This is a genomic window from Microcystis sp. 49638_E5 (genome assembly GCF_021300285.1).
Classification (GTDB): Bacteria; Cyanobacteriota; Cyanobacteriia; order Cyanobacteriales; family Microcystaceae; genus Microcystis; species Microcystis aeruginosa_C.
In genome coordinates this window covers 1-57,671 of record NZ_JAJTDH010000021.1, presented here as the reverse complement: position 1 = coordinate 57,671, position 57,671 = coordinate 1, and the positions used below count along the sequence as shown (strand labels likewise).

Sequence of the window (57,671 nt, the reverse complement as noted above, 5' to 3'; positions counted from 1 at the left end):
CCGTTTTGATGCGGTGTTATTCGGGGAGTTAGCTAGTTGCATTATCGTCTCCGTTTCCTCCGAAAATCGGCAAGATTGGGAAGAATACCTAAAGACACAATTAGGAGACTATTGGCAAATAACCGGCAAAGTTAGCGAAAAAAGCGATAATCTTCGGATTTTTGACCGGGATAAACAACCAGCGATCGATGTTAGTCTAGAAACTATACAGCAAGTTTGGTCAAAAGCGATCGAAAGAAGGCTGTAATCTTGAGGCCGTCAGCTAGATAAGATGGCCGATTATATCGGTAAATAAAGGCTGATAGCTGATAAATAAATCGTTAAAAGAAGATTAAGATCGGTTAAGATTTTGTTACCAAAGTATTCTGCAGCCCCAACCCTCCCATGTCTAGCCATCCCGACTCATCTGTATCTTTTGCCAGTGTCGATAAGCCTGAAGAAGCCTGTGGAGTTTTTGGACTCTATGCCCCCGAGGAAGAAGTAGCAAAACTGACCTACTTCGGACTCTATGCCCTGCAACACCGAGGACAGGAATCGGCAGGTATTGCCACCTACGACGGGGAAACGGTGCATTGTTACAAAGAAATGGGCTTAGTTTCCCAAGTTTTTAGCGAAACTGTCCTTAAAACCTTGCCCGGTACTCACGCCGTCGGTCATACTCGTTACTCTACCACCGGTTCTAGCCGTCGCGCCAATGCCCAACCTGCCGTGATCGAAACCCGTTTGGGTAAACTTTCCCTAGCACATAATGGCAATTTAGTCAATACTTTTGAGTTAAGAAATGTATTAGAAAAGCGCGGTTGCGATCTCGTCACCACCACCGACTCGGAAATGATCGCCGTCGCTATCGGTCAGGAAGTGGATAGTGGCAAGGATTGGATAGAAGCGGCGATCGATGCCTTTAGCTATTGTAGCGGGGCTTACAGCCTTGTTATCGGCACACCGACGGGAATTATCGGGGCGCGGGATCCCAATGGTGTCAGACCCTTAGTAATTGGGGTTTTGCAAGAAGAAGGCAATCCCCCTCGTTATGTTTTAGCTTCGGAAACCTGCGGATTAGATATTATCGGGGCCGATTATCTGCGGGATGTGCAGCCGGGGGAATTAGTTTGGATTAGTGAAGATGGCTTATCTTCGGTGGATTGGGCCATTAAACCGGAGAAAAAATTATGCGTTTTCGAGATGATTTATTTTGCTCGTCCCGATAGCATTGTTCACGAGGAATCTTTATATACTTATCGGGTACGTTTGGGGGAACAATTAGCCAAAGAGTCGCCGGTAGAAGCAGATATGGTGATGGGAGTTCCCGATTCGGGTATTCCGGCTGCGATCGGATTTTCGCGCATTTCTGATATTCCCTACGCGGAAGGATTGATTAAAAATCGTTATGTGGGACGGACTTTTATTCAACCAACCCAACACATGAGAGAGTCGGGGATTAAGATGAAATTGAATCCTTTAAAGGATGTTTTACAGGGAAAAAGAGTTATTATTGTTGATGATTCGATCGTGCGGGGAACCACTAGCCGGAAATTAGTTAAAGCTTTACGCGATGCTGGAGCAAGAGAAGTTCACATGAGAATATCTTCACCTCCGGTGACTCATCCCTGTTTTTATGGCATTGATACGGACAACCAAGAGCAGTTAATTGCGGCAACTAAATCGGTGGCGCAAATTCAGGCACAAATCGGGGTGGATAGTTTAGCTTATCTCAGTCACGATGGGATGTTAACAGCAACGAAGGAAGACCCGAAAACCTTCTGTACTGCCTGTTTTAATGGCGATTATCCGATTCCTGTACCTGATAATGTTAAGCGATCGAAGTTGATCTTAGAAACAGTTAAATAGGGGTTGCTGAATAAATCTAAAAACCTTGCTGGGTAAGACTTTTAGACTTTTTATCAATCAAAAAGTACCAGAGATGGGAGTGATCGGGGGGAAAATTCAGGGACTTTTTCCCTGAAAATTAGGTAATTGACCAGGTGAAAATCGGTAAAACCCTACACCCCACACCCCACACCCCACACCCTGTCCCCACGAATAACTTTTTGCCGCAAACCCTAAATAGCCTCAAGGCTAAATCCTCTGAAAACAATCGGCAATTTCCTGGGGAGTTAAAAGAGAATTAGGATAACCGGAAAGTTGTCCTAATTTTTGTGCTAATAAAACTGCTTGGGGTGGAGTTAGATAAGTTTTGGCTAAGAGATCGGTTTGATGATAAGCTTGCCGGATTGGGGCATCTAAAAGGATAGTTCCTTGACCCATGATAATTACTCTTTCGGCGTATTCTGGCATTAAATAGAGGTGATGGGTAATCACAATAACCGTTTTGCCCATCTGGTGTAATTGACGGCTCACCTCTAAAATTGCCTTAGCTCCTTGATAATCTTGGCCCGTGGTGGGTTCATCAAAGACCACTATACGCGGTTCCATGGCTAAAATTGCCGCAATCACTACCCGCGCTCGATCGCCTTTCGGTAAGGAGAGAGGATGATAGGAGCGATATTCTAGCAATCCCATGGCTTCTAGACTTGCTTCCGTGCGTTGGGTGACGATTTCTGGAGAATAACCGAGATTAGTCAGGGCAAATGATACTTCTTTCTCCACAGTGGTGTTAAAAATCTGATTATCGGGATTTTGGGCTACATAACCGATCGAACGAGCTAAATCACTGACAGAAAAGCTATTGATTGAACGTCCGTCAATCATAACTTGACCGGTGGTTGCCGAGAGAAGATTGAGAAAATGCTTGACTAAAGTGCTTTTTCCTGCGCCATTTTGACCGATAATCAGCAGATATTCCCCTTCGGCAATATCGAGGGACACATCCCGCAAGGCGGTAGTACCATCGGGATAGGTATGGCAAAGATTTTTTACCCTCAGTAGGGGGTTTAAGGGGTCAGAAACCGATGATAAGGGAGGGTTTGGTGTTATTTGATGGTAAAAGGATTTAAGCTCGTTTAAACGGGCAAAACCGCGGTCTAGGGTGACAGGAATGGACTCAATCGCCCCGATTTTTTGATTGATCAAGGCAAAAGTAGTGGCCACTTGCGGGGGACGCAGGGCATTTTCCTGTAAAAGTTGTACTTGGGAGTAGATCTCTGCTGGGGTTCCCATGGCTTCGATCGCACCCTCCCTTAATAGTACCAGGCGATCGGCATATTCGGCCATTTCCTCGGCTGCGTGGGAGACCATCACAATAGTGACACCGAGATGGCGATTTAATTCCTTAATGGTGGCGAAAACTTCCTGGGATCCCACCGGATCCAGTTGGGAGGTGGGTTCATCGAGAATTAACAAAGCGGGCTGAACTGCGAGGGCAGCGGCGATCGCTAATCGTTGTTTTTGTCCTCCTGATAATTCCCCCGGCGATTTTTTTTCCATTCCCTCTAACCGGACTGCCGCTAAAACTTTGGGAATACGCGCTTTAATTTCCTCTCGCGGTAGCCGTAAATTTTCTAGGGTAAAAGCGATTTCATTTTCTATCGAAGTGGCTAAAAGTTGCGTTTCGGGATCTTCAAATACTGCCCCCACATAGCGGGCCAAGGTGCTAACGGGATGGGTTAAAGTATCTAAACCGGCTACCGTTGCATAACCAAAAAAACGCCCTCCGTAGAATTGGGGGACAATACCGTTAAGAGTTAAACAGAGAGTAGTTTTTCCCGCACCTGTGGGCCCGATAATACCTAAAAATTCTCCTCGATGAATTGCTAAAGAGATATTTTTAAGCACTAGATTGGAGGATTCGGGATAAATATAGGAAACTTTCTCTAATTGGGCGATGATTTCCATTATCGGTGGGGAATAGAAGACGAGAGAGGGGTAGATAGGGAGATATTTTTCAGGGAAATGCGAGTTAGGGACGCTTCTATTTTCCGCTATTTCGATCGATGAACTTGATTATCACACAGGCGGCCTACTACTCTGTGATTTATCCTGCAATTGTACCAGTGACTCCTCGCCCACTCGCAGAAAAACTTAATATTTCTACTCTTGACAAATTTGCTGTAAGGTGCTAAAGAAATCGGGGTAGGAAATGCCAGCCGCTTCAGCGCGATGGATAGTGGTGGGTTGACGGGAATTGAGGGCAGCGATCGCTAGACTCATGGCAATGCGATGATCGGTAAAACTGTCCACTTCCGTGCCGACTAGGCCTGTACCGCCGGTAATCTCTAAACCATCGGGTAATTCCCTTACTTTTGCCCCTAGGCGATCGAGTTGGGTGGCCATCACCGTCAGGCGATCGCTTTCCTTCACCCGTAATTCCTCAGCATCCTTGATAATTGTCGTTCCTTGGGCAAAAACCGCCGCTACTGCCAAAATCGGAATTTCATCGATCAGACGGGGTATAATCTCACCGGCGATCGTGGTTGCCTGTAGTTGACTGGATTTCACCCGCAGATCCGCCACCGGTTCCCCCGTCACCACCCGTTGATTTTCGAGGGTGATATCTGCTCCCATTGCCTGTAAAACCTGTAAAACTCCAGTTCTAGTCGGGTTTATTCCCACATTTTCGATTAATAACTCGGAATTAGGCACGATTGCCCCCGCTACCAACCAAAAAGCTGCCGAACTGATATCTCCCGGTACAATCACCGTTTGTCCGGTTAAAGTGGGATAACCCGTCACCGTGACGCTATTAGTCTCCCCATCCACCTCAATATTTGCCCCAAAAGCGCGCAGCATCCGTTCACTGTGATCGCGAGATAAAGCGGGTTCCGTGATTGTGGTTTTCCCCTCCGTTAACAGTCCAGCGAGGAGAAGACAGGATTTTACCTGTGCAGAAGCAACGGGAGAATAGTAGTGGATCGGTTGCAGAGATTCCCCAGAAACGGCTAAAGGAGCCAAAGAATTGGCTTTTCTGCCCCAAATTTGCGCCCCCATTTCTTTGAGGGGTTTCACCACCCTGGACATGGGACGCGATCGCAGGGAAGCATCACCAGTGACGACAAAAAAACGGTCCCGATGACCGGCCAATAATCCTAACATTAAGCGGATCGTCGTGCCGGAATTGCCCGCGTCGAGGATTTCTAAGGGTTCCTGAAGATTGCCTAAACCCCTACCTTTGACGATCACTTTCTCGCTGTTGAGTTGGGAAATTTCCACACCCATGGCACGAAAACAACTAGCGGTACTGCGGGGATCTTCGCCCAATAATAACCCATGAATAACGGTTTCTCCTTCGGCGATCGCTCCTAACATCAGGGAACGATGGGATATAGATTTATCGCCTGGGATGGTGATTTTTCCCCGTAATCCCGTGATTTTACCCGGATCGATGACTAAATCTTGATGGGATTGAAGGGGGTTAAGGGTGACAATAGACATGATCGTTAGGCAGATGAAGACAAGCTCTAGAAGCATTCGGTCATCAGTTTTTTGTTATGCCCACTACTGCCCAAGAAGTTTATAATCAAGTGGTTTGTCACTTATCATCAGGAGAACGTTTACGATTGGCCACAATCATTACTTGGGTAGATTGGCGATTTATTTAGCGCAAAGGAGGCTCGAATCAAGCTCAAGCAAATTTATCCGTCAATCCAGGATTGAATAAGTAGTAAGGCCTGTTCAGTAATTTGTTGAGCTACTTGTTTATAGTTATGAGAATAGGGGGTTAAAGGTTGAACAGCCCTTAACCAACCTCCACTAGCTTCTGCTACTGCTAAATGATAGATTCTGCCATCGTCCTCTATGTTCAGTTTTTCTGTGTGAGTTGCATAAAAAGCGATTATTCTTTGAGGATCTGCACATTCTTCTACTAAATGAAGAGAACTACTTCCATGCACAATGGCTATATTTGGCAAACCTGTTTTTTCTGACCATTGATTAATTGCATTAAAAAAGCCAGCTTGTGAGGCAAAATCTCTATTCCAATCAATATCTAAAGATGTAGGGAGAGGATTTAAATTATGTTGTTTGCTAATTTCAATAACTTTCCGATGGATTTCTTCAAGATTTCCGTATTGGATAATAATAGGAATAACAATGATATTATGTTCTTTTAATTCTTTTTGAATCTTACCAATGGCAGGGATACTATCTTCAAAAGGGAAAGACATATATTCGGAAATTTTCTGTTGTTCTCTATCATTTGCACCATACTCTGTCCCAAAAGTTTTTAAACCTGAAAAGGGCAAAAAGATAACTTTAGCATCCTGACAATCTCTATTATCTCTGGCTAAGTGAGCAACATAAAAAAGTTTTTTCGTAACTTTTTCAATCGTTTTTTCTGAAGCGAAAAGACAAGATTTATTAGGAACAGGATGGGCTATCCCTTTGTTGTCTTTGACAGTTGGGTAATTATCTCCTAAATTATGACGCAAAAAATCTACAGCATGACGCTCGGTAACAATATTGTAAATTAAAATATTGTATTTATTGGCAATTTTATTAATCATTTCATCGTTTGAAATACTATCGTTATAATCTTCAAAATAAACTTTAGCACCTGTTCGAGAGAAAGTTTCTATAGCTACTTCTTTAAAAGCTGAATCAGCGAGTACAACTACTGCAATGTCTTGTTTTTGATCATTAATAAGATAATCTAAATAGTCTTTCTGTGAACGCATACTGCGAAGACTAAAACCAATAGAATCAACAATAACCATTAATTTTTTTTGCTGCATTTAATAACCTCAAATTTGGATAGATCAGAATAAAGTGACAGACTAATGATTGTCTTGAAGAATTTTAGACACCTCCTCATATTGGGGTGAATAAACGTTTAAATAATCAAGAGCTTTCCGAAAAGTGTTTTGTGCTTCTTCTTTTTTTCCTTGCTCTTGATATAAAAAACCCATTTCCATGTATGTCAGCCCTTCTCCGTGTCTATCGGAAGCACCACCACCCGTTGATGATACTTTCTTTTTAACATTTAAACTTTTAAGATAATAATCATGTGCTTGCTCATAATTTCCCATTAGACGCTGAATTTTACCGAGTTCATTGAAACAAACCCCTTGTCCTTGAAGATCATTTAACTCTTTTTTAATCTCCAAACTAGATTCCATTAATTTTTGTGCTTCTTGTAAAAACTCAATTTTTTTCTGGCTATTATAAAGCTCGATATAAACTTTGCCTAAAATATTGGTTGTTTTACTTAATGCAAAGCGATTATTAAGTTTTTCTTTAAGCTCAAGACTCTCTCGTAAAACTTCTTCTGCACTCTCTAATTTTCCAAATATGGGATAAATTAATCCTAAACCATCAAGGGCTTCTGCAATATCTTCTTCTACATCAATGTCAAAATTTTGACTCTCATGTATCCTTCTAAAAAGTTTTACTGAATTTTCCAAGGCTTCAGCAGACTTTTCCCAATTTCCCATTGAACGATTAAGAAAACCTAAAGTATATAAAGCCTTAGCTTCGCCATATTCATCTTTTAATTCTTGAAAGATATGTAAACTTTCTTCACATTTATCTAAGCCCTCTTTGGCTCTTCCTAATAAACGTTGTAACCCAGCAAATTGATTAAGTAAATGAGCTTCTGTTAAATGCTCGCCCGATTTATTTGCGGCATAAATTGCCTCTCTCAGTATATCATCTAAATCTTCCCAATAAGTCCGAATTTTGAGAAATCTTTGCAAACTTTGACAAATTTTAACAATTCGTTGCCATTGTCCATCTTCCTTAGCATAGCTTATCGCTAGTTTAATGTTATTTAACTCTGTTTGGAAGAAATCTAGAGCTTTATTTTCAAGATTGTGTTGATCTTTAGCAGAAAACTCAGGGGAATTTCGATAAAATTTCGGATCAAGATAGTTATTATTCTCAAAAGCGAGTTCAGTATATGTCTCAATAATTGCCGGTCTCGCCAAATCATAATAATATCTATATATTTTCTCGAATTTTTCCTTAATGTCCTGTAATTCTTCAGGAGAGAATGTTTCTTGAAATTCTTGTTTAATCAATTCTTTTTCTTCTTCACTGAATAAGTCAGTGTAGAGATTTCTAAGAAGAGTAAAATGTTCTTTCTCCCCTTCTATGTCTTTTAAAAAATCAGTTTCATGATTATTAATCATTAATTTGTCCTCCTCCAATGCCTAGAATTGCCTTAAAAAACTTAGTAGTTAAAATATGCAGATAATAGCGTTTTTTATCATATTCTTCTCTTTCTAACAAACAAGAACACCAAGTGTTCATAATTGCCTGTTCTAATTGTGGCTCAGTCAATTTGATTTTTTTATTGTTCATATCTCGAATCAGACTGTAGGTAGTCCCTTCTTGCTCTTGTAAACCAGCTAAAAGCGACATTAACTTTAGGTCTGAATCAGAAAACATTTTAAAAGCTTGAAAAAATATACGCCACCAAAATCTTTTAAAGACGTTCATATCGTCTTCTTGAACATCATCTTCTGTTAGGCGAACATTAAATAAACTTTGTTCAATTTCTGCGGTAGTTTTGTTTTTTAGTTGACCTGTTACTAATTTTAATGCTAAGGGTAAATAGCCAGTTTTATTGTTGCCAGTAAATTTTAGTAATTCTATAGAAGCATCAGGATCAAAACAAGTAATGTCTCTTTCCTGTGCAACTTGCTCCATTAATTTGATTGATGCTTCTTCTTGCAGACCTTGTAAATAAAAATCCCAAACATCTACCTCTAAAGTATCAAATCTATTTCGGCTGGTAAACAGAACTTTACTATTTCCTAAAACTGAATAAAGCCTCGCCGCAATTGCATTCTGAGATTCCGAAGTTTCCATATTGTCCAAAATTAAAAGAACTCTCTGACTAGATAATAACTTTCTAGTTTCGATTTCTCGTCTCTCACCTTGTAAACCTATCAAATCACGAAGAGAATCTATTGTTCTATCATTTGTTCTATCATTTGTTCTATCATTGTATTTAAGTGAGGGTAATAATTGCTTGGGAATATCTTCAAGAATTGAATCAAAAGTCATACGAGTGGAATTGAACTTTGTTGAGGCGGTTTGCCAGACAACATATCGAAAACCCATTTCGCGGAAAGCTCTAGCAACTTCAATAGCTACAGAGGTTTTGCCATTTCCTCCCAGTCCAGTAATTCCCACTAGACGTTTACCTTTTGAGTCACTGAGAGCATCTTTGATTCTGTTAATTTCTTGTTCACGTCCTAAAAGTTCTAGATAGTTTGGAGTTGGAATTTTCGCTAATTCCTCAAAAAAAAACCGTCTTTTTCCTCTTCTTCAAAAGTAACTTGATTAGGATTAAATCCTCCCCCAGAATTTTGACGAGGTAAATATTTATCTATAAATTCTCTCACCCCTATATAAATAGTATCATTCTCACTTTGAGGTTTAACAATAGCAAAATGATCTGCTCCACTGACGGCAGTTGGTCTAACGCCTATAACATTTGGATCACTACTGAAGCGATCCACCACTAGGCGTTTTCCTATCGCAGGAATTTCTGTTTCTTCGGTTTCATAAAAGGCTTTTGTTTGAATGTCATAAGTTTTTGTATTACCGCTATACCATTTACCTGATTTATATAACTGGGTGTTAGTATTCTCTGAGCTAAGTTCACTAATAATCACATTTTCGTCAAGAAGACGAAATGTTTTTGCAACTTGAGCTAATAATTCCTTGAAATTGGCCAAATCTGAACCTTGATGAGGGGTAGCACAAAAAACAACTCCTTTGGTTTGTCCAATAATTTCCCTCATTTCGTCATTACTATTAAGATCATCATGAGCTAAATAAAGTGTCTCTTTGACAATTAAACCGCCTAAACTATGAGTAACAAAAATTTTGGGCCGGATCAAAAAATCTCTTTGTGTCAAAAGTGCAAGCAGTTCACTGGCTTGATCTATGATGGGAGAAGCCTTTCCCGTATAACTCTCTATTTTACCTTTGACTATTGGTACTCTTGATAAACCACTACTTTCTTTAAAAGGCATGGCTTCATATCCATAAGACCAAATCCCTAAATCTGGTCTATGTTTACCAAGCCAATTTAACCAAAAGTTGAGTTCTTGTAACTCTTGATTCCAAAATTGCTCTGTATCAACTTTGTCTCTTATTTCTTCTGGGTTGGGATACCAAGCTGTAATGGGATGATCCCCTAGTCCATGAACGAAGATAATATCTCCCCTACGATTAGAGTCATCGCACCCACCGTTAATCTTCAGTAAGCCCAATCTTCTCTTAGCCATACTCCACTACCAGTCATCGTATAGTTATGATACTAGAAGCATTCGGTCATCAGTTTTTTGTTATGCCCACTACTGCCCAAGAAGTTTATAATCAAGTGGTTTGTCACTTATCATCAGGAGAACGTTTACGATTGGCCACAATCATTCTCAATGAACTTGTCGGACAACAACAACCATCGCTCGATCAAAGTGATACCTGGACTGAGGAGGATCAGATCGATCTTGTCAATTTTTCCCTAAACTATGCGGCCAAAACTTTCTCTGATGTGGAGGGGGGTTAATTGGTGACGTTTTCCCCTGGAGATGTGGTGACAGTTAATTTTCCCGGTGTGACAGGAACAAGTGAATGGAACGAACCACAGAGACACAAAGGACACAAAGATCGATCGCTCCCGTATTAGGTTAAACTTATCACACAAAGAATAAGAGAGCCACCGATTGTCTCCTAACCCTACGATTTTTTACTAAAATAACTGATAACTGATTATGTCTCGTCGTCAACTGTTGAGTTTTGTAATTGCAGTAATTCTGGCATTTTTTGCCCTTATTCCCGATGCTAACGCTTTAGGTGGCCCCCAACCCCCTTTAAATCAACCGGCACCCGATTTTAGCCTACCGACTAACACGGGAGAAGGAAATATTTCCCTATCGGATTATCGGGGTAAGTGGGTAGTTTTGTATTTTTATCCCAAGGATTTTACCCCCGGCTGTACCCTAGAAGCGCGGCGTTTTCAGCAGGATTTGCCGAAATATATGGCTAAAAATACGCAAGTTTTAGGGGTAAGTGCCGATGATGTCGATTCTCATGCGGAATTTTGTGACTCGGAGGGGTTAAAATTTCCCTTACTGGCAGATACTACCGGAGATGTTAGTAAAGCCTATGGTTCTTGGATGGGTTATGTTTCCCTGCGTCATACCTATCTTATCGATCCCGATGGGATTTTAAAAGAGATTTATTTAGGGGTAAATCCTGCCATTCACAGTGCCGAAGTTTTAGCACGTTTAGAGGAATTACAGGCGAGTTCATAAAAAAAATCCCGACCACGATTTTGTTATCGGTGGGGGATATAGATTAACAACCTTAACCGAGATAATCAGGACTAATTGCAATTATCGTCCTTATCACCCTTACAGTCACGGTTTTGTAAAATTAGCGGCGAAGAGGAACGGTCAAAATGGTTATCTTGACTATTAACCGCTAAAGTGTGAGGAAGAGAACCTAACAGCAAGGAGACCAGAACAAACAAGGTTAACGAGATTTTCATGGTTTTACTCCCTTAAGCACCATCAGGTAATTGACCTATTTTTACCATAGGGTTTTTCCGCTCGGATGTCAGTCCCATTGCCAAGAGGGAAAAAGGGGTTAACATGGAAAAAAAGGGCATATAAGTAGAATAAAGTAGAACGGGATGAAACCACAGGGATGGGACGAGTTTCTCAAACATCTAGCCAGAGAATACGGTGTTCAAGGCAAATTAAAGGAGATTTTTTTAGTTCGTTTTGCCTACGAAAATTGGCGCAAACCGGATGAGGAAATTTGGGAAATGGCCGAGGCCGCCAGCCATGAAACCTATAAAAAACAAATGACTAAAATCTATAGCTATTTCTCGGCAGATAAAGATAATGGCTGTCCCGAACTAGAATTAGGTAGTAAAGGGCCGGGTAAGTTCCAAATCCTCCGGGAATGGTTCAAAGATATCAAATATCCTGAATGGAGAAATCAACCCGCCCCGATACTAGCAGAAAAATCGGTTATAGATAGTTATATTAGCCGCCCTCCCGTCGAAAGCGACTGTTATCAAGAAATTAATCGCCCAGGGTCACTCATTCGCATTAAATCCCCCGAAAAGACCGGTAAAACTTCTCTGCTTAAACACCTGCTCGCTCAGGCAGATAGTTGGGGACATAGCACAGTTTATATTAATTGTCAAGTGGCAGAAAAGGCGATGTTTGCCAGTTTAGACCGATTTTGTCGCTGGTTTTCGGCAAATGTCAGCCGAGAATTGGGTTTAAAGCCCCAATTAGATGAATATTGGGATGAGGAACTATTTGGCAGTTTAATCAGTTGTCAAACCTATTTTCAGTCCTATCTTTTGGAACAGATTAACGGGCCGCTCTTTTTGGCCCTAGATAATTTAGACAGAATTTTCGAGTATCCCGACATCGCTAGGGATTTTCTGCCGCTTTTGCGCTGTTGGCACGAAGAAGCTAATAATTTAGAAATCTGGCAGAATTTGCGGTTAGCGATTGCTAATTCCACGGAAATCTATATTCAATTGGACGCTAATCAATCTCCCTTTAATGTCGGCCGCGCGATTAAATTACCCGGTTTTAGCCTCGAACAACTGGAAAACTTGGCTATTAGCTACGGATTGCCTAAAAATGATGATAATCAGCGTTTTCTTAGCGATTTAATTGCTCTAGTCGCTGGTCATCCCTATCTTAGCCGTTTGGCCCTGGAAGCGCGGGTGCGCGAGGAAAAAAATATTCTCCCTAATGCTGCTACCCAGGGGGGAATTTATGCGGCACACCTGCGTCATCACTGGGATAATCTGCAAAAACAGCCGGAATTATTGACAGCGATGGGGGAAGTGGTTAATTCTTCCGATAAGGGAGTGCGATTAGAACCGATTACTGCCTATAAACTGGAAAGTATGGGTTTAATTCAGTTAAAAGGCGATCTAGCCCAGCCTAGCTGTCAATTATATCAGCTTTACTTCCGAGAAGAACAGACCGGCAGCGATCTCTAGTAGATAATTATACTAAATCCGTTGAGTACAGGCTAGTTACGAGGAGAGGCACTCATGCAAGAGGCACTCATGCAAAGGGGAATAAATAATCAGTTTTTAATAACCGGATTTACTATCACATTTGCAGAAATATCGACAATCAGCAATTATCAGTGACTCTTAAATTATTACAAATATATCAGCAGCCGCGTGTAAGCATCCCACCGAAAAGCTCATGCGCTCCGGGGTTTGGGTAGGGTTGATTCATGAATCAACCCTACCATGAATCAACCCTACCATGAATCAACCCTACTATGAATCAACCCTACTATGAATCAACCCTACTATGAATCAACCCTACTATGAATCAACCCTAGGGGTTTGGGGGGTTCTACCCCCCAAAAGCTTGGATTGAGGAATAAAATCGGAAGTAACGATCAATTTTGGCAGATAGTTTCCCTTTAAAAATTCCAACTTAGTAGATTTACAAAAATGAGATGCACCCGCTCAAAGATTGCTCAACTTGCTAAAGATTGTAGTTCGGAAGTGGCATAAACTCTCACGATTTTGTCTTGGCAGGCCGTGGCGATATAATTACCATCGGGACTAAAACAAACCGAATAGATTTTCTGGGGATGGGGAATAGAAATAATGGCTTTTCCTGCTTTTAAATCCCATAATTTTAAGCTTTTATCATCACTACCACTGGCTAATAGTTGATTATTAGGACTAACACTAACTGAATTGATATGATCACTATGTTCGCTGAGAGTTTTTACCTCTGTCCCTCTTTTAATATCCCAGATTTTAATAGTTTTGTCTTTGCTGCCACTGGCTAAAAATTTGTTATTACTGCCGAAATCTACCGATAAAATACCTCCAAACCAATCGGAATGACCTTTTAAGGTAATACTGCTCTTTTCTCCCAGATTCCAAATAATTACCGTTTTGTCATTTTCGCCGCCACCACTGGCTAAAAGTTGACCATTTTGACTAAATTTAACTGTTAGGACTTTATCGCTATGACCTTGTAATGTGGACAGAGTTTCTCCGGTTTTTACTGACCATATTTTCACCGTTTTATCTTCACTACCACTAGCAATAATTTCCTTATCGGGATGAACAGCTACTGCTGTAACTTTATCTTGGTGTCCCGTTAAGGTAGAGATTAATTTTTTAGTTTCCAGTGACCAAATTCTTAGGGTTTGATCATCTCCTCCACTAACCAAATATCCTTGACAGGGACTAAAAGCAACAGAGTTAACTCCCTGATCCCACCAACCGGCTTTTTCATGTCCTTGTAAAATAAATTTTTGATTTTTTTGCCAATCCCAAACAATAACAGTTAACTCGTTATCTCCACTAGCTAAAAATTTACCATCTTGGGAAAAAGTTAGACATTTAACCTCACCTTCATGGCCTTCTAGGGATTTAAAAGATACTAAGGGATTAAACATAGTGAAAACATTAGTTAATCAAGATTTTTCGGCATTACCCGATGTTGGTTGTTCTGTAGGGGACTAAGCCATCCCTGAGATAACTTTTCAGAAATCTCCGCTCACCACAAGTACGGGGAAGCTATTCTTCCGTAATTATAACTAATTACAGCGTTTCTCGTCAAGGAGATGCAGCTAATTTAAGGATAGGCGATTAAAATAGGTCTTAGCTTATAAGTACCCGTTGACAATCATAGTAGTAGGGTAGGTGAGGGGACAATAATCGAAAAAATTGCCCGATAAATTAAGTATTGGCTGTAACCTAGCCAAAAAAGGCTGCTATTCAGGGACGTTATAGGGTAAGATTAACTATTAGGGTGGAGTTTATTGCCGATTTTAATCTTGTCCTAAGCGAGCAAAATTGACAATTGAATCTGTAATTTTAAAAATATCTATCCCGTCAATCTCATCTAACCACAAATGCTTAAAATTTTAGTTGATGGTACACCGATAAGACAAAATCCTAGTGGAATTGGATTATATGCTTATCACCTGATTGCCGAATTAGCTAAATTACAAAACCAAGAAAACTTTTCCCTGTCCCTCTGTTTTCAACCATCGGTAAAAAACTGGCTGCGGGGTAATCTTTCTATACCAGAAAAACTGCAATCCTATCCAGAGGTTAAATGTTTACCAATTCCCGTCAGTCTTAGCAATATCTTAACCCGATTTCCTAATCCTCTAATTCCCTATCTAGAAAACTTTCTTGATTCTCCCGATATTCTCCACGGATTGGATCATGTGGTGTATCCTTGTCGTCAGAGTCGTCAAGTTATGACTATTCATGATGTTACTTTTATTAAATATCCTCAGTTTGTCACGGGGATTGTCAAAACCTACAGCCAACGGATTAAACAATGTCTAAAATGGACAGATTTAGTTATTGCTAACTCCGAAAGTACCAAACGAGATATTATTGAATATTTAGATGTAACCCCAGAGAAAATTTTTGTTACTCCCCTCGCAAGTCGTTATTCTTCTCTCCCCAATTATCCCTCATCTCTAACCATCACTAAACCCTATTTACTCTTTGTTAGTACCCTAGAACCACGAAAAAATATTATTAATCTTATCAGTGCTTTTAACTATCTCAAGGACAGGTATAAATTAGACCATAATCTGATTCTGATTGGCAAAAAAGGATGGAAGTATGAACCAATTTTTGAGAAAATATCTCAGTCTCCCTTTCGAGATAGTATCCAACATCTTGATTATCTTACCGATGACTTAGTTGCGGATTATTATCAAAAAGCTGATGTTTTTGTCTATCCTTCCTTTTATGAAGGTTTTGGATTACCAGTTTTAGAAGCGATGACTTTAGGTTGTCCTGTGGTAACTGCTAATACTGCATCCTTACCCGAAGTCACCGGAGACTCGGCAATATTAATTAATCCCGATAATCCCCTAGAAATTGCTGCGGCAATCTATCAGGTGATTAGTGATATCTCTCTCCGTCAAGAATTAATCACTAAAGGAAAAAAACAAGCGGCAAAATTCTCTTGGCAAAAAACCGCACAAGCTACTATAAAAGCTTATCGTTCTCTTTTATAATAAGTAAGTAGTTATAATTAAATTGAAGATGGATCCCCCCTTAATCCCCCCTTGATAAGGGGGGTGTTGATCACCCCTTAATCCCCCCTTGATAAGGGGGGTGTGGATCCCCCCTTAATCCCCCCTTGATAAGGGGGGTGTTGATCACCCCTTAATCCCCCCTTGATAAGGGGGGTGTTGATCCCCCCTTAATCCCCCCTTGATAAGGGGGGTATCTGACAACTTTTAACACCTACCTACTTAACTAGCTAATATCTATGAATAAAAACCATCAATTATTAATCAATCTCGCTTTTCTCGGTACTAAATATACTGGATTGACTACCTATACTAAAAATCTCATTCCCCAATTAGCTAACTTAAATCCTACCCTAATCACTTCTAATAGTTACCCAGATTTTAACACCTATACTGTGTCAGCAAACCTCACCCAAGAGCAGGGAACCAAAGGCAATATTAAGCGCTTAATTTGGACAGAAACCCAACTCTATCAAACCTATCAACAATTGAAGTCTTCCCTGCTATTTACCCCCATTCCCGAAGCACCTATTTATGGAAATTGCCGCTATATTGTCACAGTTCATGATTTAATTCCCCTGCGGTTCCCGAAATTTTCTCCCCTAACTTTTTATAATAAATACTATTTACCCCAAGTCCTGAAAAAAGCCACACATATTATCGCTGTTTCCCAAGCAACGGCCGCCGATATTAATAAGTTTTTTAACATACCTCTTGACAAAATAACCGTGATTCTTTCTGGATATGATTCTGATAATTTTCGTCCTCTAAATCTGGCGACTCGTCCCTATTTCCTCTATCTTGGTCGTTATGATCCTCATAAAAATCTCGGTCGTTTAATTACTGCTTTTTCCCAAATCGATTCCGAATATCAATTATTAATTGTCGGTCAATTTGACCCCCGTTTTACCCCGGCTCTACAGCAACAGGTAGAAGCATTATCAATCTCTCAACGAGTGCAATTTTTAAACTATGTTTCCTATGAAGAATTGCCGCAACTTTTAAACCAAGCAACTGCTTTAGTTTATCCCTCCCTTTGGGAAGGTTTCGGATTACCTGTACTAGAAGCGCTCGCCTGTGGAACTCCTGTCATTACTTCTAATCTTTCCTCTCTCCCAGAAGTCACAGGAGATGCGGCAATTTTAATTAATCCCTATAGTATCGATGAGATGAGAGAGGCAATGCAGCAAATCGCCATGGATGAACAATTACGCCTAAAATTAAAGTCCCTCAGTCGTCAACGCGCCGAGCTTTTTAGTTGGGAAAAAACTGGTCAAGAAACCGCCACAATTCTGCAAAGTTTTCTCTAAAAATGGTGACAAAAAAACTTATCAATCATTGTCGGATGGGTTATACTAAATCCGTTGAGCATAGGCTACTTATAAGGACAGGCAAAAGGCAACAGGCAACAGGGGGAATAAATAATCAGTTTTTAATAACCAGATTTATTATCAAAGCATAGTAGGTGGATTCATGAATCCACCTACCTGGGGGGTAGATTCAGTGTTACTTCCTATATATTATTGTGCCATTCTTGGGGAATTTGAGCAACTTTTTCCTTACCATTAGGCTGATGAATAGGTTTTCCTAAAGGACGAATTTTGAGATTTCCTTGCAAATAAGCAGCGATTCTTTCCCTGGCAATTTTCACATATTCTGCTTCTTTTTCACTCCCCATCACTCGACGATTGTGCATAATACTAGCAATCAGAGAAGTTCCAACCCCAGCAAAAGGATCAAAAACCCAATCCCCCTCATTTGTCAAGGCTAAAACACATCTTTCTACTAATTCGATTGGATATTGACAAGGATGAATAGTTTTCTCTGGATGATTAGATTTAACGTTAGGAATATCCCATAGTAACTCATCCCATTCTTGTGCTAAAAACTCCCAAACATCGCTGGGATTTTTCCCTAAAGGATTACCAGAGGGTTTACCGATATTTTTACCTTTAAAATGGCGCTTACCAGGGTATTTAGCGGGGATTCTCACTGGATCAAGATTAAAGGTATATTTATCGGTTTTTGTCAACCATAAAATAGTTTCATACCTGCCAGAAAATCTTTTAGAGGTATGTAATCCATGACCAAAATGCCAGACAATTCTATTTCTTAAAAAGAAACCCATTTGTTTAAATAGCTGATAATAAAAAATATCTAAAGGATAAACTTCTCCCTCTTGAACGAAATTTCCCACCTGCCAGCAAATACTGCCATTATCTTGCAAGATTCTAGGGAATTCTCGCATAATTTTGGTTTGGGTTTCCAGATAAGTATCCAAAGAGATTTTTTTTTCGTAGTCTTTTCCTAAATTGTAGGGAGGAGAAGTAATAATCAAGCTCACAGAATTATCCGGTATAGTCTTGATAAAATTATTGCTATCTCCTTGATAAAGAATTATTTCGGCATCAGGTTGATAAAAGTCTCGCACTGATTTTGACTGAGAAAATAAGGGCAATTGATTCATAGAAAATTTAGCAGAGAAGAGCCACTTTTAATTAGGGTTTGCTGAAAAAGTTTTTCCTGGGGGCAGGGTGTGGGGTGTGGGGTGTGGGGTTTTACCCATTTTACATCCAATATTCAAGAGAGCCAGTTTTTTAAAACAATTAATGTTATCTGTAGCCAGCAAAGATATAACAAAAATTCTACTTTTTTAGATAAAAATCGGGAAGAAAGTTTTAACTTTTTTCTATTCTTCCCTTAACTCAGATTAGCTCAAACCCGGAACGCACTCGCCTAATTCCACTGTAAAAGGTTGCCAAGGACGAGGATCAATTACCTTTGTCGGCAAGTCATGGGATGTTAATAATTCTTGAAAAGATTCGGGACTACCCTCCGCACTTAACACCGCCATTAATAATCCTTTAAACTCGATATCACCACCGGCAGCCGTAGAAATAATATATTCGGGCTGCAAGCGTTGACAGACTGCCAAGGCGCTTTCTTGTCCTTTGATTACCGGTCCGAGGAAAGGTATTTTTAAGTCAATCAAAGGAGTGATAATAACAGCAATTTTACCGAGAGAATCGAGGCTAGGAGAATGATAACCGTGGGGTTCGTAGTAGATACTCTGATTTGTCGCTAATTCCTTGATAACATAACCATTTTCCACCAGAGTCGGCCCGACTGGAGAACCGGGGACGGCAGTAATTTCGATCGCATTGTCAAAGATATAACTAGAGCCGTGGGTTAAAGGGATGAGATGGGTATAATTAAGCGCTCGAACGACTTTTTCGGCATTAGGAGAAGCCACCACGGGAATTTGGCGATCGAGTACCTGTAAAGTAGGAGGATGGGCGTGATCTTCCAAACCTTGGGAGAGAAGAATCAGATCGATATTTTGGGGAATGGCATGATTAGAGGTTTTTTTGCCCTCAAATAGCCAAGTTAAATTACCAAAAGTCAGGGAACCTACCAACCAAGGGTCGAGAAGCAGGCGTTTTCCCCCGATTTCGATTAACCAAGAATTACTATCAAGCCAAGTTAACTGCATATAAGAGGAATGGGGATTTTCTTAATTTAATTTAACATTAGCATTAACTTTTCTGCGCTTGGGGGTTTTTCAGTCATCAGTGAAAACACAGCACTGTTAATGCCATTTATAGCAGTTATCTTAATGGTGAGGTAGGAAGTCTCTGGTTTTAGGGAACGGGCAACAGTAGCCAGTCGTCAGGGGGTGATACCAAATTAAGTAGCTGGTTATAATTAAATTAAAAATGGATTTTAGGTTCGATCCCCCCTGCCCCCCTTGATAAGGGGGGTGCCGATAGGCGGGGGGATCTGAAAGTTTTTAATACCTATCTACTTAGGTTACACTTCATCTTGAGGAGAAACGCTGTCACACTCCTCACTCAATGCCGGTCACTGAAAACCCAAATCTGATCACTGATTACTGATTACTGATCACTGATCACTGATTAGTCAAGGCTTAAGAAATAGGGAAAGTTTAGCTATCTTAGGGAAAGTAGGCGCTAAAAGGGGAGGAAGAACGCATCAGCCGAGACTGAATTTCTATGACTAAACGTACCTTCGGTGTTATCGGACTAGCTGTCATGGGAGAAAATCTCGCTCTCAATGTGGAGAGTCGGGGTTTTCCCATCGCTGTTTACAATCGCACCGCCAGCAAAACTCAAGAATTTATGGAAACTCGCGCCGTCGGCAAAGATGTCAAGGCGGCCTATAGTTTAGAAGAATTCGTCCAAATTTTAGAGCGTCCCCGCAAAATTCTGGTCATGGTAAAAGCTGGCCCGCCGGTGGATGCCGTGATTGAACAATTAAAACCCCTTCTCGAAGAAGGAGATATGATTATCGATGGCGGTAACTCCCTCTATGAGGACACGGAAAGACGCACCCGCGACCTAGAATCGACCACTAAACTCGGTTTTGTCGGTATGGGGGTCAGTGGTGGCGAAGAAGGCGCTCTGCACGGTCCTTCCCTGATGCCGGGGGGTACAGAGTTCGCCTATCGGGAATTAGAGCCGATTTTAACCAAAATTGCCGCCCAAGTCGATGATGGTCCCTGTGTCACTTATGTGGGGGCCGGGGGGGCAGGCCATTATGTGAAAATGGTTCACAATGGCATCGAGTACGGCGATATGCAGTTAATTGCGGAAGCCTACGATGTGCTGAAAAATGGTCTAGGACTAAGCAATCAGCAGTTACAGGAAACTTTCGCCGAGTGGAACCGCACCGATGAGCTTAATTCTTATTTAATTGAAATTACCGCCGATATCTTTAAGTGTGTTGACCCAGAAACCGGTCATCATCTGGTAGATTTAATCTTGGATTCGGCGGGACAAAAGGGAACCGGACGCTGGACTGTGTTAAGTTCCTTAGAGTTGGGGGTGCCAATTCCGACCATTTATGCTGCGGTTAATGCTCGCGTGATGTCCGCTTATAAGGATGAACGGGTGGCCGCAGCCAAAGAGTTACCCGGACCAGGGGAAACCTATCCGGGGGATGCGGCACTATTTGTGGATAAGGTGCGTGATGCTCTTTACTGCTCGAAAATGTGTTCCTATGCCCAAGGTATGGCTTTAATCGCTAAAGCTTCTCAGGAGTTTAACTATAATATCAGTCTGCCGGAATCGGCCCGGATATGGAAGGGCGGCTGTATTATTCGGGCCAGTTTCTTGGATAAAATTCGCAAGGCTTTTGCGGAAAATCCGGGGCTGCCGAATTTGTTGTTAGCGCCGGAATTTAAACAAAGTATCCTCGATCGCCAAGAAGCATGGCGTGAGGTGTTAGTCTTGGCTAATAAGTTGGGGATTCCCGTCCCGGCTTTTAGTTCTTCTTTGGACTATTTTGATAGTTATCGTCGGGCCAATTTACCGCAAAATCTCACCCAAGCACAACGGGATTATTTTGGCGCTCATACCTATGAACGTACCGATAAACCCAGAGGTGAGTTTTTCCATACGGAATGGATGGCTGGACTGTAAGGCTATCTAATATTTTCTCCCCTTTTTATTTACCGTAAAAAGGGGGTATTTTTTGGCGATATTTTTCTGATTAAGAGTTAACTATCGGTCAAGAAATTGGTAGTGATAGCAAATCAGTTTTTAATAGAATAATGGCTTTAAAAGTCAGACAGAGGAATAATTCCACAGGCTTGAATTTTGCTTAAAACGAGGTGAAGTTGCCACAATAACCAATTGCCAACTCTCCAGAAAGCCAGGGAGTTTTGATTGTCAGCAACCTCGGCAGATGGATAATAAAGATTTTCTTCAAAAATCAACCAATGAACGGGTAAATGACCGAGGGGAGAATTCGGCTCTAATTGAAAGTTTAGTTGCTCATAATTGAGCCATTGACCCTGCTGCCGCCAACCTAGGCGATCGCCAAGTTTCTTTTGGGTTTCATAATCCACTAAACCACCGAGACTAGAGAAAATAGCCTGCTGAATACTAAAACCGAAATGACCATGACTATAATGAAGCCAAAGTTGATCAATTTTTTTCAGTTCCGAACAAGGTAATTGAGCAATATCTTGAGGATAAACCTCATTCCAGTAGGTTCTACCCAAAATTTTCAATAGTAGTTTAGTCGTTTGGCGATCGGCCGCTTGCCACTCTTGCTTTCTTAGCAAATCTTGTAATTGATTATAATCAAGATCCGTCGATTCTTGAGTTAAGATATTTGGGAAAGTCTGGGGATTTTTGGAAGTAGAAGATTTGTCAATATTGTTTTGAGTGAATTGAGAGACAACTATTTCTAGGGGAGTTTTTAGGATAGTGTCTTTTTGACAAGCCTCTTGTTCTGCTAAATGATGAGATAATTTATTGATGGTTTTTTCTAGGGAAATAAATTGTGCTGACCATTCACTTTCATTGAATAAGTAATCATTAAATTGATCAGAGGAAAAAGCATCTTTTAACCTTGCTTCTTTCTCGTAACCATTCGCCAGAAAATTTAGCAAAAACTCAGAATTTATTGCTGAATCTGAGGTTTCTAACAGATCAGGCTGAGGTATAAAAATATTATCTACCAAATACTTAATTTCTCCAACTGTTGCATAAAATTCTTCATCCACTTTAATGACTTCTTCTATTAATAATTGAAAAGGAGCAAAATAGTCCTGTAAGTAGTTTTCAAAATTAATTGCATTTTGGGCAAGATCAGCAATTTCTTGGCGAACTCGTTGAGATTTGAGTTGATAATCATTTAATTCCTCATAAATTTTGAGTTCTTGAATAATTGCTTGTACAATTTTTTTCTGCTTTTGAGTATCCTCGGCTAATTTCTGAACTCCTTCCCCTAGTAATTTAGTTTTTCTCAACATCAAAAAAGATGTTTTTCCCAGTAGCAAAATTGCCCGAAAATTTTCCTGTTTTTCCAGCTTGAGTTGATTGAGAATATTTTGATTATTATTATTTTTAATTTCTAACTTTATTCTCTCGTAGTCTAAGATTTTCAATTCTTGATATTTTTGGGAAAATAAAATTTTGAGATTGTCACTGAGTTGGAGTAAAAAACGATAATATCCGTCTTGATAGATTTCTAGTCCGTTAATTAATAAATTATAGTCTTTAATTAATAACTTAGTCTCAATCAAGATTTCTTGTTGAGTAATTTTTTCTTTTCGTTTAATAATCTTACCAAAATAGTAATGGTAGCGAACTCCTTCTTGAATTAATTTCCGACGTTCCTTGATGATTTTCTGAAAATTTTTTAAGTATCTATTTTTAAAAACAGGAAGTTGATAGCTTTGCTCATAAATGGCAATTTTTTTATAGGTCATCAGATGTTGAGAGTTCCTATTTAGCATAGCTATCTTAGACCCAAAAATTCCTCGTTACTTAGCAATAATCATTAGCTGCTCCCAGCTATTGCAACAGGGAGCAATACCTAATTAAACATTTTCAACTTCAACAACAACCGGTTCATTTTCAATAACTGGTTCATTTTCAATAACTGGTTCATTTTCAATAACTGGTTCATTTTCAATAACTGGTTCATTTTCAATAACAACTGTTTGAGGACTTTCAGGTGTTGGCTCAGTTACCGTTTCTTGCTGCTTTACTGTCTGTTCTTGATGGTCAGTCAAGTATTTTTTGGTTTTTAATTTCAGGTCATCAGTCAGAGGTAAAGCATCAATTTCAGCCAAAAGTGTTTCCAGGGATTCTTTTTTACTTCGCTCGGCGTAAAAAGCATTCAGAACCGCTTCAATTCCGTACTGAGCAATCGCATCTCCTAGGACAGTAACCAACCCCATCGCTCCAATACCCATAAAAACTACAAAGGGTTGTCCGAGGGTTAGAATTAGCACGATGACAGCAATAACAGCCGAAGCTAAATAAGCACCTGCCACTTTTTTGATAATGTTATCGAGTTCCATAAAAACCACCTCAAATTTCTAGCGAAGGATTAATTTAATTTTAAAGCAAGGTTAATCTGTCTGTTGATCGTCGTCAAGTAAAGCTTGAAGAAAAGGTTCAAGACTTTTGGGACGATAATCGGAAAAAGCCTTTAATCGTTTTACCACACTGTGATGAACAGTGACAACTTTTGTATTGAAATATCGCCATTGCTCACCTCCCAATAATCCCTTAACCGTATTATCGAACTTGATGGTCGGGTCTGGTTTAATTTGGAATTCCTCGGATTCAGAGGTGGTTGAGTCAAACTCTAATCCCAATTTTTTGGCTTGATTAATCATCCATTGTAAGGGGTAATCGGAAAGTCCTTGATATTCTTTTTTGCCACCACCTAGACAGGTATGTTCACCCACAAATAAAACTTCTTTAACAACTTGTTCGGGATTTTCTGGATTGGCTTTGATCGGAGTGGAAGGGAAGTTTTTACGTTTTTCATCAATGGCAACAGCATGAAAAGCATTCTGGATAATCGGACTTAATTTTGTATTACTAAATTCATATTTTTTATGATAAAACTTAGCCAGGGGAAACCAAGGAGTTAAATCAGGAATACCAAAACTACCAACTGTATCCCAACAACCTAACATCTTAACTGGAATACGATCTTGAAAATCTTCCTTTTCTGTCTCAATTTTTTTAGCATTAGCGGCACGGAATTGTTGAGCTTTGGCACTATCGGAACTAACGGTGTGGTCTCGATAGAGTTGATAAGCTAGGGGAATTTCTTTAATCTTAGAGCGTTTTAGGATTCCACATTTATCGATAAAACTAGCCAAACAACGAACGATATATGCGCCTCGACTAAAACCTAACAAATAAATTTCATCCTCGGTTGTGGGATTGTAGTTAAGGACAAGAAAACGATAGGCATCTTGAATCATTCGATCAAGGCCCCAGCCAAAAGTTTCATTCCCTAAACTTTTAATAAATTCGTTATCTTCGGGGGTGCCAGAACCTGACAAAAAGACGATTTGGGGGGTTTGATCCTCGGCAATATACTTAATAGATTCGGCGAATTTAACCACATTGGTGGGATAGGCACTGGTAGAGTCTTCCCAAGAACCATCACAACAAATAATTAACCGTTTTTTCTGGCTTGAATAAGTGAGGATATCCGGTTGAGAAATTGCTGTTTCACTAATCTCCTCAATTTCATTGCTGGCAAGAGCAGCTTCTGCGGCAATTATAATTGATTCTGAATTATCTTCCGGGGAAGGTTCTTGATTTTCTGCTGGAGCATCCTGTTCAACCACTTCTTCTTCTTCAAGGGAGTTAAAAATTTCGTTGACCATTGTTATCCTTTTCGCACTCCTTCTAGCTTTACTGCTAGTCTGAGTTTTTGATTTAGGGATCGAGGTCGGTTTGGAGGGAAGACTATCTAGTTGCCAGGTTGTCCCATAAAGAATACCATGATTGCTATAACTTGTTTGATCCTCGGCACTGCCATTGAGTGATAAATAAGTAACTAAGCCAAGGTCATCAACCCGGGGAGATTGATACATCGCGTTTTGGATTTCTTCTTGGCTAAGCGCTTGATTCCAAACAGAAAGTTCTGCAAGACAACCTTGCCAATAATGAGAGAGATTAACAGAGGCTCCCAAGATGATTTTTTCAATCCCCGTTAAGGCACGGTTATGACCGTTGCCACGATGCCAAATGATCCCATTGCGATAGATCAACATTCGGCCTGTGGTCGCATTTTTGACAAAGGCCCAGTGAGTCCAATCACTATAATCCTTAAGCTTGACTTTTTTTTCAATTCGATCGAAACCTTCTTCATTACCCGCATCCCAAAAAATAGCAGGTTTCACGGGATCGCCCCAAGGCAAGGTAATATGTAGAACGCGGTTATTCTCCTGATTAACAGCTTCTAAAAAAGTCGTTTCTGTAGCTAAATTATTTTCCCCTTTTGCCCAAAATGTAATGGTAATACTCTGATCGATGTCAAGAAATCCGTGGGATAGATCAATATGATCATCGATGCCATTAAATTTTAGTACAGAGCGTTGTTCAGCCATTGGTTTTGTAATCGCCCAGGGGAGAAAGGAGTAATCAGGGGTTCAGGGACTCTGACTAATAAGAGACTTATCTATCTGTCGTGATTTCCCAGAATGCTACCCCCTAGCTTAACACATTTTAGTTATCTAGCGATATATATAAATAAATGTGTAGGAGTCAACGACTAATATTCCCGGGCCGGCACTTGCTGTGGCGAGAAACTCAGGGGAGTTGACCCCAATCCCTATCGCCATCAAGTAGTAGAGACCTAGGCTTTGGAGGGATGCTCATGGCTGATGGACATCCCTCCCCGGGCCGATTATCAGCAAACCCTAGGTACTTATTGTAACTCTGACCAAATTCCGCGGCATCGCTCTACAATTAGTCCTTGAAAAATTAATTGGGTTGCGGGATGAATCTCTACTTTATACAGAGCAAAAAGACCTGTTGGACTATTTAGATTCAACTCCCTTCGCGTTAGAGATAAAGCTTTTGTTCGGTGCATTTCCACCGCTTTTAGTAAGCCTGGATAACTGACATTACGCAGGGCCAATTGACCATTTTTTGTGAGATAAATAGCATCATTCTGCAAGAGATATTCCAAACTGATCAAACTAGCGTGGACGTCCACATCTTTTTCTAAACCCCCTAAACGGTGAGCATCCAAACCAAAGCGAATGCAGAAATTAACAGCGACTAATTTTCCCGCTTCTTCGGCAGGTAAAGCACAGTCGGCAAATTCAAAGCCTAAACTATCTGAGCGCCACTCCTCGACTCCGGCATAGGTATAGTTTTGAAACAGTTTATTTTTGAGTTTTAAGTCAAATCCTAACCCACTAGCATGACCCGCTTCATGGAATTGGGTATCGAGATGACGATAGCGTTCACCATTAATTTGATCCTCCAGGGGTCCTAATAGCAAATCGGCCGTTTCTGGCTCAAAAATTTTTCGGATACATTCGTAGCTAGAACCGGAAAAGCGTCTTTTTTGCTCACTGGCATTATTTAAAGCTGGTCCCTGAACACTATTGGGAAAAGTCCACCTATGGGGAACGATAAAAGCCTCCCCCTTTTCACCTTTAACCGTGCCACAACTAGCAATTTCAGTAAAGGACAAATTTCTGGGAATCGGTTGTCTTAGACTGCCAAATTTTTCACGAGTCAAGCTTTCTAGTTGTTCGATAGAAGGTTGACTATTTTGGTGGATTTTTCCGTAAATTGCACTCAAAGTGAGTTGTCGTTCTCCCTGACGATTGATGCGATAGGGAGCAATCATCAGAAAATAACCATTTTTGCCGATAAAATTCAGATTAATGAAATCTTCTGATAAAATGCTCCAGTCGTTGGTTTCTAAAGCCGCTGCTGTTTTCCACAGCCACTGAGCCGGAACTTCACAGCTATCTGCTTCCTGTTGACGGAGTTTTTTCGCCGCGATTGCAATTTTATTTTGCTCGATATCTTGGACGATTTCTTGGAAGAACTGTTGTTGATTAACCAGGGTTTGATTCATTTTTTGGGTAGCTAAGTTGGTGTAATAGTTTAACGTTGTTTTTTGACCCGTCTCTCATCGGCTAAACTCTTAGCCATTTTAAGATTTTAGGGTCTTTGTCATAGCGATAGGTCAGTCCATCTTTCCCCGTAATTGATTTTCCCTGACTGGCTTTGCTTCTGATGCTACTGAGGGAATAGTCGCTTAATTCCTTCATTTGTGCATGGGAAAGTCCCTCTTCGACTTCTGTTAAGATTGTTGTCGTTGGCGATTCGGGGGGGGGTTCCCCGGCAGAATTGATTTTAGGATTGACCTCGGTTTCCTGATTCGGTAAATCTTCGAGCCTATCTTGAGAATTATCGACAGAAATATTAATAATTTCTTTCACTTTTTGTCGGCGATATTCCTCCACTGTAAGCAGTTGCCAATGGGAATTACTAGAGAGTTCTAAAACCCATTGATGATAGTTAAAGAGACTTTCCCGATGTCCGACACTAATAAAAGTTGTGTGAGTTTTCTGCAATTGCCGATATAAATTTTCCTCATTGTTTAAGTCCAAAGCACTTGTGGCTTCATCGAGGATAGTAAAACTGGGACGGGTAATTAATACCCTAGCAAAAGCCAAACGTTGTTGTTCTCCCAGGGACAAAATGTTTTCCCAAGGCTCTTCTGTATCAAAGCTATTGACTCGATTTAGTAAATTTTGGAGATTGACTTCTTGCAAAACTTCCCTTAATTTTATCTCATTGGTTTCTTGATTGCGATTGGGATAAAGTAACTGTTCTCGCAAGGTTCCTAATATTATATAGGGACGTTGAGGCAGAAACAATACTTCTTCTAGGGGGGGACGAACTAATCGGCCTGTGCCTGCATTCCATAAACCGGCGATAGCGCGTAGCAAGGAACTTTTACCCCGACCACTCGGACCGACAATTAATAAACCTTGTCCGGGCTGAACAGAAAGGGAGAGGTTTTCGACAATCACCTGTTCATAATCGGGAGTTTGCAAGGTGACATCTTCAAAGGAAAATTGGTTTTCTTCGATGGTTGTAATCGTGCTTAAATTTTCTGGTTGTTTAATGACTTCTTCTAAGGCTTGGGAAAATTGCGATAGACGTTCAACATAACTGCTAAATTGTGCCGAAGTGCCAAATTCACTAATTAATTCCGCCAGCGCCGTAGCAAACAAATTAGCCGCTAAACAGGCTTGCCCGACCTGTCCGAAACTAATGCCCTCACTATTGATATACAAAGGACCCAAAATGACAAAAGTAAATACTTGAATTGCCGCCTGATAGCCCCGACTAAAAATTTCTGTGCCTCTCTCCCAATCAATTTTACGTTTAGCACTGTCTAAGAGTTTATTAAATCGCCGCTGAATAATATTTAATTCCTGATTTTCTCCCTCAAAGAAAGCGATAGACTCCGCATGATTACGAATATGAGTTAGAGCATAATTGTAGTTAGCCTTAAGTTCTAATTCTTCTTGAGTGATTTTATTTAAGGCTTGGTTAAAATAGATAGCAATGACGTTACCGAGAATTGTCCAAACGACTAAAATAATGGCGACAGAGGAAGAAATTGACCAGAGAATCACTAAAAAAGTGATCATATCTAGGACATTTTCCAGGGCAACGGCAAAAAAGGAGAGAGCTTTACTGGTAATCGGCTCAATTTCCTGGGATAAACGCTGATCTGGGTTGTCGATATCGGATTTAAAATTAATTCTGTAATAGGCGCGATTATGCAAATATTTGTTGAGAATCCAGTCATTGAGCCAAGCATACCAATCCAGGGCGATTCTTTTTCTGAGAAATTTAAGCAAGCCAACTAAAAGGGTGACAAAGAGCAGTCCAACCGCAAAAACTACCAAAGTTTTGACAAATTTATCAAAATCACTTTTTTCAAGGATGACATCAACTAAGTAATTACTAACAAAGCTATTGAAGGCATTTAAGCCTACAACCGCTAGGATTGCCCCGATTAGTAGGATGAGCATTGCCCAAGCTTGGATCACATCGGAAAAAGTCCTTCCCCCCGATTCAGTAGGATACCAATAGGGAGCAGCGATCAGCTTGACACTGTGCCAAAATTTGCTGACATCGGAGATAATATTAGTCGTCGATCGATCTTGAGGGACTTTGGCGGACATATAGCATTTATATTTGAGTTGTGGACATTTTGCTGGAATGATTTTAGATTTTGGCTGGATTGGCGGATTAGAAGGCAATTGGCGAAAATATAAAGCTCCCCGACAATTTTAAGGTTATTGTGTTTGAGTTGTGGTAACATACTCCCGTCGCTTTATCTGTCAGCATAGAGTGATCGCTTTCTCAGCCCCCTGCTACTGCTTTTTTAACCCTCGTTATCTTACTACAAGTAACCATTGTTTTGATAGCTAAAGCTAGTGAGCGCTTCTCAGACTACCACATATTACCGAATTTCGTTGACCATGACAAATTTTCTTTTCTATGATAGGATTTCATGGTACAGTTTTCAAAGCAATGAGGTGCGCCGATTTTCTTCCCTGTTCCCTGTTCCCCGTTCCCTGTTCCCTGTTCCCTGTTCCCTGTTCCCTCAAAGCGATAACAGACCTTGCGACATCATGGTGAAAAATGTTCGATATATGTTACATTTTGTACTCGGCTTCCTTGCGCCCCTACAGTGGGGCAAATTCGGTTTCTGTAGAGGCATAAAGCATACGCCCTACCCTAGAAATCTTTTTTTATCATCACAAATGCGGGCGAGTCATGAGTAGAAATATGAAAACAATTTACCCACTTTCACCGGGACAAGAAGCAATGTGGTTAATCTGCCAAATTGCTCCGGAGAGCGTTGCTTATAATATATTTATTACTGCAAAAATTCATGCTTATTTAGAGATTGCTGTTGTCAATCGTGTCTGGCAAAAAATTATTGAAAAGCACCCGATTCTGAGAACCACATATACCAGTTATGAGGGCAAACCGGTACAGCAGGTTAACCAGCAAGAGAATTTTCAGGTTGAGGTAATAGATGCCAGCGACTGGAGCGAATACCAATTAGTAGAAAAAATCTATGCTATTGCTGACCGCCCTTTTAACTTAGAAAAAGATTCAGTTTTGCGGGTGAATTTATTTACTCGTTCAGCAGAAGAACACATTCTCTTACTGACAATGCACCACATTGCTAGTGATATGTGGTCTTATGATTTACTGCTGGGTGAATTTCAAACGTTATATACTAATGAAATCAAGCGAATTAGTCAAGGGCAGACAGAAACAGTAGATTCTCTCAGTGGAAAAAAATCTTATGCAGATTTTGTCCACTGGCAGTCAGAAATGCTATCTGGTTCCAGGGGAGAAAAACAGTGGCAATATTGGCAAAAACAATTAGCTGGCGAATTGCCAATTTTGAATTTGCTCCCAGACAAACCCCGCCCCCCAGTCAAGACTTATGAGGGAGCCTCATACATTGTCAAGCTAGATGAACAGTTAATTGAAAAACTCAAGCATCTAGCTTTAGCATCTGGAACCAGCCTTTATCGGATTCTGCTTACAGCATTTTACGTCCAACTTTACCGCTACACCAATCAAACAGATATCCTCTTATGCAGCCCGATGAGAGGACGGCCGGGTAAAGAGTTTAAAGAGATTGTCGGCTACTTTTCTAACCTGACCGTTTTAAGAGTTTCTGTCCAGGAGAATGCCACATTTACAGAACTTCTTGCTCAAGTCAGCAAAATAGTTAGCCAAGCTCAAAATCATCAAGATTACCCATTTTCTCTGTTAGCAGAAAAACTCCAGCCACAACGCGATCCCAGCCGTTCGCCTTTCTCTCAAGTTAGTTTTGCTTGGCAAGCACAAACTTGGTGTGAACCAAAAAATAATTCCTTGCATCTGCAAAAATCAGTGTTGCCAATGGAGCCACACTTGTTCGGACAACAGGGCGGACACTTGGATTTGAGTTTAATGGTGAGAGAAGCGAAAGGAGTGATTAAGCTATGTTGGCAATACAACACTGACTTATTTGACGCTGCTACTATTGAGCGCATGGCCAAGCATTTTGAAAGACTGCTCAACTCTATTGTGCTGAACCCACAGCAGCCCATTTCCCAGTTACCAATGCTCACAGAAGTTGAGCAGCAGCAGTTACTTTTTGAGTGGAATAATACTCAGGCTGACTATCCATTAGATAAGTGTATTCATCAATTATTTGAGGAACAGGTGGAACGAACTCCTGATAATATAGCGGTCGTGTTTGAAGACCAGCAGTTAAATTATCGGGAGTTGAATGCCAGAGCGAACCAGTTAGCTCATTACCTGCAAAATTTGGGGGTGGGACCAGATGTGTTGGTGGGAATTTGTGTCGAGCGTTCCCTAGAAATGATGGTAGGACTGCTAGGTATTTTGAAAGCAGGTGGAGGTTATTTACCAATTGACCCTGAGTATCCAACTGAGCGTTTACTGTATATACTCCAAGATGCTCAAGTTAGAGTTCTATTAACCCAAAAACATTTAATCGCAGGACTTCCAAAACACCAATCAGAACTCGTTTGTTTAGATACTGACTGGTCGTTTACCACTCAAGCACAGGAATCAAATCCCGGCTGTGAAGTTCAACCGGAAAACTTAGCTTATGCAATCTACACTTCAGGTTCAACAGGAGAGCCAAAGGGAGTGATGATTCAGCATTCCTCCGTTGTCAATCTTGCTCACGGACTGCATCAAGCTATTTATGCTCACCATCAGATTTCCCCATTGCGAGTCAGCATCAATGGTTCTTTAGCTTTTGACACTTCCGTGAAACAGATTATCCAACTGATATATGGTCATAGCCTGAACATTGTGCCAGAAAAGGTGCGATTTGATGGCCATGCCATGTTATCCTACCTGCGGCAGCAAAAAATAGATGTATTGGATTGCACACCATCGCAACTGAGGCTACTGATTTCAGTAGGATTGCTGGACAGTGACAATCATCCTCAATCTGTTTTGGTGGGAGGAGAAGCCATTGATGAATCTATGTGGGCAACTTTGGCAAAGGCTCAAAACATTAATTTCTATAACGTTTATGGACCGACAGAATGCACTGTGGATACCACAATCTGTTTGATCACAGCTAACCTCAAACCAGTGATTGGTCGTCCTATTGCTAACGTACAAACCTATATTTTAGACGAATATTTACAACCTGTTCCTGTTGGTGTGCCTGGGGAATTACACATAGGCGGTGCGGGATTAGCGAGAGGCTATCTCAATTGTCCAGAGTTAACCAATGAGAAATTTATCTCTCATCCCTTCCATCAGACAACAGAAAGCAGATTATATAAAACAGGAGATTTAGCTCGTTATTTACCGGATGGCAATATCGAATACTTAGGACGTATTGATAACCAGGTAAAAATTAGAGGATTCCGCATTGAATTAGGAGAAATTGAAGCGGTTCTGAGTCAGCATAATTATGTAGAAACAACTTGTGTCACCGCTCGTGAAGATAGTCCAGGAATAAAACGCCTAGTTGCTTACATCGTGCCGCCCAAAAATGTCACCCCAAGCACAAATGAACTGCGGCAATTTCTCAAAGCTAGGCTCCCAGATTACATGATTCCTAGTGCTTTTGTTACCTTAGAAACCTTACCTTTAACCCCCAATGGCAAATTAGACCATCGTGCTTTACCTGAACCCAACTTGCGTGGGGAGATAGAATTGAATTTTGTTGCTCCTCGTAACCTAGAAGAAGAAATATTAGCCACAATCTGGTCACAAGTTTTGCGAGTAGAGCCAGTAGGTATCTATGATAACTTCTTTGAACTGGGGGGCGATTCCATCCTGACTATTCAAATCATTACTAGAGCGAGAAAAGCAGGATTAGAGTTAACCCCCAAACAATTATTTACCCATCAAAGTATCGCCGAATTAGCCACAGTAGCAACAAGAGTCACCGAGTCACAAACAGAACCAGAAATAGTGAATCCTCCGCCGCCTGAAGCGGATACTGGAGATTACACCGCCCAAGATTTCCCCTTATTAGAAATCGACCAAATAGAACTAGAACAAATATTAGCTCAACTGTAACGATGAACTCCCAGATGAATAGCACAAATAGACAAAATGTAGCCGATATTTATCCCCTATCGCCGATGCAACAGGGGATGTTGTTTCATAGCTTGTATGAGCCAGATTCAGATGTATATTTCGTCCAATTTAGTTGTAATTTAAAGGGCAATGTCGATGCAACAATATTTGAGCAAGCTTGGCAAAGATTAGTAGAAAAGTATGTCGTTTTCCGTACAGCTTTTATTTGGGAATCATTGAGCCAACCTGTACAAGTAGTGTATCGACAAGTAACTGTGAGAGTCGCTACTTATGATTGGCAACATTTAACCGCACAACAGCAAGAACAGGAATTAGCAGTTTTTTTGGAGAGTGATCAGCAAAAATCCCTAGAATTGTCTGAAGCTCCATTAATGCGCCTAAATCTGATCAAGTTGGATAAAAATACCTATCAATTTGTTTGGAGTAGTCATCATTTATTACTTGATGGTTGGTCTTTATCTTTAGTGATTAAAGATTTTTTAAAGATTTATCAAGAAATTTCTCAAAATCAGATTAGCACTGATCAAACTGTTGTCAGCTATCGCCAATATATTGCTTGGCTACAGCAACAGGAACAAAAACCAGCCGAAGAATTTTGGCAACAAAAACTGCAAGGTTTTACTGCTCCTACTCCTTTGGTCATAGAAAGATCAGCGAATTCAAAAAATAGCAACGTCTATAAAAAACAGCAAATTCAGTTCCCCGCTTCAACCACAGCCACCTGCCAATCTTTTGTTAGGAAAAATCGCTTGACACTGAATAATTTAGTGCAAGCAACTTGGGGATTATTGCTATCTCGCTATAGCCAAGAAACAGATATAGTATTTGGTGCGACTGTATCTGGTCGTGAGACATCTATTGCTGGTATTGAAGCAATGGTGGGATTATTTATTAATACCTTGCCCATGCGAATCCAACTTAAACCGGACACCTCAGCACTGACTTTATTGAAAGATTTACAAGCTCAGTTAGTTGAGTCTAATCAATACTCATATAGTTCATTAGCAGAGATTCAAACTTGGAGTGAAATCCCTAGAAGTGCATCTTTATTTGACAGTATAGTTGTTTTTGAAAATTATCCAGTTGACGCTACTGCGGTCTTAGGCAATGATAGTTTTTGTCTGGAAAATATTCAGGTTTCTCAACAAACTAATTATCCTCTAACATTAATTGCGCTCCCTGGGGAGCAATTACAGGTGCGAATTAGCTATGATACTAACCGATTTGATGATGGGACAATTACTCGCCTATTGGGGCATTTTCAAACCTTACTGGAGGGAATGGTCGCCAATCCAGAGGCGCGAGTTTCTCAATTACCTCTGCTGACAGAATTTGAGAAAAATCAATTATTAATAGACGGTCATAATCCGCAGGTTGATTACCCAGTTACTAAGTGTCTTCACCAGTTATTTGAAGAGCAGGTAAAACGCACACCCGAAGCGGTAGCAGTTGTATATTCAGATCAACAATTAACCTACAATGAATTAAATAATCGAGCTAATCATTTAGCGCATTATTTACAGTCTTTGGGAGTAAAACCTGATCAATTAGTGGGGATTTGTCTTGAACGTTCTTTAGAGATGATTGTGGGGTTATTGGGGATATTAAAAGCGGGTGGTGCTTATGTTCCTCTTGACCCAGAATATCCGATTGAACGGTTAAGCTTCATGTTAGAAGATGCTCAATTATCAGTGCTGTTAACGCAACAAAAGCTAGGAGAAACTCTACCTCAACATCAAGCTTCGATTATTTGCTTAGATACCGACTGGGAAAAAATCGCTGAAAACAGCCAGTCAAATCCAGAAAACACGGTCACTCCAGATAACTTAGCTTATGTTATCTACACTTCCGGTTCCACAGGTAAACCGAAAGGGGTGTTAGTCAATCACTCCAATGTCGTGCGATTATTTACCGCTACAGATGCTTGGTATAATTTTAATAGTCAAGATGTCTGGAGTCTATTTCATTCCTACGCTTTTGACTTTTCGGTGTGGGAAATGTGGGGAGCTTTGTTATATGGTGGACGCTTGGTAGTTGTACCCTACTTAATAACTCGTTCCCCCGAAGCATTTTATCAGCTATTATGTCAAGAAAAAGTAACAATTCTCAATCAAACTCCTACCGCTTTCCGTCAGTTAATTCAAGCTGAAGAATCCTTAAAAGGAAGTTTTCCCTTATCAAGGGGGGATCGTTCATCGACAACAGATAACGATTTAAGCTTACGTTTAGTTATTTTTGGAGGAGAAGCTTTAGAAATTAACAGCTTACAACCTTGGTTTCAGCGCCATGGCGACCAATGCCCCCAATTAGTTAATATGTACGGAATTACAGAAACTACCGTTCATGTGACCTATCGACCATTAAGTATGACCGACTTGGATAGTACAGCTAGTGTGATTGGTCGTCCCATTCCCGACTTACAAGTATATTTACTAGACCAATATTTACAACTTGTACCGGTTGGTGTACCCGGGGAGATGTATGTGGGAGGTGCAGGAGTAACAAAAGGTTATCTCAATCGTCCTGAATTGACCAAAGAAAGGTTTATTTCTAGTCCTTTTGAGAAGGATGAAGTGATCCCCCCAACCCCCCTTAATAAGGGGGGCAATGAGCCGTCAAAATTATATAAAACGGGAGATTTAGCCCGTTATTTACCCAAGGGAGAATTAGAATATTTAGGACGCATTGACAATCAGGTGAAAATTCGGGGTTTTCGGATTGAGTTGGGGGAAATAGAAGCATTATTAGCATCTCATCCCCAGATTTGGGAAACAGTAGTAATAGTGAGGGATGATGCAACAGGAGATAAGCGTCTTGTGGCCTACATTGTGCCACAATCGGAAAAAACGATTACCATTAACGAAATACGGCAATTCCTGAAAGCTCAATTACCCGGTTACATGATACCTAATGCTTTCGTTATTTTAGATGCCTTACCCCTTACTGCTAATGGAAAAATAGATAGTCGAGCTTTACCCCCACCAGAATCTAGTAGTGAACCATCAGACAAATATGTTGCTCCGCGTACCCCGATCGAGGATATATTAGTAACTGTTTGGTCAGAAGTGCTAAAAGTCGAGAAAGTGGGTATAAATGATAACTTCTTTGAACTGGGAGGCCATTCCCTACTAGCCACTAAATTAGTAGCACAGATACGCGATCGCTTGAAAGTTGAACTTCCCCTACGTCAGTTATTCAACTCGGCCACACTAGCAGAATTAGCCCAAGGGATTGAACAGTTAAAACAGGAAAAATCCGATACCATTATTCCAGCCATTTTACCAAGAAAAAGAAAATGAATTTTGAAGAATTACCTCTATCTTATGCTCAACAGCGTTTATGGTTCTTAGATCAATTAGAACCAAATAGTCCCTTTTATAACATTTCCCTGGCCTTGCATTTAGCGGGAAATCTCCAGGTAGATGTCCTCGAAAAAAGCCTACAAGAAATTATTCAGCGCCATGAGTCCCTCCGCACAAATTTCGCCACTATTGAGGGAAATCCTGTACAAGTAATTAAACCAGAAAGTAATTGGCAATTAACGCTTGTCAATGGGAAAGACAGCCCAAAATATCGAGAAGAGCAGGAAATAAAAAAATGGCTAGAAATTCGCAGCCATCAACCTTTTGATTTAGCCAATGACTCCCTGATTAGGGCCACCCTACTTAAGTTATCAGACACAGAACATTTTTTGCTGATTTGTCTGCACCATATTGTCTCTGATGGTTGGTCAATGGGGGTATTTATTGAGGAATTGACAACCCTTTATAATGCCTATACTAAAGGTTTAGAACCTCTTTTACAAGAGTTACCAATCCAGTACGCAGATTTTGCAATTTGGCAAAGGGAATATTTACAGGGAGAAATCCGACAAAATCAGTTAAATTACTGGCAAAAACAGTTAGCAGCAGCACCCGCTTTATTACATCTACCTACGGATTATCCCCGTCCTCTACAACAAAGTTTTCAGGGAGATCGGATAAAATGTATCCTTTCTCCAGAACTTAGTCAAGGGTTAAATAAGCTGAGTCGGGAAAAAGGTGTCACCTTATTTATGACCCTCCTGACCGCATTTCAGACTCTACTCTATCGTTACACAGGACAAACAGACATTTTAGTCGGTACTCCCATCGCTAACCGTACTCGTAGTGAATTAGCTGGGTTAATCGGCTTTTTTGTCAATACCTTAGTCTTAAGAACAGATTTAGCCAGAAATCCCAGTTTTAGCGAGTTATTAAAACAGGTACGAGAAACAGCAACGGATGCTTACGACCATCAAGATTTACCCTTTGAAATGTTAGTAGAAGCATTACAACCTGAAAGAAATATGAGTTATACTCCTTTATTTCAGGTGATGTTTGGTTTAGATAATGAAATTGTAGATAGCATAGATTTAGAAGGAATAAAAGCCACTCGTCAGCCTTTAGAATTTAAGACAGCTAAGTTTGACTTAAGTTTATCCATACAGGTAAAAGAAGCCAGATTAACTGCGATTTGGGAATATAATACAGATCTGTTTGACAAAAGTACAATTGAGCGACTATCAGGGCATTTTGTTAACCTATTAACTGGGATTATTGCTAATCCAGAACAAGCAATTAGTCAATTACCCCTATTGACAGAAAGCGAGACTAATCAGTTATTATTTGATTGGAATCACACTAAAATTGACTACAAAAATGATTTGTGTCTGCATCAGTTGTTTGAACAACAAGTAGAACTAACTCCCCAGGCGATCGCAGTTAAATTAGAAAATGAATTTTTCACCTATCAAGAATTAAATAATCGTGCTAATCAATTAGCCCATTACCTACAATCTTTAGGGGTAAAAGCCGATAGTTTAGTCGGGATTTTTGTTGAACGTTCCCTAGACATGATTATCGGAATCCTGGGAATACTTAAAGCAGGGGGAGCTTACGTTCCTTTAGATATTAATTATCCAAAAGAGCGAATTACCTATATTCTTGAAGATACTCAACTTAGTATTCTCCTGACTCAATCACAACTTCTGGAACAATTACCAGCATTTCAAGGAATAACCATCTGTTTAGACCAAGACTGGTCAACAATTGCCAAACAGAGTACAGTTAGCCCTCTGGTAGAAGTTGATCAGCACAATTTAGCCTATATTATCTACACCTCCGGCTCCACAGGTCAACCCAAAGGGGTAATGATTGAACATCGCTCAGTAGTCAACTATATACTGACTACTATTCGAGAGTATGGTATTACCTCAGAGGATCAAATTCTGCAATTTTCCTCTATCTGCTTTGATGCTTCTGTTGAAGAAATCTTTGTTAGTTTGTTATCGGGTGCGACCTTGGTATTGCGAACAGAAGAGATGTTGCGCTCTAGTGAGTATTTTTGGCAATGTTGTCAAAAATGGCAATTAACAGTTTTGGGTATTCCTACTGCTTATTGGCATCAATTAGCCTCTGAATTAACCCCTGATACCCTGCCAATTCTCTCAAAGATTAAACTAATTGTTATTGGTGGGGAAGCCATTCAACCGGCAAAAGTACAGCAATGGCAAACAGTTACAGGCCAATATTCCCCTCTTTCTCGACTATTAAATGCTTACGGACCAACAGAAGCAACCATTGCGGCGACTTTCTCCGAATTTACTTCACCAACTATAACCAATATTCCCATTGGGCGACCCATCAGTAATACTCAGGTTTATATTCTTGATGCTTGCTTACAACCTGTTCCTGTGGGGGTAGCTGGAGAATTACATATTGGTGGTATGGGATTAGCGCGGGGTTATTTTAATCGTCCAGAGTTAACACAAGAGAAATTTATCCCTAATTCTTTTGAGAAGGATGAAGTGATCCCCCCAACCCCCCTTAATAAGGGGGGCAATGAGCCGTCAAAATTATATAAAACGGGAGATTTATGTCGGTATTTAACCGATGGCAATATTGAGTATTTAGGACGGATTGACAATCAGGTTAAAATTCGCGGTTTCCGTATTGAATTGGGAGAAATTGAAACCGTTCTTAGTCAGCACAATGCAGTAAAAACGGCTGTTGTAATTGCCCAAGAAGATGAGACAAATCAGAAACGTTTAGTCGCCTATATTATTCCCCAAAAAGAGATTATTTCCGCCCCAAAAGAGAAAAATTCGCTTAATGTTACTGAACTGCGGCAATTCCTGAAAGCCAAGTTACCAGAGTATATGATTCCTAGTGCCTTTGTCATTTTGGAATCCCTACCCTTAACGCCCAATGGTAAAATCGATCATCGTGCTTTACCGGCTCCCGAATTCCAAAGCCAAGAGCAGTATATCGCGCCGCGTAACCCCATTGAGGAGATATTATCCTCGATTTGGGCAAAAGTGTTAAAAGTTGCACAGGTGGGGATTCACGACAACTTCTTTGAGTTAGGTGGACATTCATTATTAGCAACGCAACTAATTTCGCGCATCCGTGAGGCTTTTCAGGTAGAAATGCCCTTACGCGAGTTATTTGTTGCACCGACAATAGCCGAATTGTCCCAAGAAATAAAACGGCTTTCCGAAGGAGAACAACCAACTGAACTGCCGATTTTACCCAGGGACAAAACAGCAGAATTACCCCTATCTTTTGCTCAGACTCGTCTCTGGTTTTTGGCTGAATTTGAGTCGAATAGTTCTTTTTATAATATCCCCCTAGCCTTGCGTTTAGAGGGAAACCTGAACTCAGAAATCTTAATTCAGAGTTTAGAAGAAATTTGCGATCGCCATGAAGCTTTACGCACCAACTTTATTACCGTTGATGGTATCCCTACCCAAGTTATACAGACACGAACCTGGACAGTTACGGTTGTTGATTTACAGCATTTATCTGGTAGTGAAAAAGTAATTGCGTCTCAAGAGTTAGCACAAAATCAAGCGATTCAACCCTTTGACTTAGCTGGTGAACCCTTAATCAGAATCACTTTATTGGTGTTATCTGAAACGGAACATCTCTTATTAGTCTGTATGCACCATATTGTCAGTGATGGCTGGTCAATGGAGGTATTTCTTCAGGAACTAACCGCCCTCTATAATGCTTATATTCAGGGTTTATCTTCGCCTCTAAATCCCCTATCTATCCAGTATGGAGATTTTACCCTTTGGCAAAGACAATGGCTGCAGGGAGAGGTATTGCAACAGCAACTAGACTACTGGCAAAAACAGTTAGCCGGCGCACCGGCCCTCCTATCTTTACCAACAGATAGACCTCGACCCAATCAACAAAGTTTTGCTGGGGGACATTTACCCTTTAGCCTTTCTTGGGAATTAACCGAAAAACTGACCCAATTAACCCAGGAACAGGGTGTCACCTTATTTATGACCCTGTTAACAGCTTATGCTGTCTTACTTTACCGTTATACGGAACAGGAAGACATCTTAATTGGTACTCCCATTGCTAACCGTAATCGCAGTGAACTTGAAGGTTTAATCGGCTTTTTTGTCAATACTTTGGTTCTGCGAATTGACTTGTCAGGTAAGCCCAATTTTAATCAGTTATTGGGTCGAGTACGGGAAATGGCAATGGATGCCTATGCTCATCAGGATTTGCCCTTTGAAATGTTAGTAGAAGTCCTACAACCTGAACGAGATTTAAGTCACGCGCCTTTATTTCAAGTGGATTTTCTGCTGCAAAATAGTCCCCCGTCTCCCTTAGAACTAACAGGATTAACTGCCACTCCCCTCACCACGGAAAATGACACCGCCAAATTTGATCTAACCCTGGGTATGGAGAATACCGGTGCAGAATTAAAAGGCGTATGGGAATATAATACCGATTTATTTGATCGCAGCACCATTGAGCGATTAACAGGAAATTTCATCACCTTGCTAGAAGCATTGGTTGTTAACCCGCAGCAGCCAATTTTCCAACTACCATTATTAACCGAAGTAGAGGCAAAAGAATTATTAAAAGACTGGAATGCCACCGAAAAAGCATATCCTTTCCATCAATGTATTCATCAATTATTTGAAGAACAAGCAGCACGAACACCAGCTGCAGTAGCAGTGGTCTTTGAAGGTCAAGAATTAACCTATCAAGAATTAAATATTCAGGCGAATCAATTAGCCCATTATTTACAATCTTTGGGGGTAAATTCAGAAGTTTTAGTTGGCATTTATCTAGAGCGGTCGCTGTTAGTTATTGTCGGATTATTAGCAGTTCTCAAAGCTGGAGGAGCCTATATACCTTTAGATCCAGATTATCCCCAGCAACGGTTGACTTATATGGCAGAAGATGCCCAAATTTCTCTACTGCTAACTCAAGAAAGTTTACTCGATTCTTTGCCAGTAGAAGATGTGGGGGTAATTGTCTTAGATAAATTAGCCGAGATTTTGACAGTTCAAAGTCCAGAAAATCCCCTCAGTGAAGTGGTTCCAGAAAATCTACTATGCCTATTATATACATCTGGTTCAACCGGTAAACCTAAAGGAGTGATGTTAACTCACGCAGCCTTAGTTAATCATAGTTGGGGCATTAGTGAAGTATTCGGTTTAACAGAATCTGATCGCGTTTTACAGTTTGCTTCCTTTGGCTTTGATGTCGCTGCCGAAGAAATTTTTCCCACTTGGTTAAAAGGTGGCACAGTGGTCTTAAGACCAGGGCAAATGTTCGCAACTTTGACTGATTTTGCCGATTTTATTGAACAAGAAAGCCTCACCGTTTTAAATATTACCCCCGCCTATTGGCATGAATGGGCAATCGCCGTTTCCCAATCATTAGCTACTGTACCATCCAGTCTGCGGGTTGTCGCCGTGGGAGGGGATGCAGTGTTACCAGAAACCGTCAATATTTGGCGACAAATGGTCGGAAAACGGGTTCAATGTATTAATGTATATGGCCCCACAGAAGCGTCTGTAACCGCCATAGTTCATGACTTGCTAGATTATCAGTCAGAAAAAATCAATTCAGTGCTGATTGGTCGTCCCATTGCTAATACCAAAGCATATATCTTGGATCAAAATCTGCAACCTGTACCCATTGGAGTTAAGGGAGAATTGCATCTATGCGGTGTTCGTTTAGCGCGGGGTTATCTGAATCGTCCCGAATTAACTGCTGAAAAATTTATTAACAATCCCTTTGCTCATTCACCGTTCAATCGTTTGTATAAGACGGGAGATTTAGCGCGTTATTTACCTGATGGTAATATTGAATGTTTTGGCCGGATTGACAATCAGGTTAAAATTCGCGGATTCCGTATTGAGTTAGGAGAAATTGAAGCGGTAATTAACCAAAATATTGATGTACAAACATCTTGTGTGATTATTCGGGAAGATACTCCGGGGGATAAATATTTAGTCGCCTACATAGTAGCTCATTACGAACGCATACCGATGATTAGTGAACTGCGTCAGTTTCTGTCCAGTAAATTGCCTCTGTATATGGTTCCTCAAGCTTTTGTTTTTCTGGAATCTTTACCCCTTACTACTAATCGTAAGGTAGATCGTCGCGCTTTACCCGCACCAGATAAAATAGGGAATCGCCGGGATCAATATGTAGCACCACGCAATGGAATTGAAGAGATGTTGGTGCAAATTTGGACAGAAATACTCAAAATAGAGCAAGTGGGAATTTATGATAATTTCTTTGAAATTGGCGGCCATTCTCTCCTCGCAACTCAATTAGTTTCTCGGATTCGGAGTTTATTTAAAATAGAACTACCTTTGCGGAGTTTATTTGGTGCAGCTACGGTGGCCGAATTAGCGCATCTCATTGGACAATTACAGCAGCAAAATCTGACGCTAACAGTACCCCCCATTTTACCGAGAACTAAGGATACAGAACTACCTCTATCTTTTGCTCAACAGCGTTTATGGTTTTTAGATCAATTGCAACCAAATAGTGCTTTATACAATATACCGATGGTGTTGCATTTCCGAGGCAACCTCAATCAAAAGGCCTTAGAACAAAGTTTACGAGAAATCTGTGATCGCCATGAAGTATTACGGACTAATTTTGTCACGATTGATGGACAACCGACTCAGATTATTCAAACAACAAGGGAGACAATATCGGTCGTTGATTTACAAGATTTACCCATCCAGGAGCAAGCAGAAAAAACACAGCAATTAAAGCAAAAACAAGCCACTCAACCCTTTGATTTAGCCAAAGAATCCTTAATCAGAATCACTTTAGTGGTGCTATCGGAGACGGAACATTTCTTATTAGTGTGTATGCACCACATTATTAGTGATGGTTGGTCAATAGAAGTATTTATTCACGAACTGACCAGCTTATACAATGCTTACACTCAAAATCATCCCGCAAATTTAGCTCCTTTACCGATTCAGTATGCAGATTTTGCACTCTGGCAAAAACAATGGTTGCAAGGGGATGTCCTACAAAGTCAATTAAATTACTGGCAAAATCAACTAACAGCTGCACCCCCTTTATTATCTCTTCCCACAGACCACCCTCGACCTGCGGTGCAAAGCTTTGTCGGTACTCAGCAAGAATTTTCCCTTTCCCCCAAACTTAGCCAAGCTTTGACTGAATTAAGTCGCCAACAAGGGGTGACATTATTTATGACGCTGTTGGCTGCTTTTGATGCTTTACTGTATCGTTATACAGGGTCAAGTGATATTTTGGTAGGAACTCCCATCGCTAATCGTAATCGCGGTGAAATTGAGGGTTTAATCGGCTTCTTTGTTAATACTTTAGTGATGCGGACGGATTTATCAGATAATCCGAGTTTTAGTCAGTTATTAACCCGTGTTCGGGAAGTGACAATGGATGCTTACGCGCACCAAGACTTACCCTTTGAAATGTTAGTCGAAGCGTTGCAACCAGAACGGGATTTGAGCCATACTCCCCTATTTCAAGTCGCTTTTGTACTGCAAAATACACCTAAGTCTGAGATTGCAATGACGGGATTAACGGTGACAGATTTGCCACCAGAAAATACCACAGCTAAGTTTGATTTAACCTTAGCTATGGTTAGTACGGATGATGGCTTAAAAGGTGTCTGGGAATATAATACTGATTTGTTTGAGAGCAGCACTATTGAGCGATTATCAGGGCATTTTCTCAACTTATTAGGGGGAATTGCGGCCAATCCTCAAGCGCGGATTTCCCAATTACCCTTACTGACAGAAAGCGAGACTAATCAGTTATTAATTGAGTGGAACAATACTCAAGTTGACTATCCTGAGTATAAGTGTATTCATCAGTTATTTGAGGAACAGGTAAAACGCACACCCGACGCGGTAGCGGTGGTCTGTTCCCAGCAACAATTAACCTACAATGAGTTAAATTGTCGTGCTAATCAATTAGCTCATTATCTGCGGAAATTAGGCGTAAAAGCTGATACTTTAGTCGGTATTTCCCTTGAGCGTTCCTTAGAGATGATTGTGGGGTTATTGGGGATATTAAAAGCGGGTGGTGCATATCTACCTCTCGACCCAGATTATCCCAGTGAACGGCTACAATTTGCCATCGCTGATGCTCAACTGTCATTATTGCTAACTCAAGAGGGATTAATCGATAAATTACCTGAACATCAAGCGCCGCTAATCTTGTTAGACAGATTCACAGAAGAAATTAACCAAAACAGCCAAGATAACCTAACAGGAGTAGTAACAGCCAATAATTTAGCTAATCTCATTTATACCTCTGGTTCTACAGGAAAACCCAAGGGGGTAATGGTGGAACATCGGGGACTATTTAACCTAGCTCAAGCGCAAATTAAAACGTTTAACTTACAGTCAAACTCTCGCATTCTCCAGTTTGCTTCCCTCAATTTTGATGCTTCTATCTGGGAAATTATCATGGCAATAGGAGCAGGTGCAACCCTTTATTTAGACACAAAAGACGCTTTAATGCCTGGGTTGCCATTAATGGGGCGATTAAAAGATTATGGTATTACTCATATTACTTTACCCCCCTCAGCCTTAGCGGCTTTGCCACTAGAAGACATCCCAGAGTTACAAACAATTATTGTGGCAGGAGAAGCTTGTTCAGAAGAATTGATCAAACAATGGGCTACGGGTAGAAATTTCTTTAATGCTTATGGACCGACAGAAACCAGCGTTTGTGCCACGGTAGAAAAATGGACAGATGAAAATTAACCCAAGAAAAATTTATTCCTAATCCTTTTGAGAAGGATGAAGTGATCCCCCCAACCCCCCTTAATAAGGGGGGCAATGAGCCGTCAAAATTATATAAAACGGGAGACTTAGCCCGTTATTTACCCGATGGTAAAATCGAATATTTAGGACGGATTGACAATCAAGTAAAACTTCGCGGCTTCCGTATTGAATTAGGAGAAATTGAGGCCTTACTCAACCAAAATGAGGCGGTACAGTCTTCTTGTGTGATTGTTCGTGAAGATAATCTAGGGGATAAACGCTTAGTTGCTTACGTTGTACCGCAACCCGAAATCAACCTGACAATTAACGAAATACGGCAATTTTTGCGAGCAAAATTACCTGATTATATGGTTCCAACTGCGTTTGTCCTTCTTGATACTTTCCCCTTAACTCCCAATGGCAAAATAGACCGCCGTGCTTTACCTGTTCCCGATTTACAGAGCCAAGGTGAATATATAGCTCCCCGTAACCCCATTGAAGAAAAAATGGCGCAGATTTGGGCTGAGGTACTGAAATTAAAACGAGTCAGTATTGAGGATAATTTCTTTGAATTAGGGGGACATTCTCTGTTGGCAACTCAAGTTATTTCTCGATTACAGGAAACCTTTGAGATTGTTTTACCCTTGCGTTATCTGTTTGAATCTCCAACCATTGCTCAGTTAAGTGCGGTAATTTTAAAAGAACTGCAAACAGGTTTAGGGTTAAAGCTACCATCAATTGTCCCCGTTAATCGAGAGGATGATATTCCCCTATCCTGGGCCCAGGAACGTCTCTGGTTTGTGAATCAATTAGAAGGAGAAAGTGGGGCTTATACTATTGATTTAACGATGCGTTTGCGCGGAAATCTCAATATTAAAGCCTTAGAAAAAGCTTTCCAGGCAATTATTCAACGCCATGAACCCCTACGGACTCAGTTTAAGCTCAAAGATAACAAACCAATACAAGCGATCGATTCTAATGTAACCTTCACCTTACCAGTTGTCAATCTGCAAAACCTCAGCCATTCTGAGCAACAGGTAAAAAACCTGTTATTAGCAGCAGCATCCGAACCCTTTGATCTCGAATCAGGGTCAATATTACGAGTCAAATTATGGCAAGTCAAGACAGAGGAATATGTACTATTATTAGCCATTCACCATATTGCGGCGGATGGTTGGTCAATAGGTGTTTTAGTTGACGAATTATCGGTCTATTATCGAAGTTTCTGCACCGGGACAAAAGCAGATTTACCTGATTTATCAATACAGTATGCTGACTTTGCCCTGTGGCAGCGTCAATGGTTAACTAATGAAGTATTAGACCGTCAATTAAGCTACTGGAAGCAACAATTAACCGGGATTCCCCTACTACACCAACTTCCCACAGACCGTCCCCGGCCAGCAATCCAAAGCTTTCGCGGAGGGACGGAGCGACTGCAACTAGATAGTCAACTAACGCAACAATTGAAAAAACTTAGTCAAGAGTCCGGTAGCACTCTCTTTATGACATTACTAGCGGGTTTTGCTGTGTTACTATCTCGTTATAGTCAACAAACAGATGTGGTAATTGGTTCACCAATTGCTAACCGTAACCGCACCGAAATTGAAGGGTTAATTGGCTTTTTTGTCAATAGTTTAGTGTTAAGATTTGATTTATCTCAAGACCCGACCTTTGAGGATTTTCTCGCACAAGTCAGACAAACTACTCAAGATGCTTACGACCATCAAGATTTACCCTTCGAGATGTTAGTCGAAAAATTACAAATTGAGCGCCATTTAGATCGTAATCCTTTAACACAGATAGTTTTTGCCCTTCAGAATGCTCCTAGTTCTCCCTGGGATTTACCCGGAGTAAACATTGAGGAGATACCATCGGGATTTGATTCAGTCAGGGTTGACTTAGAAGTTTACCTCTGGGATGCACCGGAAGGATTAGGCGGTTTTTGCTCTTATAACAGGGATTTATTTGATGCTGAAACTATTGTCCGTATGATGAATCATTTTAAGACTTTGTTGGCGGCAATTGTGGAAAATCCCCGTCAATCAGTAGCTTCACTACCCTTATTAACCCCAGAGGAAGAGTATCAACTATTAGAGGTTTGGAATGAGACAAAAGCTGATTACTCCTATAACAAGTGTATTCATCAATTAATTGAGGAACAAGCAGCGCGTACCCCTGATGGAGTAGCAGTAGTCTTTGAAAATCAACAGTTGACCTATGCAGAATTAAATAGTCGGGCCAATCAACTAGCTCACTATTTACGCTCTTTAGGTGTAGAAACCGAGGTAATAGTCGGTTTATGTGTAGAGCGCTCTTTAGACATGATTGTGGCATTAATAGCCATCCTTAAAGCCGGTGCTGCCTATCTCCCCCTTGACCCAGAATATCCTCAAGAACGCCTACAATTTATGTTAGAGGATAGTCAAGTCCCCTTATTACTAACCCAAAGTTCACTGATTGATAAACTCCCAAATCATCAAGCTAAAACTGTATTTTTAGCTGAAATTTGGCAAGAAATTAAACCAATGAACCGGGATAATTTGACGGGGAAGGTAACAGCTTCTAATTTGGCTAATGTGATTTATACTTCTGGTTCTACGGGTAAACCTAAAGGGGTGATGGTTGAACATCAAGGGTTGTCTAACCTTGCTCTGGCGCAAATTCAGACTTTTGCTGTGTCTTCTCAGAGTCGAGTGCTTCAATTTGCTTCTTTTAGTTTTGATGCCTGTATTTCAGAAGTTTTAATGGCTTTGGGAGCAGGAGCGACACTTTATTTGGCAAGTAAAGAAAATTTAATGCCCGGTTTACCCTTAATCAAGCAATTACGGGAGAATAAGATTACTCATATTACTCTACCGCCATCAGCTTTAGCGGTTCTGTCTTGGGAAAATCTTTCCTCTCTGCAAACTATTATTGTCGCCGGGGAAGCTTGTTCTCCTGAATTGGTGAAAAAATGGTCCCAGGGACGAAATTTCTTTAATGGTTATGGACCCACAGAAGGAAGTGTTTGTGCAACGGTAGCTAAATGTACGCCGGTTGATGAAAAAATAACTATTGGTCGGCCAATTCCTCATGTGCAGGTTTATATTTTAGACTCGCATTTACAACCAGTTCCTATCGGTGTACCGGGGGAATTACATATCGGAGGATCAGGGGTAGCCAGAGGTTATTTGAATCGCCCAGAATTGACCGCCGAGAAGTTTATCTCTAACCCGTTTGTCTCCCTTGATCCCCCCCTAACCCCCCTTGATAAGGGGGGAGAGCAGCCGTCAAAATTATACAAAACGGGAGATTTAGCCCGTTATTTACCCGATGGTCAGATTGAATATCTGGGACGGATTGACAACCAAGTTAAAGTGCGGGGTTTCCGTATCGAGTTAGGGGAAATTGAAGCCGTTTTGGGCCAACATCCCTTAGTACAAGAAGCGGTTGTGATTGCGCGTGCTGACCATCCGAGCGATAATACATCTGAAACCGAACTGAATACTAACCTAGTAGGGTATTTAGTTCCTGCTCTCAAGGATCAAGTTTTACCCGAACAGCTTGCTCAATGGCAGAGTGAATATGTTAGTGATTGGCAAAAAATTTACGAAGAATCCTACAGTAAACCCCAACCTCAAACCGAGGACCCCACTTTTAATATTAGTGGTTGGAATAGTAGTTATACCGGACAAGCTATTCCCGATGCAGAAATGCAGGAATGGGTTGATCAGACAGTGAGCCGAATTTTAGGAAATCAACCACCGCAACGAGTGTTAGAAATTGGTTGCGGAAGTGGATTATTGCTATTCCGTGTGGCGAAACATTGTCAGGAATATTGGGGAGCAGATTATTCCGCTGCTACTATTAATAACCTAGAACATTTATGTAGCACAATTGAGGGTTTAGAGGGCAAAGTAAAATTATTACACCGAACAGCCGATGATTTTACCGGCATTCCCCAAGCTACTTTTGATCGAGTAGTAATTAACTCTGTGGTTCAGTATTTTCCTAGTGTGGATTATCTATTACAAGTTATCGCAGGAGCAGTCAAGGCGATTGCAGATCGGGGTAAGATTTTCCTAGGTGATATCCGTAGTTTGTCCTTACTAGAGCCTTACCATGCCGCGGTACAGTTAGCTCGCACTGAAGCTAATAAAACCCTTGAAGAATGGCAAAAACAGGTGAATCAAAGTGTAGCTACCGAAGAAGAATTGTTAATTGCACCTCAGTTCTTTATCGCGCTTAAACAACGTTTTCCGCGAATTTCTTGGGTAGAAATTGCACCGAAACGGGGTCAGGCTGACAATGAGTTAACCCAATTCCGCTATGATGTTACTTTACATCTGGATACTGATGGGCAAAAAACGACAATTCCTTGGCTAAATTGGCAGCGGGATCGGTTTTCTTTAGCGCAACTGCAAGATAAACTAAAACTGGAACAACCAGAATATTTAGGCATCAGAGATGTACCCAATCAACGATTACAAAAGGCACTACAAATTTTAGACTGTTTAGAAAATCCTCCTGGGGTAAAAACGGTGGGAGAATTGCGGCAATTGTTAGCAAAAAATAGCGGGATAGGGATTAATCCTGAGCAAATGTGGCAACTGGGAGAACAGTTAGGTTACACTGTTCATCTCAGTTGGTGGGAAGGTAGTCAAGATGGTTCTTTCGATGTGGTTTTCTGTCGCCAGAATGCCATCCTAGAACCGATAATAAATAAAATTGATCAACAACCATACCCCAATTTTTGGGATGATGAGAGGATTATTCCCAAATCCTGGACTGATTATACGAATAATCCTCTATATGGTAAATTAGTCCAGAAGCTGATACCACAGGTGCGGGAATTTGTCCAACAAAAGCTACCTAGTTATATGGTTCCCCAGGCTTTTGTTTTGCTTAATACCCTACCTTTGACTCCTAATGGTAAAGTAGATCGGCAGGCTTTGCCTACACCCGATACAGCTACACGCAATTTAGCTACGGGATTTCTCGCACCTCGTACCCCGATTGAAACTCAAATAGCTCAAATTTGGAGTGAAGTTTTGGGAGTCGAACGTATTGGGATTAAGGATAATTTCTTTGAATTGGGAGGACATTCTTTGTTAGCAACTCAGGTTATCTCCCGTTCCCGCGATCTTTTCTCGGTGGAATTGTCTTTACAAAATTTGCTGGAATACCCAACCATCGCTAATTTAGCCCAAATCATTGAAGTTCTTACCGTTGCACCGGGAGAAACAGCTATGACTGAAACCTTAGAAGATTATGAGGAAGGTGAACTATGAAAACAGTTGAATTTTTAGCTTATCTCAACAGTTTACAAATTAATCTATGGGTTGAAAATGATAAACTACGCTATCGTTCACCCCAAGGAGTAATGACCCCAGAATTATTGGGAAAGTTAAAAGAGCGGAAAGAGCAATTAATTGCTTTATTGCGCCAAAAAGCTGAGGATTTAGGTGAAGCAGAAGTTTATGATGTCGTCATTTGTGGCGGTGGATTAGCTGGTTTAACCTTAGCAAGACAGTTAAAACTGCAAAAGCTGAATATTTCTGTCATTGTTCTCGATAAAATAGCTCGTCCTTTACCAGAAGCCAGTTTTAAAGTGGGAGAGTCAACGGTTGAAGTGGGGGCTTTCTATTTAGCGAATACGCTTCAATTAACAGATTACTTTGAAGAGCAACATTTAGTTAAACTAGGATTGCGATATTTCTTTAACAATAGTGCTACTAATTTTCAAGATAGACCCGAACTAGGTCTATCCGAGTTTCATCTTCCTAATTCCTATCAAATTGATCGGGGTAAATTAGAAAACGATTTACGCGCCTTTAATGTCGAAGCAGGAGTAGAATTACGCGAAAATTGTTTAGTTAATGAGATTGAACTCGCCGTTGGGTTACAGCAACATCATAAAATTGTTTATACTCAAGACAAGGGAGATCACAAAAAAACTAACGTCATTCAAGCTAGATGGGTCGTTGATGCAATGGGTCGCCGTCGTTTTCTGCAAAAAAAATTAGGCTTAGATAAACCTAATAATGCTCAATTTGGTGCTGTTTGGTTTCGGGTTGAGGGTCGCTTTGATATCAGCGATTTTGTCCCTAGTAGTGAAGAAAAATGGCATAATCGTGTTCCCAATAAAAACCGTTACTATTCTACCAATCATTTATGCGGTGAAGGTTACTGGGTTTGGACAATTCCTCTATCCACAGGTCATACCAGTATTGGTATTGTCGCTCGCCAAGATATTCATCCTTTAAAGACTTATTATAACTACGAACTGGCTTACCAATGGTTACAGAAAAATGAGCCGACTTTGGCTTTTCACTTAGCCGATAAACAACCGGAAGACTTTAGGAAAATGCCCAAATATAGCTACTCATCTAAACAAGTATTTTCCTACAATCGTTGGGCTTGTGTCGGTGAAGCAGGGACATTTCCCGATCCTTTTTATTCTCCAGGTACCGATAATATTGGCTTTGGTAATTCCTTAACAACTCAGTTGATTACCCTTGATCTAGAAGGTAAACTGACGCAGGAAAAAGTCAAAGATGCAAATCACTTTTATCTAAGCTATAGCGATGGAGTAACCTTGAATATTCAAAACGCCTACAATTGTCTGGGTAATGGCATGGTGATGGCAACAAAATTTATCTGGGATACGTTATCAGGCTGGACGTTTAGTGGTTTGATGATGTTTAACTCTATCTACCTTGACCAAGAATTTAGAACGAAAGTTCAACAGATCAGTAGCAAATTTTTCCCACTTTCCTATCGAATGCAACAGTTATTTAAGGATTGGGCGAATCAATCTTTACATCGGGTTAATTTTGAATTTATTGACTATTTAGCAATTCCTTTTGTCGAGGAACTGCGATCACGAAATTTAAGATACAACCAAACTGAGTCGGAAATCATTGAAAACTATCTCAGTAGCTTAAAATTGTTAGAGGAGGTAGCTCAAGTTATGTTTCACCTAGCTCTAGAAGATATCATGCCAGAAATGTTACCAAAAGTTAGCTCTAATTCTTGGTTAAATGCCTGGGCAATTAGTCTAAATGCTAGTAAATGGGAATCTGATGGACTTTTTGCTCCTAAGAGTGAACCTCGTAATTTAGACCTAATTAAACAACAACTTTGGGAGGCAATTGGTAAGTGAAAGTAGGAGATTTTTTAGCGTATTTGAAGGGTTTAGAGATTAAACTATGGCTGGAAGGCGAAAAACTTCGTTTTCAGGCTCCCAAAGGGGTTATGACCCCAGAAATTAAAGAAGAAATCGCCGCCAAAAAACCTGAAATTTTGGACTTTTTAAGAGCGGCAAAAATCCCAACTAATACTGTTGAGTTAGAGATTATTCCTGTGTCACGGGATCAGGATTTACCCCTCTCTTTTGCTCAACAACGACTCTGGTTTCTGCAGCAACTTTCTCCCGATAGTCATTCCTATAATCTGTTGGACGCTTTACGGTTAGAAGGAAACCTCAATCTATTAGCTTTAGAACAAAGTCTCAGTGAACTGATTCGCCGTCATGAAATTTTAAGAACCACTTTTCCTATGGTAGAAGGGCAACCAATTCAGCGCATTGCTCCCCCTTCAACCGTAAGTTTACCCCTGGAAGATTTACAAGGTTTATCAAAGAATGAACAAACAGAACATCTGCAAGAAATAGCGATTGCTTTCTCCTTAAAACCCTTTAATCTAGCCAAGGAATCATTAGTCCAATTTAAGTTACTTAAACTGGGTTTTCAAGAGTATGTATTGCTGTTGAAGATGCACCATATTATTTACGATGGTTGGTCTTTGAGCATATTCTTTGGTGAATTATCTCAACTTTATGCGGCCTTTGTCCGGGGGTTGCCTTCCCCTCTCCCTGAATTATCGATTCAATACGCCGATTTTGCCGTATGGCAACGTCAATGGCTCACCGGTGAAGTCTTAGAACGTCAACTTAATTACTGGCAAAAACAGTTACAAGATGCACCTACTATTTTAGAATTGCCGACGGATTATCCCCGTCCTCCAATTCCTAGTTTCCGGGGTGATGGGCAGGTTTTTCGCCTGAATCAAGACTTAACGCAACGCCTCAAAAGGTTAAGTCAGGAGTCAGGAGCAACACTATTTATGACTTTACTGGCGGCTTTTTTTGTCCTAATTTCTCGTTATAGTGGTCAATTAGATGTTTTGGTAGGTTCTCCCATCGCTAATCGTAATAGTTCGGCAATTGAGAAATTAATGGGCTTTTTTGCCAATACTTTGGCTTTAAGGGGTGATATGTCGGGAAATCCGAGTTTTCTGGAGTTATTAGAACGAGTAAAGCAAACAACTTTATCAGCTTATGCTCATCAAGATTTGCCTTTTGAAATGTTAGTAGAAAAATTACAATTAAACCGAGATTTAAGTCACAATCCTTTGATACAGGTGATGTTCTCACTGCAAAATACTCCCCAATCTGAGGCCAGTTTATCTGGCTTAAAGATGGAGAGTTTGCCTTTATCTGTTGAGCTTAAAGCGCGATTTGATTTAGAGGTAAATTTTTGGGAAGTTTCTGATCGTTTAGAAGCGGTTTGGTGTTATAGTACGGATTTGTTTGATGCCCCCACCATTAACCAAATGGGTCAACATTTTCAGAATCTCTTAACTGCGATTGCAGCTAATCCCAATATGGGAATTTTTGAGTTATCGATGTTAAGTGATGAAGAACGTTATCAATTGTTATCATTGTGGAACGAAACTCACACAGATTATCCCTCTGATAAATGTATTCATCAGTTATTTGAAGAACAGGTAAAACGCACACCCGACGCGGTAGCAGTGGTATGTTCAGCTCAACAATTAACCTACAATGAATTAAATTGTCGTGCTAATCAATTAGCTCATTATCTGCAAAAATTAGGAGTAAAACCAGAGGAATTAGTGGGGATTTGTCTAGAGCGTTCTTTAGACATGATTGTGGGATTATTGGCTATTCTTAAAGTCGGTGGAGCTTATGTTCCTATTGACCCAGATTATCCCCAAGAACGCATTAGCTTTATGCTCCAAGATACCCAAGTTAAAATACTGTTAACCTGCGAATCTTTACAGAATTTCTTGCCAAATCATCAGGCTATTGTTGTCTGTTTAGACAAAGATTGGCAACAAATTAATCAGGCAAGTCAGGAAAATCTTAACAGCACAGTTTCTGCGGATAATTTAGCCTACGTTATTTATACTTCTGGTTCTACAGGAATACCCAAGGGTGTTATCGTCACTCATCAAGCAGTTAATCGACTGGTATTAAATACTAATTACATCCAGTTTACTCCTGATGACCGCGTTGTTCAAGCGTCTAATATTGCTTTTGATGCCGCTACTTTTGAAATTTGGGGGGCTTTACTTAACGGTGCTAAGATTATTATTATCGCTAAATCAGTTTTGCTCTCACCCCAAGAATTGGCACTAAGCTTAAAGGAAAATCGGATTAGTGTCTTATTTTTAACCACAGCACTTTTTAATCAGTTAGCCAATTTAGTTCCCCAAGCTTTTAGTAACTTACGCTGCTTACTATTTGGGGGTGAAGCAGTTGAACCAAAATGGGTACAAGAGGTACTAGAAAAAGGTGCGCCGCAACGGTTGCTTCATGTCTATGGGCCAACGGAAAATACAACGTTTTCTTCCTGGTATTTAGTGGAAAACGTAGCTTCTACAGCCACAACTATTCCATTAACCCAAGAAAAATTTATTCCTAATCCTTTTGAGAAGGATGAAGTGATCCCCCCAACCCCCCTTAATAAGGGGGGCAATGAGCCGTCAAAATTATATAAAACGGGAGACTTGGCCCGTTATTTACCCGATGGTAATATTGAATATGTAGGACGGATTGACAATCAAGTAAAAATTCGCGGCTTCCGTATTGAATTGGGAGAAATTGAGGCTGTACTTAGTCAAAATCAGGCGGTACAGTCTTCTTGTGTGATTGTTCGTGAAGACAATCCGGGGGAAAAACAATTAGTTGCCTATATTGTACCTAAGCTAGGAGTAAAGCTAACAAGTGGCGATTTGCGTCAATTTCTTAGCCATAAATTGCCCGGTTATATGGTTCCTGGTGCGTTTGTGCTGCTGGAGTTTTTCCCTTTAACAGCTAACGGAAAAATTGATCGCCGTGCGTTAAAAGCTCCTAGTAACCCCAGTGATTCAGACAGATTTATTGAAGCGCGTAATCAGTTAGAATTAAGCCTAGTACAAATTTGGTCAAAAGTGCTAAAAATTGACAAAGTTAGCGTGCAGGATAACTTTTTTGATCTCGGTGGTCATTCCCTGTTGGCTCCTTATTTAATAACTCAAATTAAGGAACAGTTGGGCGAAGAAATTGCCGTAACAACACTGTTTCAAAACCCAACTATTGAACAGTTAGCGACTATTATTAAAACCGGTTTAGATCCATCTAATCAGTCTTATTTTGTTCCCATTCAACCTCATGGTTCAAAGCCGCCTTTCTTCTGTGTCCCTGGGGCCGGGGGACGACCATTTTATTTTTACCATTTAGGACGTTATTTAGGAAAAGATCAACCTTTCTACAGTTTTGAAAATGATCTCTATCAACAGTTTGGAGAAATCACTCGCATTGAGGATATAGCCAGTATTTATCTTAAAGCCATGCAGGATTTACAACCCCAAGGACCCTACTTTTTGGGAGGACATTCCTACGGTGGTAATGTGGCTTTTGAAATGGCTCAACAGTTGGTTAATCAGGGTGAACAAGTGGCATTACTAGCAATCATTGATTCTTCAGCACCCACTTATAAAGACAAACAAATTTTGCTTGATTATATTAATTGGGATCATGCGCGGTGGTTAGCCGAAGTCAGCAAAGGTATCGAAGTTTATTTAGATAAAACCATCGATATTTCCTATGAAACTCTTCAACTCTTAACAGTGGAGGAACAATTAAAATACGCCTTAAACTTTTTTAAACTGGCTAATATGCTTCCTCCCAATGCGGAAACTAGGCAGCTTGCAAAAATTGTCCAAGCCTATAAAACTAGCTGTTTATGCCTGATTGATTATCTCCCTAAACAGACTTATCCTGGTAAAATTACGATTATACGGGCCAGTGAGGAATTATCTGATGATCCAAATAAAGATTTAATAGCTGGAGATTGCGAGGATTCCTCTTTAGGCTGGAGTGAATTTTCTACAGAGCCAGTTGAGATTCATTTCGTCCTAGGAAATCATGTCTCGATTATGGTGGAACCCCATGTCCAGATTTTAGCCGAAGAGTTAAAAGTTTGCCTTGAGATTTGATACCAAATCCGTTTTTAAGACTATGGTTAACTGCCAATTCAACTTTAAAAACTCAGTTATCAATTTTTTCTCCCCAATCTCATCTATCTTTTAAACAGGATTTAATCTAAGAACTGACGATTTTCTACAAGTTGTGTGAACGGTAAGACTAATGTAAAATGCTGCAAGGCATCTGATTGCTAGACAGCCAATTTGTATTCTTTTGCCTTACCATGGATTTTATATGACTGAAATCCCGACCAACCAATCCAACTTAGTGATTTTAGGAGTCTCATCAATGACGGAAACTACTGAAACGGCCATTCCCAATGATTTTCTCGGAATTAATCCCACAGACATCAACAAAAAACTTGTCTCCTGGGGAATTTCTCTCGATGAAGTTGTTCAAAAACTTGCATCTCTAGGACTCCCCGGCATTATTTTCATTATTGCTGTTGCCGCATCCGGTGGTACTGCCTATCCGATGATTTACGCACTTTTTGGGTTAGGCGGTCCGCTGGGACTAATTGGTGGACTTGGGGTCTTAGGCATCTCTACCATTATTGGCGACATTGTTACGCGTTATGGCATTGAGGCACTGCTTAAAACGGTCTATCTCAAACGTCGTGAAACAGAAACTCAAGAATATCTCATCAATGAGGTGGAAGGTTTGCCAATTTCTCAAGTTCTAAAACTTAACCTGAAAAAGGCTATTGAAGTAGAAATTGCTACCGAAGAACCTGTGGCTCCCAAAGAAGTCGAAATTGCTGAAGAGTAGTTTTAACTTGACTAAGCACTGCTGCCTCCACTGGTCAATTGACTTGTTTAGCAAACCCTAAATAGGGTCTGCTGAAAAAGTTTTTCCTAGGGGCAGGGTGTAGGGTGTAGGGTGTGGGGTTTTACCGATTTTGAGGGGGTCAATTACCTAATTTTCAGGGAAAAAGTAGCTGAATTTCCCCCTGATCACTCCCATATCTGGTACTTTTGGATTTCAAAAAAGG

At 40.5% G+C, this 57,671-nt stretch carries 27 protein-coding genes and 1 pseudogene (1 of these 28 running past the window's edge); 14 read left to right on the top strand and 14 right to left on the bottom strand.

The annotated features are described in order from the left end of the window. Both purL and purF read left to right on the top strand, forming a co-directional pair. Positions 1 to 247 carry the 3' end of a phosphoribosylformylglycinamidine synthase subunit PurL gene (gene purL, locus LW728_RS08425; RefSeq protein ID WP_287669324.1) on the top strand. The gene continues 2,024 nt to the left of window position 1, outside the view, so only the last 247 of its 2,271 coding nucleotides appear in the window; its start codon lies off the left edge, out of view; it ends in the stop codon at positions 245 to 247. Positions 248 to 384: 137 nt separating this feature from the next. Next, positions 385 to 1,848: an amidophosphoribosyltransferase gene (gene purF, locus LW728_RS08420; RefSeq protein WP_287766235.1), complete on the top strand. Its 1,464-nt coding sequence runs from the start codon at positions 385 to 387 to the stop codon at positions 1,846 to 1,848. 228 nt (positions 1,849 to 2,076) lie between these two features. On the opposite strand, the gene LW728_RS08415 is transcribed toward purF, so the two are convergent. The 6 genes from LW728_RS08415 to LW728_RS08390 all read right to left on the bottom strand — a co-directional run bounded on the left by LW728_RS08415 (position 2,077) and on the right by LW728_RS08390 (position 10,133). Then, positions 2,077 to 3,792 (bottom strand): ABC transporter ATP-binding protein, encoded by a 1,716-nt coding sequence (locus LW728_RS08415; RefSeq protein WP_287766233.1) that lies wholly within the window; start codon positions 3,790 to 3,792, stop codon positions 2,077 to 2,079. Between the two features lie 195 nt (positions 3,793 to 3,987). Next, the gene (gene aroA, locus LW728_RS08410) at positions 3,988 to 5,328 is read right to left on the bottom strand and encodes a 3-phosphoshikimate 1-carboxyvinyltransferase (RefSeq protein ID WP_287766230.1); all 1,341 of its coding nucleotides are present in this window, start codon (positions 5,326 to 5,328) and stop codon (positions 3,988 to 3,990) included. A gap of 200 nt (positions 5,329 to 5,528) precedes the next feature. After that, positions 5,529 to 6,626 carry a hypothetical protein gene (locus tag LW728_RS08405; protein ID WP_287766227.1) on the bottom strand — a complete coding sequence of 366 codons (1,098 nt, stop codon included), beginning with the start codon at positions 6,624 to 6,626 and terminating at the stop codon, positions 5,529 to 5,531. Between the two features lie 42 nt (positions 6,627 to 6,668). After that, positions 6,669 to 8,021 carry a tetratricopeptide repeat protein gene (locus LW728_RS08400; protein WP_287766224.1) on the bottom strand — a complete coding sequence of 451 codons (1,353 nt, stop codon included), beginning with the start codon at positions 8,019 to 8,021 and terminating at the stop codon, positions 6,669 to 6,671. Continuing rightward, positions 8,014 to 9,123: an NB-ARC domain-containing protein gene (locus LW728_RS08395; RefSeq protein WP_287766237.1), complete on the bottom strand. Its 1,110-nt coding sequence runs from the start codon at positions 9,121 to 9,123 to the stop codon at positions 8,014 to 8,016. The genes LW728_RS08400 and LW728_RS08395 overlap by 8 nt, the downstream gene beginning before the upstream one ends. 5 nt (positions 9,124 to 9,128) lie before the next feature. Next, positions 9,129 to 10,133 carry a lipase family protein gene (locus LW728_RS08390; RefSeq protein ID WP_287766221.1) on the bottom strand — a complete coding sequence of 335 codons (1,005 nt, stop codon included), beginning with the start codon at positions 10,131 to 10,133 and terminating at the stop codon, positions 9,129 to 9,131. Positions 10,134 to 10,195: 62 nt separating this feature from the next. Here LW728_RS08390 and LW728_RS08385 point away from each other — a divergent pair, with 62 nt between their 5' ends. The 3 genes from LW728_RS08385 to LW728_RS08375 all read left to right on the top strand — a co-directional run bounded on the left by LW728_RS08385 (position 10,196) and on the right by LW728_RS08375 (position 12,883). Further along, positions 10,196 to 10,414, top strand: coding sequence for a hypothetical protein (locus LW728_RS08385; RefSeq protein WP_002777059.1), 219 nt, complete (start codon positions 10,196 to 10,198; stop codon positions 10,412 to 10,414). 205 nt (positions 10,415 to 10,619) lie between these two features. Beyond that, complete coding sequence (locus tag LW728_RS08380; RefSeq protein WP_004268674.1) at positions 10,620 to 11,162, top strand: peroxiredoxin; 543 nt, start codon at positions 10,620 to 10,622, stop codon at positions 11,160 to 11,162. Between the two features lie 380 nt (positions 11,163 to 11,542). Continuing rightward, on the top strand, positions 11,543 to 12,883 hold the full coding sequence (locus LW728_RS08375; RefSeq protein WP_287669337.1) for an AAA-like domain-containing protein: 1,341 nt from the start codon (positions 11,543 to 11,545) through the stop codon (positions 12,881 to 12,883). A gap of 497 nt (positions 12,884 to 13,380) precedes the next feature. Here LW728_RS08375 and LW728_RS08370 read toward each other — a convergent pair whose 3' ends face one another. After that, positions 13,381 to 14,319, bottom strand: a complete 939-nt coding sequence (locus LW728_RS08370) for a WD40 repeat domain-containing protein (protein WP_287669339.1) — start codon at positions 14,317 to 14,319, stop codon at positions 13,381 to 13,383. Positions 14,320 to 14,778: 459 nt separating this feature from the next. On the opposite strand from LW728_RS08370, the gene LW728_RS08365 reads away from it, so the two are divergent. Together LW728_RS08365 and LW728_RS08360 are read left to right on the top strand one after the other, a co-directional pair. Beyond that, complete coding sequence (locus LW728_RS08365; RefSeq protein WP_287766219.1) at positions 14,779 to 15,909, top strand: glycosyltransferase family 4 protein; 1,131 nt, start codon at positions 14,779 to 14,781, stop codon at positions 15,907 to 15,909. A 257-nt stretch (positions 15,910 to 16,166) separates the two neighbouring features. Next, positions 16,167 to 17,237: a glycosyltransferase family 4 protein gene (locus tag LW728_RS08360; RefSeq protein WP_287669344.1), complete on the top strand. Its 1,071-nt coding sequence runs from the start codon at positions 16,167 to 16,169 to the stop codon at positions 17,235 to 17,237. A 203-nt stretch (positions 17,238 to 17,440) separates the two neighbouring features. Here LW728_RS08360 and LW728_RS08355 read toward each other — a convergent pair whose 3' ends face one another. Together LW728_RS08355 and LW728_RS08350 are read right to left on the bottom strand one after the other, a co-directional pair. Next, on the bottom strand, positions 17,441 to 18,394 hold the full coding sequence (locus LW728_RS08355; RefSeq protein WP_287669347.1) for a DNA-methyltransferase: 954 nt from the start codon (positions 18,392 to 18,394) through the stop codon (positions 17,441 to 17,443). A 243-nt stretch (positions 18,395 to 18,637) separates the two neighbouring features. After that, a complete protein-coding gene (locus tag LW728_RS08350; protein WP_287669350.1) occupies positions 18,638 to 19,420 on the bottom strand; it encodes an MBL fold metallo-hydrolase in 783 nt (260 codons plus the stop codon). A 520-nt stretch (positions 19,421 to 19,940) separates the two neighbouring features. Between LW728_RS08350 and gnd the strand changes: the two genes are divergently transcribed. Further along, the gene (gnd, locus tag LW728_RS08345) at positions 19,941 to 21,368 is read left to right on the top strand and encodes a decarboxylating NADP(+)-dependent phosphogluconate dehydrogenase (RefSeq protein ID WP_004268664.1); all 1,428 of its coding nucleotides are present in this window, start codon (positions 19,941 to 19,943) and stop codon (positions 21,366 to 21,368) included. A gap of 137 nt (positions 21,369 to 21,505) precedes the next feature. On the opposite strand, the gene LW728_RS08340 is transcribed toward gnd, so the two are convergent. From LW728_RS08340 to LW728_RS08320, 5 genes are all read right to left on the bottom strand, one after another. Continuing rightward, positions 21,506 to 23,167 carry a GUN4 domain-containing protein gene (locus LW728_RS08340; RefSeq protein ID WP_287669355.1) on the bottom strand — a complete coding sequence of 554 codons (1,662 nt, stop codon included), beginning with the start codon at positions 23,165 to 23,167 and terminating at the stop codon, positions 21,506 to 21,508. 111 nt (positions 23,168 to 23,278) lie between these two features. Beyond that, positions 23,279 to 23,764, bottom strand: coding sequence for a hypothetical protein (locus tag LW728_RS08335; protein ID WP_004268662.1), 486 nt, complete (start codon positions 23,762 to 23,764; stop codon positions 23,279 to 23,281). Positions 23,765 to 23,815: 51 nt separating this feature from the next. Beyond that, positions 23,816 to 25,822, bottom strand: a complete 2,007-nt coding sequence (locus tag LW728_RS08330; RefSeq protein WP_004268660.1) for a phospholipase effector Tle1 domain-containing protein — start codon at positions 25,820 to 25,822, stop codon at positions 23,816 to 23,818. A 320-nt stretch (positions 25,823 to 26,142) separates the two neighbouring features. Continuing rightward, positions 26,143 to 27,312, bottom strand: a complete 1,170-nt coding sequence (locus tag LW728_RS08325; protein ID WP_287766216.1) for a DUF6014 family protein — start codon at positions 27,310 to 27,312, stop codon at positions 26,143 to 26,145. Positions 27,313 to 27,373: 61 nt separating this feature from the next. Then, entirely contained in the window at positions 27,374 to 29,443 is a 2,070-nt protein-coding gene (locus LW728_RS08320) for an ABC transporter ATP-binding protein/permease (RefSeq protein ID WP_287766214.1), read from the bottom strand. Positions 29,444 to 30,053: 610 nt separating this feature from the next. On the opposite strand from LW728_RS08320, the gene LW728_RS08315 reads away from it, so the two are divergent. From LW728_RS08315 to LW728_RS08290, 6 genes and pseudogenes are all read left to right on the top strand, one after another. Further along, the gene (locus tag LW728_RS08315; protein ID WP_287766212.1) at positions 30,054 to 33,347 is read left to right on the top strand and encodes a non-ribosomal peptide synthetase; all 3,294 of its coding nucleotides are present in this window, start codon (positions 30,054 to 30,056) and stop codon (positions 33,345 to 33,347) included. Between the two features lie 14 nt (positions 33,348 to 33,361). After that, complete coding sequence (locus LW728_RS08310; protein WP_287766210.1) at positions 33,362 to 36,667, top strand: non-ribosomal peptide synthetase; 3,306 nt, start codon at positions 33,362 to 33,364, stop codon at positions 36,665 to 36,667. Then, positions 36,664 to 50,696 (top strand): annotated as a pseudogene (locus LW728_RS08305) (amino acid adenylation domain-containing protein). The gene LW728_RS08310 and the pseudogene LW728_RS08305 overlap by 4 nt, the downstream one beginning before the upstream one ends. Beyond that, entirely contained in the window at positions 50,693 to 52,570 is a 1,878-nt protein-coding gene (locus LW728_RS08300) for a TubC N-terminal docking domain-related protein (RefSeq protein ID WP_287766207.1), read from the top strand. Before LW728_RS08305 ends, LW728_RS08300 begins: the two are co-directional and overlap by 4 nt. After that, positions 52,567 to 56,691, top strand: a complete 4,125-nt coding sequence (locus tag LW728_RS08295; protein ID WP_287766205.1) for a condensation domain-containing protein — start codon at positions 52,567 to 52,569, stop codon at positions 56,689 to 56,691. Before LW728_RS08300 ends, LW728_RS08295 begins: the two co-directional genes overlap by 4 nt. Before the next feature lie 277 nt (positions 56,692 to 56,968). Further along, positions 56,969 to 57,448 carry a hypothetical protein gene (locus LW728_RS08290; protein ID WP_287766236.1) on the top strand — a complete coding sequence of 160 codons (480 nt, stop codon included), beginning with the start codon at positions 56,969 to 56,971 and terminating at the stop codon, positions 57,446 to 57,448. The last annotated feature ends 223 nt before the right edge of the window (positions 57,449 to 57,671 follow it).

Bases quoted from the DNA above. Each gene is read 5' to 3' on its own strand.
- purF (WP_287766235.1), top strand. From the start codon at position 385: ATGTCTAGCCATCCCGACTCATCTGTATCTTTTGCCAGTGTCGATAAG.
- LW728_RS08415 (WP_287766233.1), bottom strand. From the start codon at position 3,792: ATGGAAATCATCGCCCAATTAGAGAAAGTTTCCTATATTTATCCCGAA.
- aroA (WP_287766230.1), bottom strand. From the start codon at position 5,328: ATGTCTATTGTCACCCTTAACCCCCTTCAATCCCATCAAGATTTAGTC.
- LW728_RS08405 (WP_287766227.1), bottom strand. From the start codon at position 6,626: ATGCAGCAAAAAAAATTAATGGTTATTGTTGATTCTATTGGTTTTAGT.
- LW728_RS08400 (WP_287766224.1), bottom strand. From the start codon at position 8,021: ATGATTAATAATCATGAAACTGATTTTTTAAAAGACATAGAAGGGGAG.
- LW728_RS08390 (WP_287766221.1), bottom strand. From the start codon at position 10,133: ATGGCTAAGAGAAGATTGGGCTTACTGAAGATTAACGGTGGGTGCGAT.
- LW728_RS08385 (WP_002777059.1), top strand. From the start codon at position 10,196: ATGCCCACTACTGCCCAAGAAGTTTATAATCAAGTGGTTTGTCACTTA.
- LW728_RS08380 (WP_004268674.1), top strand. From the start codon at position 10,620: ATGTCTCGTCGTCAACTGTTGAGTTTTGTAATTGCAGTAATTCTGGCA.
- LW728_RS08375 (WP_287669337.1), top strand. From the start codon at position 11,543: ATGAAACCACAGGGATGGGACGAGTTTCTCAAACATCTAGCCAGAGAA.
- LW728_RS08370 (WP_287669339.1), bottom strand. From the start codon at position 14,319: ATGTTTAATCCCTTAGTATCTTTTAAATCCCTAGAAGGCCATGAAGGT.
- LW728_RS08365 (WP_287766219.1), top strand. From the start codon at position 14,779: ATGCTTAAAATTTTAGTTGATGGTACACCGATAAGACAAAATCCTAGT.
- LW728_RS08360 (WP_287669344.1), top strand. From the start codon at position 16,167: ATGAATAAAAACCATCAATTATTAATCAATCTCGCTTTTCTCGGTACT.
- LW728_RS08355 (WP_287669347.1), bottom strand. From the start codon at position 18,394: ATGAATCAATTGCCCTTATTTTCTCAGTCAAAATCAGTGCGAGACTTT.
- LW728_RS08350 (WP_287669350.1), bottom strand. From the start codon at position 19,420: ATGCAGTTAACTTGGCTTGATAGTAATTCTTGGTTAATCGAAATCGGG.
- gnd (WP_004268664.1), top strand. From the start codon at position 19,941: ATGACTAAACGTACCTTCGGTGTTATCGGACTAGCTGTCATGGGAGAA.
- LW728_RS08340 (WP_287669355.1), bottom strand. From the start codon at position 23,167: ATGACCTATAAAAAAATTGCCATTTATGAGCAAAGCTATCAACTTCCT.
- LW728_RS08335 (WP_004268662.1), bottom strand. From the start codon at position 23,764: ATGGAACTCGATAACATTATCAAAAAAGTGGCAGGTGCTTATTTAGCT.
- LW728_RS08330 (WP_004268660.1), bottom strand. From the start codon at position 25,822: ATGGCTGAACAACGCTCTGTACTAAAATTTAATGGCATCGATGATCAT.
- LW728_RS08325 (WP_287766216.1), bottom strand. From the start codon at position 27,312: ATGAATCAAACCCTGGTTAATCAACAACAGTTCTTCCAAGAAATCGTC.
- LW728_RS08320 (WP_287766214.1), bottom strand. From the start codon at position 29,443: ATGTCCGCCAAAGTCCCTCAAGATCGATCGACGACTAATATTATCTCC.
- LW728_RS08315 (WP_287766212.1), top strand. From the start codon at position 30,054: ATGAAAACAATTTACCCACTTTCACCGGGACAAGAAGCAATGTGGTTA.
- LW728_RS08310 (WP_287766210.1), top strand. From the start codon at position 33,362: ATGAATAGCACAAATAGACAAAATGTAGCCGATATTTATCCCCTATCG.
- LW728_RS08300 (WP_287766207.1), top strand. From the start codon at position 50,693: ATGAAAACAGTTGAATTTTTAGCTTATCTCAACAGTTTACAAATTAAT.
- LW728_RS08290 (WP_287766236.1), top strand. From the start codon at position 56,969: ATGACGGAAACTACTGAAACGGCCATTCCCAATGATTTTCTCGGAATT.